At 34.4% G+C, this 57,671-nt stretch carries 37 protein-coding genes and 4 pseudogenes (1 of these 41 running past the window's edge); 16 read left to right on the top strand and 25 right to left on the bottom strand.

Translation table 11 applies throughout. The features are described 5' to 3' along the window. Positions 1-2,074, bottom strand: the 5' portion of a protein-coding gene (locus BVG17_RS06600) for a coiled-coil domain-containing protein (RefSeq protein ID WP_063631186.1). The gene continues 161 nt to the left of window position 1, outside the view; the window shows 2,074 of its 2,235 coding nt (coding positions 1-2,074); it begins with the start codon at positions 2,072-2,074; the stop codon falls past the left edge of the window. Positions 2,075-2,821: 747 nt separating this feature from the next. Here BVG17_RS06600 and BVG17_RS06595 point away from each other — a divergent pair. Beyond that, positions 2,822-4,060 carry a hypothetical protein gene (locus BVG17_RS06595; protein WP_063631187.1) on the top strand — a complete coding sequence of 413 codons (1,239 nt, stop codon included), beginning with the start codon at positions 2,822-2,824 and terminating at the stop codon, positions 4,058-4,060. Between the two features lie 102 nt (positions 4,061-4,162). Continuing rightward, positions 4,163-17,236 (top strand): ankyrin repeat domain-containing protein, encoded by a 13,074-nt coding sequence (locus BVG17_RS06590; RefSeq protein WP_143688882.1) that lies wholly within the window; start codon positions 4,163-4,165, stop codon positions 17,234-17,236. Between the two features lie 329 nt (positions 17,237-17,565). Here the strand turns inward: BVG17_RS06590 and BVG17_RS06585 are convergent, their stop codons facing one another. The 3 genes and pseudogenes from BVG17_RS06585 to BVG17_RS10250 all read right to left on the bottom strand — a co-directional run. Further along, positions 17,566-18,348 (bottom strand): Rpn family recombination-promoting nuclease/putative transposase, encoded by a 783-nt coding sequence (locus tag BVG17_RS06585; protein ID WP_143688881.1) that lies wholly within the window; start codon positions 18,346-18,348, stop codon positions 17,566-17,568. Continuing rightward, positions 18,345-19,892 carry a group II intron reverse transcriptase/maturase gene (gene ltrA / locus BVG17_RS06580; RefSeq protein WP_143688880.1) on the bottom strand — a complete coding sequence of 516 codons (1,548 nt, stop codon included), beginning with the start codon at positions 19,890-19,892 and terminating at the stop codon, positions 18,345-18,347. Before ltrA (BVG17_RS06580) ends, BVG17_RS06585 begins: the two co-directional genes overlap by 4 nt. Positions 19,893-20,525: 633 nt before the next feature. After that, positions 20,526-20,771, bottom strand: a pseudogene (locus BVG17_RS10250) (PD-(D/E)XK nuclease family transposase); the annotation flags it as partial. 129 nt (positions 20,772-20,900) lie between these two features. Here BVG17_RS10250 and wmk (BVG17_RS06565) point away from each other — a divergent pair. From wmk (BVG17_RS06565) to BVG17_RS06535, 4 genes are all read left to right on the top strand, one after another. Further along, a complete protein-coding gene (gene wmk / locus BVG17_RS06565; protein WP_143688878.1) occupies positions 20,901-21,803 on the top strand; it encodes a WO male-killing family protein Wmk in 903 nt (300 codons plus the stop codon). A 1,055-nt stretch (positions 21,804-22,858) separates the two neighbouring features. After that, positions 22,859-24,115, top strand: coding sequence for a hypothetical protein (locus BVG17_RS06545; protein WP_143688877.1), 1,257 nt, complete (start codon positions 22,859-22,861; stop codon positions 24,113-24,115). Positions 24,116-24,178: 63 nt separating this feature from the next. Next, complete coding sequence (gene wmk, locus BVG17_RS06540; RefSeq protein ID WP_143688876.1) at positions 24,179-25,141, top strand: WO male-killing family protein Wmk; 963 nt, start codon at positions 24,179-24,181, stop codon at positions 25,139-25,141. Positions 25,142-25,623: 482 nt separating this feature from the next. Further along, positions 25,624-26,523: a DMT family transporter gene (locus BVG17_RS06535; RefSeq protein ID WP_143688875.1), complete on the top strand. Its 900-nt coding sequence runs from the start codon at positions 25,624-25,626 to the stop codon at positions 26,521-26,523. A gap of 422 nt (positions 26,524-26,945) precedes the next feature. Here BVG17_RS06535 and BVG17_RS06530 read toward each other — a convergent pair whose 3' ends face one another. Next, positions 26,946-27,854: a patatin-like phospholipase family protein gene (locus BVG17_RS06530; RefSeq protein ID WP_143688874.1), complete on the bottom strand. Its 909-nt coding sequence runs from the start codon at positions 27,852-27,854 to the stop codon at positions 26,946-26,948. On the opposite strand from BVG17_RS06530, the gene BVG17_RS06525 reads away from it, so the two are divergent. Next, a complete protein-coding gene (locus BVG17_RS06525; protein WP_139686866.1) occupies positions 27,853-28,374 on the top strand; it encodes a phospholipase D family nuclease in 522 nt (173 codons plus the stop codon). The two genes, BVG17_RS06530 and BVG17_RS06525, sit on opposite strands and share 2 nt — an antisense overlap. On the opposite strand, the gene BVG17_RS06520 is transcribed toward BVG17_RS06525, so the two are convergent. The 14 genes from BVG17_RS06520 to BVG17_RS06455 all read right to left on the bottom strand — a co-directional run bounded on the left by BVG17_RS06520 (position 28,375) and on the right by BVG17_RS06455 (position 40,952). After that, a complete protein-coding gene (locus BVG17_RS06520) occupies positions 28,375-28,584 on the bottom strand; it encodes a hypothetical protein (protein ID WP_143688873.1) in 210 nt (69 codons plus the stop codon). A 60-nt stretch (positions 28,585-28,644) separates the two neighbouring features. Next, the gene (locus BVG17_RS06515) at positions 28,645-29,181 is read right to left on the bottom strand and encodes an ankyrin repeat domain-containing protein (RefSeq protein WP_143688872.1); all 537 of its coding nucleotides are present in this window, start codon (positions 29,179-29,181) and stop codon (positions 28,645-28,647) included. Between the two features lie 12 nt (positions 29,182-29,193). After that, the gene (locus tag BVG17_RS06510; RefSeq protein WP_143688871.1) at positions 29,194-30,144 is read right to left on the bottom strand and encodes a contractile injection system protein, VgrG/Pvc8 family; all 951 of its coding nucleotides are present in this window, start codon (positions 30,142-30,144) and stop codon (positions 29,194-29,196) included. Then, positions 30,145-30,354 carry a tail protein X gene (locus tag BVG17_RS06505; protein WP_096676762.1) on the bottom strand — a complete coding sequence of 70 codons (210 nt, stop codon included), beginning with the start codon at positions 30,352-30,354 and terminating at the stop codon, positions 30,145-30,147. It abuts the gene before it with no gap. Then, positions 30,351-30,698: a phage tail protein gene (locus tag BVG17_RS06500; RefSeq protein ID WP_143688735.1), complete on the bottom strand. Its 348-nt coding sequence runs from the start codon at positions 30,696-30,698 to the stop codon at positions 30,351-30,353. The genes BVG17_RS06505 and BVG17_RS06500 overlap by 4 nt, the downstream gene beginning before the upstream one ends. A gap of 1 nt (position 30,699) precedes the next feature. Continuing rightward, positions 30,700-33,006: a phage tail tape measure protein gene (locus BVG17_RS06495; RefSeq protein WP_143688736.1), complete on the bottom strand. Its 2,307-nt coding sequence runs from the start codon at positions 33,004-33,006 to the stop codon at positions 30,700-30,702. A gap of 109 nt (positions 33,007-33,115) precedes the next feature. Next, positions 33,116-33,373 (bottom strand): phage tail assembly protein, encoded by a 258-nt coding sequence (locus tag BVG17_RS06490; protein ID WP_143688737.1) that lies wholly within the window; start codon positions 33,371-33,373, stop codon positions 33,116-33,118. Between the two features lie 82 nt (positions 33,374-33,455). Continuing rightward, complete coding sequence (locus BVG17_RS06485) at positions 33,456-33,962, bottom strand: phage major tail tube protein (RefSeq protein ID WP_143688738.1); 507 nt, start codon at positions 33,960-33,962, stop codon at positions 33,456-33,458. 15 nt (positions 33,963-33,977) lie between these two features. After that, complete coding sequence (locus BVG17_RS06480; protein WP_143688870.1) at positions 33,978-35,159, bottom strand: phage tail sheath subtilisin-like domain-containing protein; 1,182 nt, start codon at positions 35,157-35,159, stop codon at positions 33,978-33,980. Positions 35,160-35,485: 326 nt separating this feature from the next. After that, complete coding sequence (locus tag BVG17_RS06475) at positions 35,486-36,895, bottom strand: hypothetical protein (RefSeq protein ID WP_143688869.1); 1,410 nt, start codon at positions 36,893-36,895, stop codon at positions 35,486-35,488. Then, positions 36,892-37,086 (bottom strand): hypothetical protein, encoded by a 195-nt coding sequence (locus tag BVG17_RS06470; RefSeq protein WP_143688746.1) that lies wholly within the window; start codon positions 37,084-37,086, stop codon positions 36,892-36,894. Before BVG17_RS06470 ends, BVG17_RS06475 begins: the two co-directional genes overlap by 4 nt. Continuing rightward, complete coding sequence (locus tag BVG17_RS06465; protein ID WP_143688868.1) at positions 37,086-38,279, bottom strand: hypothetical protein; 1,194 nt, start codon at positions 38,277-38,279, stop codon at positions 37,086-37,088. Before BVG17_RS06465 ends, BVG17_RS06470 begins: the two co-directional genes overlap by 1 nt. A gap of 20 nt (positions 38,280-38,299) precedes the next feature. Next, the gene (locus BVG17_RS06460; protein WP_143688867.1) at positions 38,300-40,252 is read right to left on the bottom strand and encodes a DUF4815 domain-containing protein; all 1,953 of its coding nucleotides are present in this window, start codon (positions 40,250-40,252) and stop codon (positions 38,300-38,302) included. 16 nt (positions 40,253-40,268) lie between these two features. Then, positions 40,269-40,952 (bottom strand): hypothetical protein, encoded by a 684-nt coding sequence (locus BVG17_RS06455; protein WP_143688743.1) that lies wholly within the window; start codon positions 40,950-40,952, stop codon positions 40,269-40,271. A gap of 145 nt (positions 40,953-41,097) precedes the next feature. On the opposite strand from BVG17_RS06455, the gene BVG17_RS06450 reads away from it, so the two are divergent. Then, positions 41,098-42,333: a hypothetical protein gene (locus tag BVG17_RS06450; RefSeq protein ID WP_143688742.1), complete on the top strand. Its 1,236-nt coding sequence runs from the start codon at positions 41,098-41,100 to the stop codon at positions 42,331-42,333. After that, positions 42,293-43,363, top strand: a complete 1,071-nt coding sequence (locus BVG17_RS06445) for a hypothetical protein (RefSeq protein WP_143688741.1) — start codon at positions 42,293-42,295, stop codon at positions 43,361-43,363. The genes BVG17_RS06450 and BVG17_RS06445 overlap by 41 nt, the downstream gene beginning before the upstream one ends. 328 nt (positions 43,364-43,691) lie before the next feature. Here the strand turns inward: BVG17_RS06445 and BVG17_RS06440 are convergent, their stop codons facing one another. The 6 genes and pseudogenes from BVG17_RS06440 to BVG17_RS06415 all read right to left on the bottom strand — a co-directional run bounded on the left by BVG17_RS06440 (position 43,692) and on the right by BVG17_RS06415 (position 48,393). Further along, on the bottom strand, positions 43,692-44,186 hold the full coding sequence (locus tag BVG17_RS06440) for a hypothetical protein (protein ID WP_143688740.1): 495 nt from the start codon (positions 44,184-44,186) through the stop codon (positions 43,692-43,694). A gap of 19 nt (positions 44,187-44,205) precedes the next feature. Continuing rightward, positions 44,206-44,571: pseudogene (locus BVG17_RS06435) on the bottom strand (AAA family ATPase); the annotation flags it as partial. Between the two features lie 65 nt (positions 44,572-44,636). After that, entirely contained in the window at positions 44,637-46,106 is a 1,470-nt protein-coding gene (ltrA, locus tag BVG17_RS06430) for a group II intron reverse transcriptase/maturase (RefSeq protein ID WP_241654105.1), read from the bottom strand. 450 nt (positions 46,107-46,556) lie between these two features. Next, positions 46,557-47,000 (bottom strand): annotated as a pseudogene (locus BVG17_RS06425) (AAA family ATPase); the annotation flags it as partial. A 34-nt stretch (positions 47,001-47,034) separates the two neighbouring features. Beyond that, positions 47,035-47,844 (bottom strand): ATP-binding protein, encoded by an 810-nt coding sequence (locus BVG17_RS06420; protein WP_063630521.1) that lies wholly within the window; start codon positions 47,842-47,844, stop codon positions 47,035-47,037. 54 nt (positions 47,845-47,898) lie between these two features. Next, positions 47,899-48,393, bottom strand: coding sequence for an RNA polymerase sigma factor (locus BVG17_RS06415; protein ID WP_063630520.1), 495 nt, complete (start codon positions 48,391-48,393; stop codon positions 47,899-47,901). Positions 48,394-48,624: 231 nt separating this feature from the next. Between BVG17_RS06415 and BVG17_RS06410 the strand changes: the two genes are divergently transcribed. The 7 genes and pseudogenes from BVG17_RS06410 to BVG17_RS06380 all read left to right on the top strand — a co-directional run. Then, entirely contained in the window at positions 48,625-50,715 is a 2,091-nt protein-coding gene (locus BVG17_RS06410; RefSeq protein ID WP_143688936.1) for an AAA family ATPase, read from the top strand. An 864-nt stretch (positions 50,716-51,579) separates the two neighbouring features. After that, positions 51,580-52,998: an AAA family ATPase gene (locus BVG17_RS06405; RefSeq protein ID WP_143688866.1), complete on the top strand. Its 1,419-nt coding sequence runs from the start codon at positions 51,580-51,582 to the stop codon at positions 52,996-52,998. Positions 52,999-53,067: 69 nt separating this feature from the next. Continuing rightward, positions 53,068-53,919 carry a BRO-N domain-containing protein gene (locus tag BVG17_RS06400; protein ID WP_007302946.1) on the top strand — a complete coding sequence of 284 codons (852 nt, stop codon included), beginning with the start codon at positions 53,068-53,070 and terminating at the stop codon, positions 53,917-53,919. Positions 53,920-54,572: 653 nt separating this feature from the next. Next, positions 54,573-55,039: pseudogene (locus BVG17_RS06395) on the top strand (crossover junction endodeoxyribonuclease RuvC). Positions 55,040-55,151: 112 nt separating this feature from the next. Next, on the top strand, positions 55,152-56,366 hold the full coding sequence (locus BVG17_RS06390) for a DNA modification methylase (RefSeq protein ID WP_010405490.1): 1,215 nt from the start codon (positions 55,152-55,154) through the stop codon (positions 56,364-56,366). 35 nt (positions 56,367-56,401) lie between these two features. Further along, the gene (locus BVG17_RS06385) at positions 56,402-56,872 is read left to right on the top strand and encodes a hypothetical protein (RefSeq protein ID WP_077188538.1); all 471 of its coding nucleotides are present in this window, start codon (positions 56,402-56,404) and stop codon (positions 56,870-56,872) included. A 2-nt stretch (positions 56,873-56,874) separates the two neighbouring features. Then, the coding region (locus BVG17_RS06380) for an ankyrin repeat domain-containing protein (protein ID WP_162848928.1) at positions 56,875-57,671 on the top strand (797 nt) is incomplete at its 3' end.

The raw sequence follows: 57,671 nt of genomic DNA, 5'->3' as shown, positions 1-57,671 counted from the left end.
CTATAGCTGTCAAAACACTTTTCCCACCTAACAGACAACTCTGCCCTAAACTTGATTTATTCTCTAACTTGTTAAATCTTACTTCATCGACAAGCCTCACTTCTATTTTATTACTATCTTTCTCACTAGGACATAGATGAATACTGATCTCTCCTACTTCAGTGGTAAAAGACATTTCAATGATATCTCCCGAGAACTCTGTATAATTTCTCCTTCCTTCTATGTTTTCAACTCTAATTATACTTTTTCCAACTTGAACTATACCAATATTTAGATTTAAATCTTTAGCTTTTTGATTATTGAATATCTTTGCAACTTCAATAGTACTATTTTGTGGGTAATCTATACAAAAATATCCATTATCTATTTCTAGTTCAAAGTCATGTTTATCAATTTGCTCACTTTTACTTATAATACTTTCAAGTGCTAACTCCTTCAGCTTTGAAAGGTTTGCTTTTCGCTGACCTAAGGTATCTTTATCTGAACAAATTACGTTTACTACATCTCCATGCTCTTCATCGCTAAATCTGTTTAAAGATGCACCTTCTGATATTATCTGAAATATTTTTTTCTTGTGTAAAAACTCATAAATTCGAGTAGTGTCAGCAGATAAATATAGCTTTGGGAATGTGTCAGCTATACGATCTATCAAGGACATATCAGATTTATATGGAAAAGTGAACATTATTCCTTGTTTCAGTGCTTCGTTTATAACTTTATCAAGTTCTTTTTCGCACTCCTCATAATCTTCTTCTCTACCAGAGTAACCTAAAATGTCCAGATAATCATGGATCTTATTTATTTTTTGCCAAATACTTTCATACTTTTCTTCTTCTCTTGTATTCAGTTTTACTTTCGCTAAAGAAAAAGAATCTTTTTGACGAATTAAAACAAAAGTCTCTTTTTCTTTATGAATTATGGTTTCATCATAGAATAGTTGACTGTAGCGCCTACCAAAACTTTCATCATAATCAGGGCAAGGACTAACATTGTCACTTTCACTATCCGTTTCGTTCCATACTTCAATTGGGAAATCATTATTTTCAAGGTTTTCATCTTCACTTGTTCGACAATTTTCTGTTTTTCCATATAGCCAGGTTGATTTCTGGTCATCGCTACTTTCATCGTCAGCTTCATTCCATACTCCAATCTCGAAATCAGTATTTTCAAGGTTTTTATCTTCACTTGTTCGATAATTTTCTGCTTCTCTATCTGGTAAGGTTGATTCTTGGTCATTATTATCAATAATATGTTTAATTTTCACTTCAGGTACAAACTGAAGCTTTGCTATTTCTTTTCTTACGTTTTCTTTGTTTATTTCATCTGCAAGGGAGACTTCATTACTGATATAGAAATTTTTCTGTTTTAAACTCTCGTTTTCCTTATGCAGGCTACTGAATTCTGCAAATATCTCTTTAGACTCTGATAAGTAAATACACAATTGATCTCTTATATCATTAAGTTCCTTCTTTTTTTCTAGTATCTGATTTTCATAATTACCTTTCAAATCCTCTATACTGTTTATCAGCACTGTACTTTCTTTTTTTACTCTGTTTAACTCAGCTTCAGTCAAATCCAGTTTTTGCTGTAACTCTTCATTTATTTTGTCTGTTAACTGAATTTCATTCTTTGCCTCTTTTAATTGGTTATTTAAGTTCTTAATTACATCACTTTTGTTCTGAGTTTCTAATAATAATATTTCTACTTTCTGTTTTAGCTGTTCGATGTCTTGATCATTTTCAGTTAAACTTCTTGTACTTTTTTGTAATTTAACTTCAAGCTTTTTAATTTTCCCTTCTAGGGTTTGCATTTCTCTGGTAAGTTCACTTACTTCTTCGTAATACTCTTCTACTCTTTTCTTATAGTGTTTTTGTAACTCTACATTTTTTTTAAGATCAAAATTTTCTTGTTGTAGATTTTCTATTTTACTTTTCAAACTATCTATTGCCTGATTTTCTTCATTGATAATCTCAAATACCTCTTCAGGAAAATGTGCAAATTCACAAGATGAAATGCCTTCAAGGCCGTTACTACCAAATAAATTATATTGTACTACCTGCTTCGAACTAAACATACCTATACCCCCTACTAAAATAAACAAGTAATATATTGTATGCGCTATATATCATAAATACAATCGGTTTGAATATAATCTATTTACTAATTCGTATTGTGAATTTTTATAGAATAGATTTAGGTGTAAAATATTATGATACCATTAAAGTAGATGGATAAAGCACAGTCTTTTTGAGAGGATAAATTTAATGAAAAGACCATACTAATTAGTGTTATAAGGAATTGAATTATTTACTTCCTCCAAAAAACATAAAAAGATCGTATATTTGTGAGAACAATTTAAGCAAAAGCTGCGTTATGAAAATAGAAGTTTGAAATTTTTTCAACAAAGCCAAGTAAATTGGTTCGTATGTAAATATGGCTGAAGTAGGCTAATATAGCTGCTTTTACTATATAATAAATTGATATAAAGAAAAGTTCGCACGGATCTAGCGGTAGACCATCCCATCCCAAAACGAACGATTCTCACGTTCCTTGGTTTTTGGTGCTGGAAATGGTTATCTCATTTAAATTCTTAATCAAATACATTGCTAGATTAATATTAATTTGCTTGCAGAAGAATTAAGGCAAGCTTGTGACAAAAAACAGAATTTAAAAGCAAATAAAAGGCCTTATATTGAGCCTGTTAAGAGCCTTTTACCGAAAAATACTTTAGGTTAGAAAATTTTTCTAAAATAGTAATTGACAAAGTTTTAAAGGTAGAGCAACATGCCTAAAACATATTAAATCTTGTTAGGGGGTAAGTATGGATTACGAAGATGTACAAAAGATATTACTAGCATCTATTAAAGAAGATGATCCTCATAAAGGGTTTAAAGGGTTAGAGATTAAGAGATATTGTATTGCATATCAGGCATTATTTAATAGATGGAATAGCATAATACTACCACCTTTTTTAAAGGAAATTTTAGAAAGTGGAACCTGTTGGAAAATCGATGACGCCTTAGGTCATGTTGAGCTTGATAGGTATGCATTAGGAAAAAAATTATTAACCTTAAAAACTAAAGATGGACAAAAACCTCTTCTTGATTCTTCTGATCGCTACAGGATTGCATGCTGGTGTTGTTTTGAAGACGAGATAAGAGCTATTTTTGAGGAATTTAAATCAACATTAGGCAATAAACCGGTAGAGAGTTTAGTTAAGGGATGTGATAAAGGGGCTTTAATGATCTACTGGTCACATGCTATAAATAACCAAGAACACCAGTTGGAATTAAACAATGAGCATCCATATGTTTATGCTTTTAGGTGTGCAATGATAGAAAAGCATGTTGAAGCCTTAGAATTCTTCTGGAATAAGTTGCAATCAATTGATTCCTTATCCTCAGAAAGAAAAGAAGATTTATTAATGGAAGTAGCATATAATAAAGGACGTTTTTCTACTGATGATGTTGGTATGGTTGATTTTTGCCTACGTCATCTTGATCCTAACAGATATCATGAATTATTAAAAAGAGATTTTAAACAACATGGGTGTTATTACACTTTAAGTATATTGAGAAGAAATCATTCTTTCGAAAATGCCAGAAAGCTGTTTGAACATTTAAAGCCAGAAGATTTATCTCCTGAAGCTTATAGTACATCAATGTTTTCAGCATTGAACTCGCTTGTTTCTGCACCAAATGATAATTTTATCAAATCTGGTAGTGATATGCTTACCTCTATGTGGAATAGTCTTGGCTTTGAGTCTCATAAACAACACTATTTAAATAAGCTAAGCGAACAACTCTCATCAACAAGAGATTTGGTTGCTTCTCTTATTAAGGGAAATAAAGCTGTTGAAATATTATCTGAAGTTGTTAACTCTCTTAGCCAAGAGCAAATGTACTCTATTATGGAAGAAGATAAGTCAGAATATGAGCTGTTTATGAGAGTTAGAAACACGCAATTGGATCGTGGGGCAGGTGATAGTCAGTTACCAAGTTCATCATTAGATGTAGAAACTATACAGCAAAAGGTGGTTGATGCTAGGAGCAAAGTGTAGAGTTTCTCTTTTTAAAAATTCAGTTACTTAGACTTAAACGAAAGCATACAAAGAATTTTAGTGAGAGTAAAAATTGTAAAAGGTTAAAATCAGGAGGCGGTTATGGTTGATAACAATCAACAACAAGAAAAACCACAAGATTTCGAGTTAATTGAGTTACTTTTTGGGAAAGTAGATTCTTCAACTTCTAATGCAGTAGATCAGTTAGATCAATCTTTTGAAGCAAGATATCAGTCATTGGTTGATCAAATACAATCTTATTTACATTCTAGTGAAAAGCCTGGCTTTTTTCCTCATAGATTTTTAGGTTCTTTTTCCAGTGTATTAGACACTAAACTTAATGATAAGCTAGGCATAAAAAAATTGCACTTTCGTTTTGAGGGAGCAAGAACTTTAAAAGTTGTAGCAGAAACGGAATCTAAAACACATGTTTTCATTTTCAGTGAAGAGATAGAAGTTCAACATTCTAACTCGCCACAAACACGCACTAGGAATTTTGAATTTACTACAGGTGAATTTAAGAGTGTAATGGGTAGAGATTATACTGAATCAGATGCTCGCAAGCTTCAAATTGATGTAATAAAAATTTTGAAAGATAAGTATGAGTTAGTAAAAAGCAGACCTAAATCAGACAAGGACGTTAAATCAAAGAAATTATATTTATATGTGAAAAAGGATGGTGTGTTAGAGTATGTAGCTAAGGATATACATGGAGGTGCTAAAGCAATACAAATTAACCGTGATGAACTAAAAGGTAATGATGCATTTAAAAATAAATTTTTTGATGAAATTAAGCAGTTTCTAGATAAGTCAGGTAAAGATCTTAGTGATGATGTTAGAAAAGAGTTATCAAGACTTACGTCAGTGAAGGGATACACTTTAAAGAGTGATGGAGAGGATGAAAAAATAAATATTAAGGTGGAAAGTAAGAAGAAGATTATAGATCAACCCATCGAGCCTACAGTGAAGTTTCAGAAAGTGGCAAAAAAGTTAGGTAAGTCTGTCTATTTAGAAAGTTATATTGAAAAGCTAGCTAACCCAGGTGCAGAAGTAGATCAAGTTCAGGAAAATCTTAAAGCCATTCTAAATTATATTAAAAAAGTTCATACCAATTTAGATTTACAAGGTAATGTTTATGGCAATAGAGCTCGCGAAGCTGATCAACATGGCTTTGTAGCAGGAATATTTGATAACTTTCGATATCGTGATAATACCAAACTCTATCTGGAGCAGTTTGCTGGGGGAGGTTACGCTGATATTGTTTTGCTTGTTCGTGGGCCTAATCGTGCTGTTGATTCAGTTCCAATTCTTATTGAACTCAAGGCTGGAACTGAAGGACAAGTTACTACAAGTGATGCACTGAGGCAAGCTGAAGACTATATTAAAGGTTTCAGACCAAATAAGATGAGGATTTTAACCAATGCAGGTAATGCCATTGCTGTTGGGTTGAATTTAGATAATGCAGAACCGTTTAAAACTGAAGTAAGACCTATTAAACAACCACCAGCTCCTTTGATGGAGGAATTTATCGAACTAGTTGGTAAGTGGGATAATCAATCAGCTTATGAGGAAGTTTTTAAGAGAGAGGTAAAAGATTTATTATCAAGTGAGTACCATACTTTTCCAGCAAATAAAGAAACAAAGGATAATTACTATTTCAGTAGAGATATATTAGGTCAATCAATTTTAATCAACAAGATTGGTCAAGATCAGGATAACGTAAAAAAATATATATACTCATATGGTGAATATCCGCTGAACTGTCCTCAAGGAACAGAATACACTTTATCTAAAAGCCCTGTTACAACATTAATATTTGTTCAAGGTAATGAAGGGCAAGATAAAACAGCATTCATTTTTCATATACGAGAGTCCAATACGAGAGAATTCTATGCTGATAAAAAAATTCCAGTGCTGGACATACCTGGAATAGGAAGAGTAGGCAATGTCATAGAAATTAAAATGAGTCTCAAAAAATATGAAACAAGGTTATCTTTTGAAGACCTTTTTGAAATAGAACAGATAAGTAAATATAAACCAAGTGGTGCAGATCAGCCATTTACAGGTAATTTTCTTAAGATACCTAATTCTGATGAATTAAAGGTAAAATTTGATCAGGCAACCACTTCTCAGCATGCTACTTCTTCTGATGGTCAAGATTTATTACCAGATTATAAGAGGCTACTTACTGAGATAGCAAATGCAATTTATCCTATTAAAGGTTTGATTACTAATGAAGCAAGATTGCAAGCCATTCTTAATGGTTTATTTAGTAGTTACAGTGATTTAAAGCTACAGGAAACTTCTTCTAAGACTGTAATCATACCTGAATTTCAAGTAGGAGCAGGTGGTCGTGTAGATATGGTAATTCAAGGTATTGGTTCATCACCTCAGGGTACTAAAGAATACACTCCTATAGCGCTGGAATTTAAGCTTATAGATAAAAACTTAGACGAAAAAGGAATGAGAGAAGAAGTTGATAAATTAACAAAAGAACAAAATGTTAGATATGCTAAGGGAGCGGCACTGAAAGCAATTACAGATAGTGATAAAATGCTTTTTATGGGAGTAGTTGTTAATGTGAAAGCTAAAGATAAAAATTCTTTAATATTAACAAGTGATGAGTTTGTTCCTGCTCTAGTAGTTCATAGTTCTATTGACATAGCTAAGAGAAAACATTTAGAAGGAATACAAGAAGTAACCCATAGACCCAAAGATATGGGTATACAAGAGGAGAATTTACGTACATTAGAATCTGCAACAGCAGAAAAAGATTATCATTATTGGCTTAAACAACATGATATAGCTGATATTGCAAGAATACAATACGGTTATGGAATTGATGGAGCTGATACATTGTTTGAAATAGCGGGATCACCAGAACATATAGTTAATCAATTGCAACAGTTTCAAGATAGCGTAACAACAAGAGGTGAAAGAAGGCCATTAACTTTAATTGTTAATTTAGATAATAATCACTGGGTTACGTTAGTCATCGCCCACCAAAATGGGCAGTATAATGGATACTATGTAGACTCGTTGGGTAATAATGTTCCAGATAATATTCGTCAAGTTTTAGAACAGGCTCAAATTGGCGTTAATGATGTTTCTGTTACTCAACAAAGAGATGGTTATAATTGCGGCTTATGGGCGTTAGAAAACGCTAGAGATATTAATACTGTGTTGCAAGGAAGTAGATTAAGTAACATTCCTGATGAAATACGTAATCGTTTGCTAATTCAAAGAAGAGAAAATCATTTTATACGTATGAGAGAAGGCATTTCAGACGAATTAAGTATAGATTCACAACGCATAGCTAACTTAGAGGCTGTACTTGCTGAAACACAACAACCAAAATTCAACCTAAACAGTTGTGTAAGGCCTGGTGGTAGAAGCAAAAGAAGTGTTAACTCTTGTCTATTTTCAAAGGATGATGTAGAAAAGTTTAGTAAAGGAAAGGTAGATGAAAATAATGTAGACAAAATTATAATTGATAGTGAAAAGTTCCTAACTTATGTTAAAAATAGTCAAGATGAAGCGAAAAATGCTCAACTAGTAGAGTTCGTTGGAGATAAAAGCATTGAAGGTGATCGTAAGTATTTGCTTGATAAGGTTGTTGGAGATCAAGGGTATGAACGCTATGTTCAGAATGAACGTATCAAGGATTTGCACGGTGATATTGTACATCAAGATAGTAGTTTAACAAAAAATCCAAAGCTAAAGAGCAGATTAATGAATGCTGCAGGTGGAATACAATTAATCAGAGGGATCCATGGTGCTATTGTATCTTGTCAGGATGGAATGACAACAGATTGTGGATTAAATTTAGGAGGAATGGGATGGTCTTTTGCATCTCAACCAATTGAAAATGCAGTGGTTAAAATTACTCCAAAAGTTTTAGCATCAGCTGAAAAGGTGGTAGGAAAGATACCAGGTGTTTTAGGTAAGCAGACGAAATTTGCTGTTCAAGTTGCAGGAGTAAAGTTTGGAAGTAAAATAGCAGGAGGAGTGGCAGGAGCTATAACCGGTGTCTTTGATATTGTTGATATAGGCATATCAGCAAGTAATCTTGTAGATTGTAAAAAAAGAGAGAATAGTGATAATCCATGTGGAGAGAAGGAGATAAGGGATAATATAGCATCGATATCTTTTTCTACTGCATCGTTTGTATCTGGTGTTGCTCTTACAGCACTTAGCATGCCTGGAGTTGGCATTGCAGTTGGGGTTGGGTTAATGGTAGGTTATGGAATTTATAGTGGTGTTAGCAATATTATAGAATATAAAAAGAGATATGATACAACTCATGGAGAAAATTGGAGTATATTTTGGCGCACAATTTTCTTTCAACCTATGGCAGATGATGTACAACATCTTGCAGCAAGGAAAGACGTAGTTAATAGCCTAACTAAAGGGGTTTGGCAAGCTTTGAGAGATAGTCCTAGCAGCGTTGTTGCTTATGGTATTGGTTTTGGAGAGGTGAGAGGTAATACTCTTCGTCCAGATTATGCAAGAATTCTGATGGATAAGGAAGATACTAATACCGAAAATCTTTCACGTGTTATACCTGATCGTATACCAGGTGCTAGCAGGATTTGTTTGCCAAAGGTTACTGGGCAAGATTATGAAAAAGGTATTACAAGTTCAGTTCAACCGCCTTTATACTACTGTGAGAATGCAATGGTTATTAGTCACGATGGTAGAGTAGGTATAAAGCAAAATGGCAAAACAATTGTCTATGATCTACAGAATGTAGATAATGGTGTTATTATTGGAAGCAATGAATGGAACAATAATTTTCTAATTTATCCAGGTACAACAAGAATAACTGGTGGTAATAATGTAGTAAATAGGTTTGTTGTAAATAACATCGGCTTTTCAGGTAAAATTATTGGTGGAGATAACTCTGTTAATATACTTGATTTAAGTCAATTGAAAAACCCAGTTGTAGGGGTGAATGTTAACTATCGTTTTGAACCTAGTGCTTCTGGACAATTAAAAGTAAAAATGAATGATCATTTATTGATTGATGATTATATCAATCATAGTAGTTTTAATTATCACTATGTTGGAAGGAAAAACAAAGTAGATAGGGTGTTATGTATGGGTTATTCCGAACACTTTGCAGAAATTGATGATCGTGAGGTTATCATAGATAGTGGTGGTGGTTCTAGTAATAATGCAAAAGACATAGTTGAAAATTGTAAAAAAGTAATTATTGCACCATATACTACAGTTGAAGGTAGAGAAAGCAATTATACTTTTTACGTAAAAACCTCAGGTTATAAAGGTAGAAGTTTACGCTCAGAAATTAATATAAAGGGGACAGGAACTGTAGTTTTTTCAGAATTTGATTTATTAAGTGATTGTGACCAAATTACTTATTCCACAGACAGTAATACTTTATCTTTAAAGATAAATTTTGGTCAAGATAACCAATTTACTCTCGATATAAAAAATTACGTTGAGCAAAGCAGTAATAAACCTCACTTTGTACTAATAGATAAAAATGGTAGTAATATTGTTCCTAAGATTGAAAAATCAGACTCATCGATTATAAAAATCAATTCATTTGAATTACATTCAGAATTAGATAATTTTTATGATGTTGAAACTCATTACAAAAAGATTCTAAACAATAATAAGGATTATAAAGTTTTGGGTGTTATTAGAGGAAAAACACAAAGTCAAAATAATAGTGTAGTTCCACACATGGTTTTCGGTTCTTCAGGAGATGATGTAATCAACTTCGATCAAGGCACTATGTTTGCAAGAGGAGGAAAAGGAAGTGACGTATATGTTATTGCTGGTGATATAAATAATAAAGGAATTAAGATTGATAATCATTCAGATAATGAAAAAATGGATACGTTATTTATGCCAGAGGTTGGAAAAGATTTTTTAGTCCAACAATGTAATTTACATTTAAATTATAACAATACTAGTATTCAAGTAAAAAACTACCTTCAAGATCGTAATTACAGGCATCTCGTAATTATGAATAAAAAAGGAGAAACTTTTATCCCAGATATACAGTCAATGTCATGTTCTTCTTCAGGAAAAGGGAAATTAGTTCCCTTTTTACAAGCCACACAAACTCAGAATATGTTCTTATTGCCTAAAGATTTTGAAGATGATCATGTAGTGATAGATTCCCGTCTTGAAGATATTAAAAAGTATAAAGATAAAGATGATCTTTTATTAATAAGAGAAAGTGAAATTCCTTTTATCATTAGAATAGAAGAGTTCTATATTGATCGAAGCAAATGGGAGAATATTTCTTATTCTTTATGGAATAACAATGATCTTTTTCCATCTTCTGGGTTGTTGGAGAACGTTGATAATGTAATGGAGTATAAGGATAAACTTAGAAATGATTATGAAAAAATTGTAAAAGAATATATTGAAGACTTTGGTAACTCTACTAGTATCATTCAACATAATCAAAAATTAGACAAAAATATTTCTACTTCTGTAGGACAAGATGAGGAACGCATAGGAGTAATGATATTAAAGAATATTACTCCTGATAGGGTTGAGGTTTCTAGTAGTGGTAGAGATCTGATATTTCGCGATAAGAGATCCAATAATACGATCAACATAAAAAGTTGGGAATCTTATAGAATTTCTAGATTGGAATTTGATCTGGGTTTAGAACCTATAAAGGTCCTGAGATTAAATAGGTTTAGTTTATCTGAGGTAAGAGAAATACAAAATTTAATTGATAAAGCTTCAGAGAATTACCAAAGTAGAAATGAGTATACATCTAAAGTAGAAACTGACTTTAAATGTTTGGTATCAACTGCTGGTTTTGCAAATAAAAATTCAACATATCAATGTTTAGGCTTTTCTTCACTCCAAGATCAAGTTAACTTTGTAGAGGGTTTTTGTAGCTTAGAGCAGTTATCTGACTTTAGAGGTGATTTAAATAGTACGCAGATCTCAGCGTTGTCAAAGGCTTTACAAAACAATCTTTTATTAAATGCTTATGGCCAAGAAGTAATAGACCAGTGCTCTAAATTAATGGTGACTAAGGAAAGTGATCAGAAGAGTAAGATCTCTTCTATGGTTAAAAGTATAATAAAGACGGATCTAGAGAATAGTATGTTAAATGATTCTCCTTTGGCCAGTAGCCCTACGAATGGGATTTGTAATCTTGATAAGAAGTTATGTGGTGAAGCAATGAAAGAAGCTGTAAATGGTGTATATGAAAAAGTAGATACGAAAAAGATGTTAAGGCTTATACACGATTGTAGTAGTATCACACAGAGTATTCAAGGTTATGTAGCTGTGTTTGATGCAATGCAAAGGAGAAATGATCTTAATAACAATGCAGTGTTTAAGTTGGCCTATTATGTGAAGGAAATTATGGAGAAGGACAGTTGCCGTAGTCTCCATCCAGAAGAAAGATCTCATCTTGAAGAGCTAAGAAGCAAATTACCAGAATCAGTAAAGAATGCAGTATTTTCATCAAAAGTATGTATTAAAAATGTTAAGTTTAATGAATATCTATATGCTGCTATTGATAATTTTAATTATGTTGAGCCCAGTGGTGATAAAGAACATAGAAGGAGAGTATTTACTTGGATTCCACACACGAGGGATTCACAATCTATATGGAAGATTGAACCTTATAGAGACAACTTTCATATAAGGAATGCTAAGTTTAATGAGTGTTTATACGCTGCTATTGATAATTTCAACTATGTTGATCCTAGTGGTGATAGAGAACTTAGAAGGAGAGTGCTTACTCGGTGGCTAGGAAGCAGGGATTCGCAAAGTACGTGGAAGATGGAGGCTTATGGTAATAATATTCATATCAAGAATGTTAAGTTTAATGAGTATTTATACGCTGTTCTTGATTATCTTCATTATGATGAAAATAGAAGGCAAGTGTTTACTTGGACTCCACAAACGAAGGATTCACAATTTGTATGGAGGGTTGAAGATTGTGGATCTACTCGCAAGGGGTGTGATATACAAGAAATAGATGTGAGTCTAGGCTCTGATCCCTTTAAAGCTATAGGGGTTAAGGACAAATTGAATAGTACTCAGATTTTGGAATTATCAAGAGGACTGCAAAACATTTCCTCACTAAGTGAGTATGATCAAAATGCAGTGGATCAGTACTTTAAGTTAATGCTGGACAGTGATCAGCAAGTAGTAAGTAAAATATCCTCTGTGGTTGAAAATATTAGAGAGCTTGTTTCTCCAGCAGAGGGTAAATTAGATTTAGGTAGTTGTGCAAGAAATAACGAAAAAGGCAATACTGATTCCTGTCCTGCTTTCATGAGAGATATACATAATGAACTTAATATAAATGAGAGAAGAAATATTAGTGTGGATGAAAAAGACGTAATTACTTCAGGCCATGCAAGACTTGATACTGAAAATTTCCCTATTCAAGAAAAAGTAATAAATGATGATACCAATAGAAAGAAAAGTTTGAAGAGAACATTAGATTTTCGTCAGTTAGTGAAGCAAGTAAATAAGGATTTAAGTATAAAACCAGTACCAATAGTTATAAAAGACAAAAATGATTTGTTAGTTAAACTTTCTATATCAGCCACTGATTTGCAGCAAGATGTAATAACAGTCAGGCTGAAAGATGCGCTTATAAATAAGTGGTATAAGAAATTACAAATTATTTTTGATAATGCACCGGTGAAAATAGATGATAATTTAGATTTAAAGTCTTCATTCTTTATTTCTGATGAAAAAATCATTGTAGTAACACCTCAAGATATAGAAGAAGGGAATAAGCTAATTATATCTAAGAAAGCAGGGCAGTATACCTACCTTCATGATAAGTATGACTTGATAGTTACCAATGCCTTTAATGCTGGCATAGAAGCAAATGAGTTGTGTATTATATATTTTAGAGATTTCTATAAAGAACCTAAAATGAAAACATTATCTATAAAGTTTATTGACAAAGAAATATTATTAAGTGATGAAATAGATAAAATAAATAATTCAGATAGTATTGATAAATTAAATAATGTAAGTTCTATTATTAACTTACAAGAGAGTTCTATAACTTTAGAAGTCCCAAACAGTGAAGATATAAATGCCCAAGGTGAACTTGACAGAACACTGTTGCATCTTGCTTCCGAGGCTGGTGAATTTGATAAGGTGAAACTTCTTCTTAATAAAGGTGCTAATATTGAAGTTCAAGATAAATTTGGGTACACACCAATATTTCTTGCTACTCAATCAGGTAAATGGAGCATAGTAAGGCTCTTACTTGATAAAGGTGCTAATATTGATGCTCAAGATAAGGAAGGTAAAACGCTTTTATACTTTGCTAATCAAAAGGATAATCTAGATATGGTTCAGTTCCTTCTTGATAGAGATGCTGATATTGAAATTCAAGACAAGCTTGCTTGGACACCGATACTTTATGCTGCTCAGTCAGGTAAATGGGATGTGGTCAAACTTCTTATTAGTAACGGTGCTAAATTTAATAATGAAATAACGATTCAAGGAACACCTTTACATTTTGCTGTGCAAGAGGGTAACTTGGATATAATTAGATTTCTTCTTGATGAAGGTGCGGATATTGAATCTCAAGACAAAGATAATAAAAAGCCTTTGCATCTTGCTGTTGATGCGAACAGGTTGAGTGTAGTCAAACTTCTTCTTGATAGGGGTGCTAGTGTCAACGTTACAGATATGTATGGCAAAACGCCTTTAGACTTAGCTACTGAAGAAGATGTGATAGAAGTTTTGGAGAAAGCACAGTTGGATCAAGGATTGTTAATTAATGCAAGGGATGGTAATCTTGATAAAGTAAAAGATCTTATCGCTCAAGGTGCCGATTTAGAGACTAAAGATAATAATGGTAATACTGCTCTACATAATGCTTGTAGTAATGGTCACTTGAAGGTAGTAGAATATCTCATCGAAAAGGGAGCTAGTTTAAAGGCTAAAAATAAAGAGGGTAAAACACCTTTAGATTTGGCTGTCCAAAAAGATTACGCAGATATAGTACAAACGATAGAACAAATGCAGTTAGACTTAAATGAAAAATTGTTATCTGCAGTAAAAAATGGTGATCTTAATAAAGTTGAGGATCTTATTAGCCAAGGTACTAGCTTAGAGGTGAAAGATAGCAATGGTAACACTCTTTTACATTATGCTTCTCAGAATAATCATTTGAGAGTAGTGAAATATCTTATCAAGAAGGAAGCTAGCTTAAAAGCTAAAAACAAAGATGGTGAAACACCTTTAGACTTGGCTGTTCAAAAGAATTACATAGATATAATAGAATTTTTGAAAAAAACACAGTTAGATTTAGATAAAGAATTGTTGGCTGTAGCAAACAGTGACGATCTTAATAGAGTCAAGGCTCTTGTTAGCCAAGGTGCTAGTTTAGAAGCGAAAGATAATAGTGATCATACTCCTTTACATAACGCTTGTAATAATGGTTATGTAAAAGTAGTAGAATATCTTGTCGAAGAGGGAGCTAGCTTAAAGGCTAAAAACAAAGATGGTGAAGCACCTTTACACGTAGCTGTTCAACATGATGGCACACTTGAAGTGATTGAGTTTATTTTGAGCAGAGATCTTAGTGGTATTAATGATGTAACTAATGAAGGTAGAACGCCTTTACATTTAGCCATAAAAGGGAATAAACCAGATACGATTGAACTCCTTCTCAGGAAAGGTGCGAGTATTGTAGTTAAAGATAAAAATGGTAAAACACCTTTAGATTTGGCTAAACAAGAAGATTATACAAATATAATAGAAATGATAGAAGAAGTACAATCAGAGTTAGATGAAAAATTGTTGATGGCAGTGAAAGACAACAATCTTAGTGAAGTTAAGGGTCTTATCAATCGGAATGCCAATGTTAATGCTAGAGATATGTACAGTTGGACACCACTACATTGGGCTGCATTCAAAGGTTATTTAGAAGTTGCAGAGTTTTTGGTGAAGAAAGGTGCTGATGTTAATGCTGCAAGTGAAAATCTTTATGGTAGCAAGCCTATACATATTGCTGTTGAGAATAATAATGAAAACATTGTAAAGTTTCTTCTTAGCAAAGGAGTGGATGTTAATGATACTGACAAGCAAGGTTATACACCACTGCACTACGCTGCATGGAGAAGCCGTTCAGAGGTTGCTAGTCTTCTTTTTGATAAGGGAGCTAATATCAATGCTGCAGATGCCTCTACTGCTGGTAAAAAGCCTATACATGTTGCTGCTGAAAATAACAGTAAAAGTATTATAGAGTTTCTTCTCAGCAAGGGGGTAAACGTTGATGAAGCTGATAAAAATGGTTGGACACCTTTACACTATGCCGCTAAGTTTGATCAATTAGAGGTTGCAAAATTCTTGATAGAAAAAGGAGCTAATATCAATGTTGCAGATGCCTCTACTGCTGGTGGAAAGCCTATACATGTTGCTGCTGAAAATAACAGTAAAAGTATTATAGAGTTTCTTCTTAGCAAGAGAGTGAGTGTTAATGATACTGACAAAGATAACAGGACACCACTACACTGGGCTTCTTGGAGCGGTAATTTAGGTGTAGTAGAGTACCTTATAGGTAAAGGAGCCAATATCAGTGCTAAAGATAAGGATGGTAGAACACCGCTAGATGTTGCTAAGTATCAAAAACATGATAATGTTATACAATATCTAGAACAAGCTCACTTCAATGAGCAATTATCTCTCGCAATACAAGATAGTGATTTTAATAAAGTTAAGAGTCTTGTAAATCAAGGTGCTAATATTAATGCCAAAGATAATGATGGTAACACTCTTCTACATAATGCTTCAAGGGGAGGTCGCTTAGACGCAGTAAAGTGTCTTATAAATAATGATGCTAACATAAATGTTAAAAATAATAGAAATTTGACCCCTCTACAAATTGTAGGTTCTAATAGTAATGTAGAAAGAGTTTTGAGGCAGGCACACTTGGATAAAGATTTGTTAATTACTGTGCGTGGTAGTGATGTTGAAAAAATTAAAGATCTTATTGCTAAAGGTATTAACGGAAACGAAGATAGGCATGGTGCATACTATTTTGCTTGGATCGGTGGCTTAGGTACAGTCAAGTTTATTGTTGAGAATGAGGGTGGTGTTAATGTTACTGATAAATATGGTTGTACGCTACTACATTGGGCTGCATTGAAAGGTCATTTAGAGGTTGCTACGTATTTAGTTAATGAGAAGGAAGCTAATGTGAATGCTAAGGATATCCTTGGAAGAACTCCTATGCACTTTGCTGTTATGAATAATCACTTGGATATACTGCATCATCTTATGAACAATAGGGCTAGTATTGGTGTTAAAGATAGTAGTGGAAAAACACCGCTAGATATTGCGAAAGACAAGGGGCACAATAAGATTATGGAATATTTAGAAGAAAAGCTCAGGGAAGGAGGAGGAGAACGCAAACGCCGTCATCTTGATGAAGATCACAGTCGTCATCGCTTATCACAAAAACCTCTTGCTATAGATTCAAGTAATCAACCTAAGATAGCAGCAAGCAGTGGCACAAGACCATCTTCATGGATAAATGATTTGTTTAGTTGGGTAAAAAGCTCTATAGGTGGGTTATTAAGTTCTGCATTACCTAAGGAAACATCAAGCACTCCAAGTCCAATATCACAACCAATGGATGTAAATGGTACAGTAATGTTACTTGACTTATTGATTAGAAGGGTTACAGGTCAAAAGTATGTTTCTACAGTAGATCAGTCTATATCTCCACTAGAGGCACAGGGATATGCACTAAATATTACAAAGGGATTTGAGAAAGTAGTAGAGCAAACTGCAAAGGATAGCAAAGTATCAGTGCATCGACTAAATATTGATTTTGTGGGAATACAGAAAGAAGTTACAGGAAAAATCATGAGTGGTAAATTTAATGAGATTTCAGGTATTTTAAAATCATATGTAGAGAAAGCATGTCCTGGTGAAGAAGCTGGTAAGTTAAGTTCTAAAAAGTTTGACAAGTTTATAGCTCAATTTAATAAGGGGCTGCTAAATCAATCAATAGAGCAGATATTACACAACAGAGATGGTACATTAGAAGTTGATGGTGCAAAGCAAATGAGTTTAGAGCCTCAAAGTTATTTAAGTAATGCTTCTATTCAAAGCCATTCAAAAGTATCAACTTGTCTTTCTGATGTAGGAGTAACCAAGCTTGGAGGTAATATCAATAGGTAGGTTATAATATAAGAGGTAATATGCCAAGTAGTGGAAAATTTAAAGTGAGGGTAGCCAAAATAGCTAGGGGAACCAGTATCAAGTTTGATGGTCTTAATACTAAAATGGATGAAGTAGACATTAAATGCTAAGTGGTTAATGTGTTTTCTATATTGAACTTACAGCACGTAGCTTTGATATAGAAGTTTAGGTAACGTTATGATAGTAATTTATATAATTCTATGTGTAATCTTTATAGCCATTTTAGACAGTTCACTAGATTCTTAATTGGGGGATATTTCTAACTTAGAGAAGGTTTTTGTAAATGTTAAAGTGAATAAGTAGGAGTATTATGTTTTTTCTTTGAGTTGTGAAATTTCAGAATGAGAGAGACCGGTAATTTGAGCTATAACATCTATAGATACACCGGCCTTGAGTGAGTTTTTGGCAACTTCAATTTTACCTTCAATTTTACCTTTTTCATGGCCGATTTGGATGCCTTCTTGTCTACCTTCATGTTTAGCATCATCAAGACGTTGTTCCAAAATAGCCTTCTCTTTCTGTACACTCAATATTCTTTCTTCATATGCGATCAAATCCTTTTCATTCCAGCGAAACCTGTCTAATTCATCATATGCTAGCTTTATTATCGGAGCTTCTGCTGCTATCTTTTTCAGATCTTCATCAGTTGTTTCCTCTGCGTATTTAAAAAAGAAACACCACCTCTCTGTAGTATTCTCTAACTGCTCTACTCTATTTTTTGTAAATTTAGGCAACTCAATAAAGACAAATTGTAGATCTTTTAAGTAATGACCATTGGTTTTGATATCACGTATATTATGAGTAGAAATATAGTCAACTTCTTCAGGCAGAAGGTTACAATTGGAAATAGCAATAAAGAAGACTTTCTGAAGATCAATGTAATTACCAGATTTATCTAATTGTCTTGAGTAAGCCTTAGCAGCATAAAGTTGAGCGCGTTTTTCAAAGCCTTTGGTTTTAGCGACCTGGTCAGGTAAGGAAGCAGTATTACTACTACTCCCTCCCTTAGAAACGCAGCATGCAGGTTTCCCCACACTACGCTTGAGCCCCTTATCTAAGTTCTTCTTTTCTAGAACCGGCTTGTCCTTCATGATTCCTCAGGAAACATCATTCTTAATGGTGACACCAACAGTAGAGAACCTTCTCTTGAAAAGGAGCTTGCTAACATTCTTGTTCGTTTCACTCTCTCATCAAAATACTTTTTCCATTTTAAGTCAAGGGGATTTGCATCCGCTCTGATTTTAACATGTCGTCTGATAGGTATATCAATCAGCTTAAGCAGTCTTAAATACCGTATCTCTTTTGGTTTGTTCTTGCATATGGGTGCAGCAAAAACCCATTGGCGTTGACCCATTACTTTGAAGTAACGATTCTTTATCCAACGTAATCCTTTACGAGGATGTCTTTTCTTTGCCCATTTCCATAAACTATGCCAAATTTCATTGTCGATCTTTCTAAACGCTTTTTTAGCACACACATGGTGATAGTAATTTCCCCATCCTCTCAGTAGAGAGTTGAGTGACTTAATTACTATAGCCTGAGTGTTCGCTATATTTGCTTTTATCAATGTACGTGCTTTATTAAGAAGTCTTTTAATACTTTCTTTCGAAGGTTTAATAATTAACTTCTTATTATATCTACGTACATTACAACCAAGAAAGTCAAACCCTGTTGTAATAAATGTAATCTTTGTCTTCTCTTCTGACAGAGCTAGACCTCTCTCATGAAGGAAAGATGATACTAATGGCTTAACTTCATTTTCCAGTAGTTCATGTGTAAAACCTGAAATAATAAAGTCATCTGCGTACCTAATTACATTCACTCCACTTCTGATTTTTCCTCTTCTTTTGCTACCTAATTTACCAAAGCGACTTTCTAATAACTGTTCAAGACCATCTAAGGTAAAGTTAGCTAGTATTGGAGAAATTATACTTCCTTGCGGAGTGCCAGCAGTTGTGGGATACAGAGTTTTCGATTCTAGGAAACCAGCCTTTAACCAACTATGAAGAATTTTCTTTTCCATAGGAATATGCTTCATAAGCCATTCATGGTTAATGTTGTCAAAGCACCCTTTGATATCACCTTCTAGTATCCATTGTGGTCGATTGCGTCTTGCCAGTAATAAGTGACAAGCAGCAATAGCATCCGCGCAGGATCTTTTAGGTCTAAAGCCATAGGAGTGACGGTCGCTGATCGTTTCAGATACTGGCTCCAGGGCAAACAGATATAATGCTTGCATGGCTCTATCTTTTATCGTTGGTATTCCAAGAGGTCTTCTTTTGCCATTAGATTTACTGATATAAATCCGTTTTAGCGGAGAAGGTTTATATCCTCTTTGCTTTAACTGCTTTATTCCTTGAAATTTAGCATTGCAAGTTGACCATAGTTGACGATCTACACCCGCTGTGTTTTTTCCTTGGTTTTCAGTTACTCTCTTAACAGCCAAAGCTTTTCCGCTAAAAGAGCGTGTGAGAAGATGTTGTAAAGCTTTTACCTTACCCCATCTTCCTTCTTGGACAGCCTTAACAATACGTCTTTGTAGCCTCACAATAACTTTCTGGCATTTCTTCCATGGCAATTGCTTCCATGCTTCAAAGCTTTCGGTAGATGCACTTACAGGTTTACTTGTAATCATCTGCTTTCCTACCTTAAGTGGTTAACAAAGTTTCTTGTCACGAGGGACCAAATGGAAGTCTGCTCGTTTTCACGCGAATTAATGTTACAAATTCTATCCATTTCGTTACAAAATGGCATTCGCTTTCTCCATTCTCCTTTACCTGCACTTCCATCAGCATTCCTTGCGGTTTGCTTGCCATGTAGGCGAAAATACAGGCTTACCCTGTTCCTCCAGTCATACAGCAGTGGGTTAGGTGGCTTCTCTATACCGGTGGAGTTATTATTTGCGTACATCTAGAAATGAAAAATGTAACTTATCCACATTACCTTTTGGTCAGAGCTTATCAGCATCTTTAGCTCCTTAATCATTACGATACTTATGAAGCTTCACTTACGTTCACCATACCACTAGCCTAGCTCTCCAACCACATGATACTTGTAGTTTATGCTCCTCTCACGATTGAGCATCTTCTTTTTCAAGAGGAGGTTCATTGTCCGCATCGCTTGGCACCAACCGGTTGCCCGATTCGCACTGATGCGTAGACTCAGACGGCAAAACATCTGGTTTAATAAGTTTTAGAATCCTTTCAGTTTCTTTCTGAATGAATTCCTCTCCTTTTAAACAATATGACCGAAGACTTTCAGGTCGCACCATTTCGATGACAAATCTATTACCAATAGAGTCTTTGCAAAGAACATCAACAATGCTTTGTTTGTCAGAAGCAATTTCAGGATCCATGATAGTACTAAGGAATTCAATTTCCATTATTTGATCAGAAGTAGAAAAGTCCAAGATATCGTTGAGGAAGTGAATGAGGATGTTTTTATTCTTTTCAGAGCCAAAGATCTTTTTAAAACTCAAGTCATTTTTTGGATCAAGAAACTTAGAAAGAGCCATAGGAAATCCACTTAAAAAGTATTAACAATTATACACAATTCTGAAGAAATATTCAACTAAAATTGAAACGTAGAAGTTTTTGTATATCTTTTGTTTGGTAGTATTAACCTGTATAATATCTATTTCTGTATGGCAAAGCATACTACTGTTTCCATAAGGTACCAAATAGCGCAAAAAGTAAGGAGCTGGAGGTTAAAGAGAAAATATACTCTAAAGGATTTAGTAGGCAAAACAGGCATAAACTATCATACGCTGCTAAGATATGAGCAAGGAACATGTGGCATTCCAATTGAAAGGCTAAAAGTGATAGCAAATGCATTATCAATTCCTATTAGAAATCTCTTTCCAAGACTAAAGGTTCTAAGAGAAGATAGTCGTTTTGACAAATCTAAGACCGAGGAAATGTATAATTTCATAGAAAAAACAGGAGGACACAAAGCAATTTATGCATTTGTCCGAACTGAGGAAGAAAGTAATATAAAAGCAGCAAGAATAAAAATTGCAAAGGATCTAGTTAAAGCAGGGCTTGATACTGAGATTATCTATCGAGCAACAGGCTTATCAATTGAAGAATATGCTGATAAAGAGAGATACGAGCCAAACGAAGGACAAGAGATCAAGAAGTGGAGAATAATCAGAGGCTATACTCAAGAAGAATTAGCAAAAAAGCTAGATGTAGGTCCCTCACAGATACATCACTATGAACAAGGTAGCGTTACTCTTTTAAGTGAAAGGTTATGGGAAATAGCAGAAAAGTTATCAGTGAATGCTGAAGATTTGATAAAGGAATACAAAGAAAATGATGGTGAAGCAGAAAATGAATTATTAAGTTGGGCAAGAGAATATAGAAAAATTGACAATCAAGAATCACGAGATGAACTGAATATATGGGTAGAATTTTTATTGCAAAGAAAGCAAATTTACAGAGAGAAGATTGATAAAGTAGAGAGAATGAAAGTTGCAAATAATTTATTTCAGTTAGGTTTTTCTACTGATGTTATTTCTAAAATAGTAACAACTTCTTTTACATAAACAATTAATTTTCAATTAGATAAAATAAGCATACGTTAATATCTTAAATTATTCATGAAAAAATAAGTAAAAAAGATTGAAAAATTGATTTGACTTCACTCGAAAGCTATGGCTCTATGCCAATGCTGATAAAAAACAGCAGTAAATAATTAAAAACAATTTGTTATTAACGAGGAGTATATTTTATGAATAATAGTGAAAAACTTACAGAAGAAATAGAGAGAGTACTACAAAGTGGAGGAGGAAGTGCTCTATTTGATCGTGAGATAGTGTGTGCGCCAAGAAGTGCGTAAGGAACAGTTGGTGAAAATCCAACACGGGTAAAGCTTAGCCAGCAGCCTGGAACAAACCATTATGCTGCGTAAGGTAACGAGCGTAGTAAAGCTAATGGAATGGACAACATAGGGTGCAACGAAAGTGAAGGTATTGAGTCCCGTAATTCACGCGTCATGGGGGCCGACACTTTACATTTGGTGGAAGGCAGCATGGGTAATAACGCTAAGGCAAGGTATTACTCACCCCGTCGGGATCGAAGGCCGCGTCATGTGTTGAGAGGGACCTTACGTGAACTTGGGAGATCCTTTGTATTCCTGTAAGGGTACTCTGGAACAAGTCAATAAAGGCGAGGACTGGAGGAAGATGCAAAGGAAGTCGGACTAACTGATAGTACTCGGAGTGTGGGAAAGCCACATACAAGGGGAAGCGGTTAGCAATATAGTGACTGGTATAGGGATTGCTATACCAATACAACAGAGATTGGAGGAGTATGCAAGGAAAACTAAACCAGATAGCAGTAAGGGCTAAGCAAGATAAGCGAGTAAAATTTACATCGCTAGTTCATTTGATTAATGAAGAGAATCTTGCAGAGTGTTACAAGGAACTAAAACGCAACAAGGCTTGTGGTNTAGTTAAAGAATAAAAGTCCTGAAAAAGCTATTCTTTTAGTATAAATAGTTGCAGAATATATAAGATCTTTTTATAATTTGCGTATTAAGTTAATTATAAAGCAATAAATTGCTCTTTAGACTTGAATAACATGCTTAATAGGAGGCTATATGACTACTAAAAAAACAGTATCATTTGATGATACAGATGGAAATACTTATGAGTTAATCATTGATTCTAAAAAATTACCAAAAGGACTATATAGTGCTATTGAAGGTATAAGTCGTACTGGCAAAAAAAATCAGCAGCCTATATTTGTAGACGAGACCGATAATAAACCAAAAATATTTGGTGATAAAAGCAGGTTTGAGAAGCCTGAAGGTGTGCCTTCCCCTAGCGATGTTTCTGAAAAATCAATCAATCTTGGAGAAGGACGTGAGGTTCATAACACAAAATCTTCAAATCGTCAAAATCCGTTTATTCCAACCTTAAGCAAGATAGAGCTAAGTGCAAGTGAAAATGCAGAATTGAGGTGGTTTAAAAGTAGAGTAGTAAAGGTAAAAAGCGTAGATGAACTGAACAAAGTGATAGATCAAGCACTAAGTGCTGGAATTAGGATAAATGCGTATAGTGAAGGACAGAAGAGTTTTGCTAATGGAGTAATATCGAAAATGGCTTCAATCAAATGCAAAGAAAATGAGAAGGAAGACATAATATGTGAATTGATGCTAAATGGAGCGATATTCAGTTACGATCTATTGCAGGATAAGGGAATAATTGAAATGCATAACAAACTGTATCAAGAGATTCGTCCACAGATAGATGAGTGGCTTAAAGAACTGAGAGAAATTGGTGAAAGTGCTATTGAAAATGAAGGAATCATAGAAAATGTGGAAATAGACAATCAGACATTTTTTATGAAATTTTCTGAAAATAGTAAGGTAGATGTTGCAAGAGTATTGGAAGGTACAAAACATTTAGGATTAACCATAGGAGAGGTAAAATTAGGAGGTGATGTTATAGAAATAGGAAATAGTAAGGTTGAGGTTAGAAGTGGAAAAGAAGGTGAGAGGAATTACGTTGATGTGTCTGATAATAGTGCTTTTGAGATAACATTTCCTACAAGTATTGGTAGCCTAAAAATTGTAGTGTACCATAATGCGGAAAATGACAGTCAAGTAGAGGTCAGAGTAGCAGATAAAGAAATGTGGTCTGAACTACAAAAGAGAAGGGAAAATATAGGAAAAGAGTGTTTTTTTGGAGGAATGACGGTCACAGAAGCGGTAGAAAAAGGAAGTTTTCCTAGGAGTGGTAAGTGGAGTAAAGAAAAGGTAAAAGAAGAAATAAAGGCGATTAGTAATAATGAAGCATTATCATGGGTTGATAGGGTGTGTGGAGGTAGTAAAGAAACCTCTCGAAAGCTTTAAACAATCGGAAACTTTTCCTCAATAAAGTTAAGCTATAGCAAAAAATTTTCTAGCAGGGTATATATGTTTATTTCCGCAAAAATAGTGAACAATAATACAAAGAACATTAGCCCTGCAAGATACAAAATAGCACAAAAAATAAGAAGCTGGAGGCTAAAACAAAAGTATACCCTAAAAGATCTAGTAGAGAAAACAGGCATAAAATATCATACATTACTAAGATATGAGCAAGGAGCATGTGGCATTCCAACTAAAAAATTAAAAGTAATAGCGGAAGCATTATCAGTTCATGTTGGTAGCTTATTTCCTAGACAAAAAGTACTGAGAGAAAATTGTTCTTTTAACAAAGAATGGATGATAGCAAAAATAAAGGGACAAGAGTCATGCAAGTTGATTCGCGATTTAACTGGGTTTATTCAAGCTGAAGAGGAAAATAATGTAAAAGCTGCAAGGGTAAGCATGGCCAAGAACTTAGCAAAAGTGGGGTTTGATAATGATATTATCTATCGAGCAACAGGCTTATCAACTGAAGAATATGATAATAAGGAGAAAAAAGGCTCTGAGCATTCAAACGAAGGACAAGAGATAAAAAAATGGAGAATAATAAGAGGGTATACTCAAGAGGATTTAGCAAGAGAGCTAGACATAGGACCTTCACAGATACATCACTATGAACAAGGGAGTGCTACCATTTTAAGTGAAAGATTATGGGAAATAGCAGAAAAGTTATCAGTTAATCCTGAAGATCTGATGAAGAAAGAAGAAGATAATTATAAAGCAGAAAACGAGCTATTAAGTTGGGTGAGAGATTCTAAAAAGATTGACAATCAAGAATCACGAGATGAACTGGATATATGGGTAGAATTTTTATCGCAAAGAAAGCAAGTTTACAAAGAAAAGATTTACAAAGCGGAGGCAACAAAGGTTGCGAATAATCTACGTATGCTGGATGTTTCTATTGATGCCATTTCTAAAATAACAGATTTATCTATTGAGGAGCTTGAAAATTATGCTTTCAAAACTTAGCCTGGTTTAAAAACTGCAGTAGTTTACTTACTCATAAATAATATATTAAGATATAAGTAAAAGTAGTTAATATATCTATTCTAAACCCTTATTTAGCTGACTCAACTGAAGCATTTTCATAAAGTTTTGCTGCTAATTTGTGTTGTTTGATAAACTTCAAATTTAATGCTTTTAAAATTGATGCTGAAAACACATATTGCTAATGCTAGCAGAGAAGCTAGTTGGCACAGCCGTCAGTACTCCCGATTACTTTTCCTGATAATGTGATAGTATTCGCAAGTATTATCATATATTACAAAAAAATCAGTTAGCATTTCTGTTTATTAAAATTATACAATAAAGCTGCATTTTATATAATACTTCTCAAATCATTTCTACTAAATATTTATGAATATGGTTAAACAGTAGATAGAGGAAACCTTGTCTAGTATTGATCTTTTTTATAGTAAAGTTATCTCATAAAATATTAAATTTGGAGTTTTATGGATCACAGACTAAGAGCTTATTTGCTTGGAGTTACCTGGTTTATACTCAGTTTACTTAGTAGTGTAGTTAATGATACTATATCAAAGTGTCTCGGTTTACACCTTCAAAGTTTTGAGATAATCTTTTTCCGTTTTTTATTTAGCACTATTACTCTTATACCTTTTATATTTTACTATGGAATAGGAGTTTGTAAAACAAGCCGAATATCTATTCAAATAACTAGAGGTGCATTGTTGTTTTGTGGAATGACCTTATGGACCTATGGGTTGACTATTTGCCCAATAGTAACTGCAACAATTATAGGTTTCTCAATACCATTATTTGTTATGCTTCTTGCAATTCCTTTGCTGGAAGAAAATATAATTTGGCAAAGATGGGTAGTAGCTGTCATTGGTTTTATTGGTATTGCTATTACTACTAAAGCTTATAGCGAGGACTTTAATCCTAAAATTCTTATTTTTATTGTATCCGCATTAATCTTCGCTACACTAGATGTACTTAATAAGAAGCTTGTAATGAAGGAGACAATAATAAGTATATTATTTTACTCAGCTCTAACAACAACAATTTTTTCCACTCCATCTTTGTTATTTTATTGGCATATGCCTTCCTTGTCAGAATTAATATTACTGCTGATTTTAGGAATAAGTTCAAACCTAATTCTGTTCTTCATGTTAAAAGCTTTTGCTCTTACTGATGCTACTGCACTTGCACCGTATAGATACATAGAGCTAATAATTTCTGCAATAGTAGCATACGTTATATTTAATGAATTACCTGATAAAAGTGCTTTATATGGTACTTTGATATTAATACCATCAACCTTATTTATAGCTTATTCGGAAGGTAAGGCAATTAAGAAAAATAGTGTAATACTTTTGGGTAGTAACAAATAAAGATATAAGAAGGTAATTTTAATTATCCGTTTAAAGTTTTGAACTATCGCTATCATATAAACTTGAATTTGAAATTTTTGAATATTTCAGAAATGTCCAAAAAAGCATACTGGTCAAGTTAAAAGAATACATCTAATATAGCAACCATTTAAGGTAGGTATCTTATTTATTTTTTTTGAGAAGTTTTGATCTGAAATGAGATAATTTTTTTTAAATAGTCTATAAATTACTAATTTTATCATTTAATATCTAAAATAATTTTTACCGTTTCTCTTTTTTTTTATGCCACTTCTTAACTTGACGAGTATGGCAAATATCAGTAAATCATTTTTTTTAAGTAGTATTTTTGGCTTAGCTTCTTAAAACATTTTTTTGGAGAAGAGATATCCCTTGTTACAGAATTTTTTTGGCATTCCTACGTATCAAGATAAAATATCACAGAATTTCTCTATCACTTTTTGATTGTCCTCTATCATTGCATTTGCCTCTTGCTGAAGAGATTTGATATTTTTTGATGTAATGTTATCCATGTCAGCCGACGCTAGCTTCAATTGCGATTGTATTCTTACGTATCTATTGCCTATTACTTGATTCATCTGATAATTTACGCAGTCCAGTCCAGAGGCAAACATCACATTTAACAAAGGTTTTATCCAGCCTATTTTTCCAAATCTCTTTGAATTGGCTATGCTTCTATCTGTTCTTCCAGTACCTATCGATAACAGTATAATCTCATCATTTGGAAACAATTTCTTACCACTTGCGTATGCACATGCCGCTGGATTATTTGCAAACACCCCTCCATCCACTAGTACCATTTTCTTTTGGTTGATTTTAAGATATTTAGGTGCAAAGTAAGTAGGTGCTGCAGTTGTAGCTCTGAGTGCATCTTTCAGCTTAATATTACCTTCTTTCCAGCTTTTGAAGAAAAATGGGCAATTATTCTGAATATCGTAACTCGTAATCAACACATTACTTAAAGTGTTTTTTAGAATATCCTCTCCAAAATATTTATCCAGTACAGATTCAATATTTTTATGTGGATATTGTGCGCAGTTAAACCAAGATAGTATTGATCGCCTAAAAAATGAAGACTTAAAAATATATGGTCCATATTCCCGATAGAACTCGACTAAATCATTAGCAGAATATTGAGGTTTATCTTTTTTACATAATCCTGCTATAACAATTCCACCGGTTGAGGTCCCTGCCATAAGATCAAAGATTTCAGCTACCCTCTTTCTTGTTCTTTTTTCTATTTCTGCTAGAATAATGGCTGGTATTATGCCCCTTATGCCTCCTCCGTCAACTGAAAGGATGTATTTTTTCATGATTAGATATTTATTAATTCTGTTAACTTGCTCACTTTTATCAGGTTGTGTTACCTGTCCAAAAACTACAGTCTGTTTTACACCTAGGGAAAATTGTGCCGAACAAATAACCAATGCTATAGATCAAGCTCAAAAATCTATATTAATTCAGGCATATCAATTTACTTCAAAGCCTATTGCACAATCTTTAATTAGAGCAAAAAAACGTGGTATTGATATTAGGGTTATCCTAGATGAATCACAGGTCAGCTCAAAATACAGCGTCATCAATGAATTATTTAGGCAAAAAATACCGATATACATAGACTATAAACCTGCAATTTCACACAGCAAAATTATGATTATTGATGAGCAAAAAATCATAACCGGATCATTTAACTTTTCAGATGCCGCTCAGCAAAGAAATGCTGAAAACCTATTGATCATAACAGGAGATCCTCCACTAGTTGAGCAATACATCGAAAACTGGAAGGATCGTAAATCTCAATCTGATCCTTATACACCAAAAGTAGAAGAATAATTACTTAAAATCAGCTTTAAGCTCATCCAATTCCTCAGAAAGATTTTTTACCCTTTCCTCAAGTACGAGTACCTTTTCCATTAAACCATATTCAATAAGTTTATCGTGAAATTGTACCCTTGAGTCTAGCTTGGATAACCACCATATCAATGCTACGGTTTGGATTAATATGGTAACAATTACCGTAATTGGGATTTTTTGATTTTGCATGTTTCTCCTAATTGTGTAATAAAAAATTTTCAACTACTTCTTGTTTCCAGTTACGAAATATTACCGCTCAGACTCGTGTTTCTTTTCAGCATTATAGAGCAAGTGTATAATTTCATCGTACGGTTTATCTTTATTATGCCGTGATCTTAGTACAGCTACATCTCTTGGGTTTTTCCCACCTGTGTCTCTAATGTTAGGGTTTGCGCCTTTTTCTAACAAAAGTTTAATTATCTCTAGGTTACCTTTGTATGAAGCTGCATGTAATGCTGTCCATTTTTCATATTTTGCTGTGTTTATATCAGCTCCTTCCTCTATTAGAAATTTAACAACTTCAAAACATCCTGCACCTGATGCATAATGTAATGCTGTTAATTCGGGAATCTGTGTATTAATATCTAATAGATTATTTGCTGAAAATTTCACTACTTCTAGGCTGCAGCTCTTAGAAGCAACTTGCAACATTGTTTTATAATTATCTGTAGCTTTTGTTTTCATATAGCAATAGGTAATAACAACACATATTATCATTGTTATACACCACCAAAAATGTAGCTTATTTCTTGAGTCTCTATTCATATTCAATACTTTTTTCAACATTAAACATTTGTTTTACTGATTTTCCTTTAACGTTGATGCTGACAACACAGTGCGATAACCTGAACTATTTAACACATGTTCCGCTCTGTCAATTATCCATTCACCGTCTATATCTTGATGAAACCCTAATAAACTGAGTTTTGCCTCTGCAAATAGTTCTGGATTACCAGGCATAGTAACATCCAATACTGCATTATTTCGCTTTAATTGTTTTAACTTAGCATTTGCTGCACTTAGTGCTGATTCTACATTAGAGTAAAGCGTTTGTATAGTATAACTTGGGCTACCAAAGCCAACTGTTTCTGACATAGTTTCACCTCTTTCATAGCTATGCCATTTTGCAACCACTGAGTTGTACCTACTCACAGTAAAATGCACTTTCCAATTTATCGTGTCTTGAGGTCTAATAGCTGTTGTTCCTAAAGCTTTTCCAGTTGCCGACTTTGCTCTGCCTTTTGGAATAAAAAGTATGTATCCGCCAGCTAACTTTGCCATTGCCTCACGTTCTATTGCTATTTTTGTTAATAAACTTATATCACTTTCTTCTGTTTGGTTAATATGTGGAATCAACACATTTTCAAATTCTTCTGCAACTTTGCATCCATATCCGTGCTTTTCTGCTATTTCCTTAACCAAGTTACCTAGAGTAATTTGATGCCATTCTTTAGATACTTTCTCCTTTAATGATAGTCTTAAATTTGTTGCATGAGCCTTTATTAGTAAGGTTTTAGGTGGACTCTGTACCGTAATTTCATTAACTGTATATATACCCATGGGCGTCACTCCGATTTCCCTATACCCTAAAGAAATATCCAATTCATCTGGGATATTTAAGTTTTCATCTCTGTAATCAACACACACTTCAACTACATCGTCTATTGTCCCAGATTCATCGGTAAGGCGTAATGATATAACTCTATCTTTAATTGATTCACATTTATCTATTATAAAATCTGGCTGCATTTATTCCCAGATCTTCAATTTTGACTTTTGTATTGTTTTTTGAATAGTAGGGAGCTTTATCTTTAATCCTGCCGGTAAAAAGCTTCCGTATTCTGCCAAACCTAAGTTCTCTGCTAGTACTAATTCCACTACTCCATCCGTAAATCCGTAATGTTTCCAGCAAATCAGATCTAGCATTTCTCCTTCTTTGGCTAAATAATATATAGTCATCTATAGCTCTTCAAACTCAAACTAAATTCAACTTTTCTTGGTAGTCCATTAGGTAAAAAATACATCTGCTTTTCTTCTAACTTGGTAATTACGAATTGTCCTAAAATATTACCTAAACTATCTACTAAAACATGTGGGTTTTCAGCTTCTTTCATATTCTTTAATTGATTTAGCCCGTTGAGATTATGTAGATAAATCGTTCCTTCTAAATCTATATTTTCTGTACCTTGACCGATATTTTGTAATAGTGGTATATTTTCAATACACTCAATTGTACTCCAACGATTTTCTCTATTATACTTTAAACTTGTTGGAGCAAATTTATAAGGGCCAAGAGACAACATTTTAATAAACGGAGTCTATGGTATCAAATAAAACATCACGTGACTTTTCTCTTATCCTTTTTATTACTTCATCTGCAAGACTATGAACATCTTGATTTGGCTCTGCTTTAATGCTGATAGTATAATTATTAGTGATGTTCTGAGTTTTATTTTGTTCTTTATTTTCAAATTTACTCTTTGCAAATATCTTATCATTATCACTCTCTGTAAACTTTTTCTCCTCAATAAGGCTTTTGATTCTGAAGCTATTCTGATTTCTATTGGAAAATTCTTTAATTATACTGTTACCTAGCAAAGGATTTCCACTGTTGAGAATATTACTCTTTAGGGGACTATGTACTGCTTTTATTTCAGTAACAATACTTTTTCTTTTTTCAAATTCTTTCAGTGGACTATTTTTAGCAAATATGCTACTAACTGTATTTTCTATCCATGAAAAGGCTTCTCCTATAGGTTTAATGAGTGATTTTATGTATTCCAAAAAGCTAGAAAAAAAGTCTTTCACCTTTTGCCAGTTAGTCACAACAAGAGCTGCACCAGTAACAAGACTTGCTATTAAAAATCCAATCGGGTTACTCATTATAGCGAGTGTTATTGCTCTTAGTCCTGTTACTACTGCAGGAAAAACTGTAGCTGATAAAAATGAAAATACTCCAAGTAGGTTTGCTTTCAGACTAAAAATCGTACTTCCTAGCAATGTAAATCCGTATCCTAGTCCTACTGCTACAATTTTTAAACTTATTAAAGCTGCTATAGTTCCCATGATTGCTGTAGTTAAGGTTGGATATTTTTCTGCAAACTCTGCTATATATCTAGTTTTTTCTTGTAAAAATTCAGCTATAAATTTTAAAGTAGGCAGCATCACCGAGCCCAGGTTCATACCAACTTCAGCTATTGCATTTCGAAGGAGTCTTAATTTATTGGCTGTAGTGTCTGCACGATTTTTGAATTCTTTTTGCAGAGAGCTTCCGTACTTTTCTGTATTAGCCAATAACTTTATTGCATCCTCATACTTATTAAAACTTCCAGCTAATAATGCAATATCATCTTGATATTCCTGACCGAAAAGTTTCATAAGGATTGTAGAACGTTCCTGATTATCCATTTTCTTTAGAGTTTGAAAAAAGTGAAGTAGTGTTTCTTCTCCGCTTTCACTGATCCTTTGTACCATTTCTTCCGCGGTTATGCCCATTTCTTCTAGTGCTGCTTTGAATTCTTTTCCTTGACCTTCAGCAGTTTGAAGTTTGCTAAGCAGTGCATTTATAGCAGTTGCAGCTTTTGCTGGTTGTTTACCTAAACTAATAAAAGCATTTACTAAGCTGCTGGTTTGTTCAAACTTTAATCCAAACTGCTTTGCAGTACCACCAACTATTGCTAGAGCTTCAACCATATCTTTTGCTTTAGCAGCAGTGTTATCTGATAAGTGGTTGATTACATTACCAACATGCTCCATTTCACTAACATCAATTCCATAAACGTTAGAGAGTTTAGCTATGGAATCACCTGCTTGCTCTGCAGACATATCAAATGCTGTAGACATTTTTGCCACCGTTTCTGTAAATTTGAAAAGATCTTCTTTTTTGATACCAAGTTGACCACCGCTTGCAGCTATTTGTGCTAATTCTGCAGCAAATAATGGTACAGTACGTGACATCTCTTTTAACTTCTTAACAAATTTATCAGCTTCCTTTGTTTCTTTGTTAAACTCAACTACTTTTGCAACATCAGCCATAGCCGATTCAAAATCAACAGCAACTTTAATTGGCGCTGCAAGCGTTAGCCCTAGCCCAATAGTCTCTATAATTTGTGACTTAAAATGTGCTTTGGTTGCTAAAAAACTTTGGTGACTACGTATTGCAGACCCAAGTTTACCATACTTACCTTTTAGCGCTTCAACAGATGAACCAAGTTTATATTGGTCACTTACTAATGACTTAATATTTCTGCCACTTTTCCTTACTTCTTCATTAAATGAATGCAAAGCATCTCTCTTTTTCAAATATGCTTCTTTTGCTTTTATTGCGGAGGTTTTAGCCTTGTCAAATTCTGCTTTTAAAGTTTTGCTTGGTTTCTCTATCGCTTTCATTTGTTTAGCTAAAGATTTTACCTGATCTTCAAAGCCTTTCCATGACCTCTTGCTAGTCAAAACATCATGACCTAACTGCTTAAACTTTGATACTGATTTTAAAGATGAGTCAAGCTTTCTTATATTCTCACCAAGACGAGTAAGTTGACTACTGCTTCCCTTTATTACAGTATTAAAACTGCCATCAAGTACCGCACCTATTTTTATCGATAATACTGACATTTGAACTCCCTAGCTAATTTGCTCCATAAAATAAACTCACTAATCTCCATATCAAGAATGTGCTCAACTCCACCACCTATGATAGAGCCAAGCACTAGTATTTCTAATCTCAAGTTTTTTGGATAATTGGTGAAAAAAAATCCTTTAATACCTCTTGCACTTTCACATAATCAGCAATATCTAACTCTTCAATCGCTTCTTTTGCAACTGATGTCAAATTGGCAGTCAAAGTTACTTCCTTACTTAGATCACTACCATTAAGTCTCTCAATAGCTAGATAATCTCTAACTTTTGGACGTCTAACGGTAAGTTCTGAGACAGAAATACCATCAACTGTTATTGGGTTGTTTAGTGTTATAGTTTGCATAAAATTTTCCTATAAAAAATAAAATCTTGTAAAATGTTGTAACTATTTGATCAACATCTAAAAAATAGAATTCTAAAAATCTTCATATTCCAAGCACCGTTTGAAGTAGTGCCATCTGATCAACACCATTTATCTTTCTAATCATATTTTCAGCATCGATTTCTATTAACTCATTACCACCTATAGTAAGTTTATAGTAATGAGCAGCGACAGTGCATTTGAGAGTGGCTTTTTCAGCAGGTTTCCAGCTACCAAAGTCAAATTCTTTGAATATGCCTCTAAGGTTGATAATTACTCCTTCAACCTCATTGCTGCCACTGCCTTGTAATCCGCCCCTTAGCGTCAAAGCTACTGAATTTCCATCTATCAAACCAAAAAGTCTAAAAAGTTCTGAATCATATTCTGCAAAAGTAAAATCTGCTTCAAGCTTTTCCATGCCCATGTCAATATTTATTGGAATATCCATACCACCAGCTCTATATTCTTCAGTTTTTATGGTAAGCTTCGGTAAGGTTATTTCATCTATTTTTCCTGCATAACCCCGACCATCTACGAATACATTAAAATTCTTTAAAATCTTCGGTAACATCTCTTTCTCCCATTTTTATAATATTGTACCACTCACAAGATGTGACCTGAAAGTAATCTGTTCTGCCGGATATGGTGGTGTAAACTCGAAGTCAAAATACACTTTCCCGCTTGCAATGTTTGCCGGTGTATTGAGCTCTGGAGTTGCGTAACATTTTCCGCTAATAATCGCTCCTTGTACTTTTAAATTGGCCAAATAAGAATTTACCCCCTCAATCACATCATCTATATAGGTTTTGGTAATATTGCGATCAACTGCCCATAAATGAGCTCGAAGTAAACTATCATTGATTAAATCTGCAGTGCGCCTTACTGATAGAAAAGCCCATTTCGAATCGTTTGAACATGTTCTATTTCCCCAAAGCCTATAGCCGTTTTGATGAATTATCGTTGTTACTTCATTTTCATTTAAGTGGTTTGCTCTGCAATTTGTATTACCGAGCGTAAAATCAATAGGCCTGCTTGTTCCAACAATACCATTTATCTCTTTGTTTGAAGGTGAATGCCAAAATCCTTGTTCGCTATCTACTTTTGCTATTAAACCAGCTACAAATGGGCTTGCTGGCAAGGTTCCTTCTTTTCCTTCAATAAATACCTTAACCCAAGGGTCAACTACGTAAACTCTTGAGCTGCCTACACTTTTTCTCCATTTTATTGCTTCTTCATCATTAGTATTTGGTCCATCTGCTACTATTATGCTTCTCAGCTTTTCTGCTATAGAAATTAAAGCGCCAACCACTGGATTTTTGCCATCTTCTGGTAGTTGGTGAGTAAATTGAGGTGCAATTAGTATTCTTGGCGCAACATGAACTATGCTTTCACTGCTGAGGAATGCCTCAATTCCCTGATATTCTCCGATTTCTTCATCAACACCGCCAATTATATTTTTCAGCGTCTCTTCTTCTTTTAATTTTTGATCGCTGTTTTCACTTTCTTTAACTCGAATAACTACTACTGTTGCACCAATTTGTGTAAAGATAGAGCTTACTGCTTGTGGAAGGGTACCTGTTTTACCAAGCTTAGCAGCCTCTTTTAAGCTTCCTGCTATCAGTACTGGCTTATTCAGTGGAAATTTTTGCCCATCTGCTTCAGGAGCAGTACCAATTACACCTATCACTGATGATTTAGCTGTACGTACTGCTCTTGACCCCGAGGTTACCTCAATGACATTTACTCCGTGTAAAAATTGTTCTGTCATATAGTTGATTTATGCGTTATAAGTTTGCTAAAACTTGCTCTTTAAAATTGTTAAAAACTCTGTAACTCTTTGATTTCCCTAACTTTCTTCTTGTTCCAAATCTTCTGATTACTACTTTTTAAGATTTAGTATATTTATTAAAATAAAGACAAAAACTAGAAAGTGTAGAAAATTTCTCATTTTGCAATAACTCCAACTCAATATCTTCTTTACTCCTCTTGGCAATTTCTCCCCCTTCTGTTAAACGATTACCAATAAAAATCCTCTCTAGCTTGTTTTCAAGTATTGTGGTTTCAACTTATTTGTAAGCGTATTTTCTTCCTCTTTTACTGCCAAAGTTTATATGTTGCATTTAACCCAGGACACTGCCACGCTCTTAGTGTTCTCTCTACATCGATCTCAAGTCCTGTGGTTAAAAAATTACTGCGAAAGTTGTATATTCCCCACTGGATAAATTGACCATAGATTGTGCTATACGTATGCTCACTTGCAAAGAACTCAGGTGTCTCACCAACTCTTTCACCTCCTGAGTGAAGATTGGATGACGTATAAAGTAACACTGTAACAGTTTTTCCTGCTGGAATGATTATGTTACCTGATGCAATAAATTCAGGACTGTTAATTTCATGCTGGTAAATACGTGTCCAAGTAATTCTCGAAATCTCTGACTTCCTTGTATTAGTTTTATCAGGTGTACCTATAAATAATCCTGCTCCTCCATAATTAACTTCATCTTTATACCACATTGCAGATCCAACAAAGTTTAGAGTTTTACTTATATCTACATTGCTTGTGTTTTTTACGAATATTACTCCCAGTGCAGCATAAGGGTATTTCAGCATATTGAATTGCTCAGAAAATCCATCATACATAAATCTTGGGTATGATTCTCCATAGATAAATGTACCTTTGCTTCCCTCTAAAAAACTGAGTTGTCTTGGCCGATAAAAACTAACATAGCTTGTATCATATGTGTGAGTACCTGCTAGTAGTTGTAGCATATAGTCTGTTTTTGTTACATCACTACTCCACTGACCAAGCTCAGTTGTAAAAGTTCCGTGGCCAAAGTAATTATTTTTTCTACTTAGTACACCAAATAAAAAAGGTAATGCTCCAGGTTCAATCATATGACGATTTCTTACTTCTTTCATGATTGATGAGCCACTTGGTACATCATTAACAGTACGGAAGTTATTCACTAAACCTTTAAGACCATCTTTATGATCATTGCCAACACTGTTTATTGCTGCAATATTGGCATTCTTTCTTGTATCAAGTAGTGATATATGTGAATCTGATGATGCTTTTAAAGTATTTAAGGAATTATCCCTAAGCTTGTTGATTTCATTAACAGACTCTGTTTTTACTGCAGTTATTGCTGATATTGAGTTTGTTTTATTGCTGTTTATATCATTTAGGTGTTTTTTTGCACTATCAAGCAGTTCTTTTAGCTTACCATCAGTCATTTGCACAATTTCAGAAACCGCACTTTTGTCGACTATTGATTCCAATGCTTTAGCAAGATATGCTAATTGATCTGGTGTACTATTTGCTGCTAAATCTTTAAGCCTTCTCTGTAGTGCGTCAATTATTTCTTTTATTTTAGCCATTTGCACAATATTAGAAATAGCTTTTTTATCTGCTATCAATTCCAGCGATTTTGCAAGATATGCGAGTTGATCAGGTGTGCTACTTGCTGCTAAATCCTTTATCCTTTGGTATATTGCTTCTTTCATTCCCAAAAATTCAAAAAAGTTTCAAAGCTAAATCGTTCAAAATTACTTTTAAGTTGATTATGTTTATTTTCTCCCTTACTTATATCCTCATCTATTTTCTCTATAGCTCTTCGAATACGTACTACATCTTGAACTGCAATATTTTCTGGATGAGGCAGTGGATATCCTCGTTTGGTTTGGTCAACAGTCATTATGTGACAATCACTCTGAGATTTTTTACCTTAGGGCGATAAACAACTGTTCCACTTAAAACTAATTTTATCCTTGTCTCATTGCCATTAAAGTTTGTCAGCACATGAGTTCTCTCTACCCAGTTTTCCCCTATTGGTTTTCCTGATGTTAAATTCACTAACTGCCAATCCACGTTTTTTTGCACATATGCTTTTATGTCTGCAGTGCCAGGTATCAGCGCATCATATGTTATGGTAATCTTAGTGTTAGCCCCTGCTGTAATGCTTCTCGTTACATAATCTCCAGACTCTGAAAGATTACCCATAACTAGCTGTAACCCAGAATATAGCACTGGACTTTTTTCTCGCCCTCCCTTTAGGCTTGCTTTTACCGTTAGCTCTCCAGATAATCTTTCACGCAATGCAAGTGGCAAATTATCAGACAGAAAGTTTTCTCTTCCCTCTTCGTCTGTTAAAATAAATTCTACATTGGTATCAAATGCTACTTTTTCAACATTTGTTAAAACTATTAAATCTGATACGTTATTCGCATTGACTTTGCCAAGATTAAAAAGGTGAAAAAGTTCGCTAAATTTTGCAGCTAGTAATCGAAACGTTAAATCTAAATTTTGATGTGGAGTCCAGGTACTTGCATTGCTTGATGATAGTAATACTCCTACTTGATATGGCTGACTTGTTACCCAACGGCTATTTACTGCATCATATTTGCCAAGTTCTGCTATTTTTACTGCAGTAACTGAATCATCAGTAAGTAGTACTATTGCATACTCTTGCCCTGCATGGCAAAACACTGGTGACCACTCTATACGTGTTGCTGTGCCATCTATCTTTATATCTTTTGGCTCAATATAGCTTTCAGCAATGACAGTCTGCGAGGGCATTCCCACTGCTGTTTCTCTAATCTGCACAACAACACGTTTTTTGCCTTTATTTACAAACCATAGTTCCACGCCTCCTATGTGCCTACTTTCATTTAGAGTAAATGTTTGCGCTAAAGGATCAACTCTTCTTGCCGCGATAACTCTTCTTCTTTCCTCTATGGTAATTGTTTTTTTACCAGTATAAGTTGCTTCTCCATAACTGCCTTTATCACCGAAGAACTGCACTAACTTAGTTCCAGCAGGAATGTTTCTTGGTACAGTAAATCTTCCTTTTATTTTTCCTCTGTTATCAGCAATAAATGTTGCGATCATGTTTTTCTTTCAAATATTTTCTATGCTTGAGGTTGAATAAAAATTCCATCAAACTTTAATTCCTTAAGCTTTTCACCAGTTGCAAAACCCTCAATCTCAAAATTTTGAGTTGCTTCTCTCATAAATTCAGTTTCGTATGAAGTACTTGACAGCAGCTCTGTCGTTTCTTTAACATTAAATACTCTTGTTACTGGACTTTTCCAATTAGTGGTAACCTCGGTCCAGTGGTCAATGTTTTTATTTAGAGTAACTTGTGCCGGGACTGGATCAAAAGCTTGATATGGATTAATCTTTTCTCCTTTAGTCTGTAAAAGCTGCTCCAGTACCGGTTCAAGTTCATATGGCAAAAGATATCTTTCCCCACCTTTTTCAATATCTGCAACTTCTACATCTATTGGCAAAACTAGCTCCCTATTTACTATCGCTGCAGTCTGCAAAATTCCTTGATCACGCATATCATCGTCAAAAAATGAATCAACAAATACTCCTTTTTTGGTGGTAGGTTCTCTTGAATTTGCATCACTGCGTAAACGTTCCTCTGCAACCAGCGCATAAAGATCATTTATTCCTTTTTTCATTGCTTCAAGCTCATTCATCGGTACAGCATGAATAGCATTATTCACTATTTTTACCCCTTCTTTTTCTCCGTTTTTCCATGTTTGGTGAATGTAGCAGAGTAAAAGTTGTCCACTAGGCGCTTTAGGCATCGATGGTCTCCAAGGGTGAGCTATACCTTTTATTCTCCTTACTACTCCTTTGCTATCGATAGTAATTAAATCAAAGCGTGGCATCTTCCAGGTGTAATCAATCAGAACCAAGCTATTATCAACTGCTCCTTTTACTTTGCATCCCTCTTCACTTATATCTTCAGGGCTTACATGAGTACGACAGCGGTAAGTTATTTGATAACTACTTCCAGGAGCTGGCTCTTTACCTGGTAATGACCAATCAACGTTTCCTGCATTTAACTTATAGTCTATACTATTTTCATAAATAACATTGCCTTGTTTAACTTGAATAATCTCAAGTACTGCAGAGTCAGGTATTGGATCAACAGCTCCTGAGTATGAACCATGAGTAACGGTAATGGTTTTTTGAACAGTTATATCTACTTTTTTAATTTCACTTATTGGAAAATCATTCACCTTCAGTTCCATTACTCTTTGGCTATTTGGCTGAAAAGTGTGTGGTTCTGATTCAACTGATTTTATATCCGGATCTTCATCAAAAGAAACTCGAATACTGTGAGGAAGTTCAATCTCATAGCCATCAACATGAGCTTTGCCCTCATTAATCACAAATATTTCTTTTTTACCCTTTTTTACCCCTTCTTCTCCCTTTTCTTCTTTGTGGAGGAACATCACTTCAAGGCCATTTACAACGTAGGAACCATTTGCCTCTTTGTCATAACGAGCAAGAGCGGTAGTTACTATATTTGCTTGTGGTGTCGGTGAGTGTTCTATTAATACTCCATTTTCAATGTTGTAAATTGGGTAAAATTCGCCATTTGTAGAGTTAACAGTAACACTTTCTACTTGGTATCCCCAAATGATGGAAACTTTAAGCCTTGCAGCTCCTACTTCCTGATAATTTCTTGTACCAACAGCAGGATCACGAAGATTTTCGTCCTCAAGTTCTGTAATCGTAGATTCTAGATAATAAACACCTATGCGAACTATAGTACTCAGTGGAATAATAAATTCTTCTTTTTCGACTTTTCTAACTGCTCCACGAAGATAGATTTTTCCTGATTCAAGCGTAACTTTACCAGTTTCTCTATCTATAATACAATTACTGCCTGTTATAACATCACCATCACGAAATATTGCATCGCCTATGCCTTTAAGCTTAGAGAGAGCATACTCCTGAGTCTCGTTTAATTCTGCTGACTGCAAACCTCTTCCTGCTAGAAACAAGCTTTTCTCATATTCTTTGTCAGGATTAAAGCGGTTATAATAGGCGTTTAAAGTCATTTTATGCTAGAAAAATTCAAAAAGTTACAACAAATGAAAAAGTTTCCCGAGTTGCTGCAGTTCTGATAAGTGGTACTGTATGTTCTAAAACTAACAAAATTCCGGGATTTTCCACGTCTTTTGGTTCAAAATATCTCTGTCCTATAGGTAACCCTTCTTTTACTTTAGTACCAACCATAACCCCAAGTTCCCTGATAACTTGATTTGCAGCGTCGTTAAAATCGAAAGTAAATTTGAGATAGAGATTATTAGTTGGTACATTAGAGGGTTTAAACCTACCTGTAGGAGTTATAAGCTCTCCATTCTCATCACCTATGCAGAATAGTACTTCATCTGCAGTACGTCTGCCAAGCTCATTGAGCAGTTTTTCAGAAGTTATCAGCTCTGGTGGTGTGCTTTCACTATATTCTACAGTAACTGCACTATTTGCCGTGATAGAGCTATTTTCCGTAAGTTTTATTACACCAGTACTGCTATCAACTATATAATCTATACTTGGCTGATAAGTTGTTTGTCCTGTAAAAACCCTTACATCTTTAATAGTGTGGTGATCTAGAGCTATTTCACCCTCAACAAAAACTTTTTCGACCTGATGGCTACTTCCAGAGCTTGAATCACCACTTCCCCAAGCAAGATGTAGAGATTGCTCTTTTATGCTGGCTGCTATTGCTGCTCTACCTGATTGTGTAAGAATTGACATTTGAAAATTTGACTCCTGTATATATATTCACCAAAATTACAAAAACTGTTCAGTTTTTTTAGGAAAATTCTTCTTTTTTTCATAATAAATTTTTGTTGACTAATCTTTAATCTATTTTAGACATAATATATTTACTTTTAGATATATGATAGCTAGTGAGGAGTTTTGGGAAAGCAGTTTAGAAATGCCAGTATCCTTTTTGCTTAAGGACTTTCAAAATCCAAGTTTACGTGAAAGTTGGCTTGATTCTCTTTCTGGTAGACAATTAAGTGTGATCTTTAACCATTACTTTCAGAATAAACAAAACAGGCAATTATTTAAAGACTACGAAAAATGCGATGATATTTCAACTCAACAAAAACGCAAGATGCTTATTAAAATTTCTGAATCTCTGTTTGATTATTATTTAGTCAATCGTTTTAGTCGTACAAAATCAGAAACAACTATAGCTGAAGTAGCACAGTCTGTATTAGGCCAAGATCTTCTGAAGTCATTTCTGCTACAAAATAACAAATATGACAAAAAGTCCTTGTTGTTCACTCTCTTTATAACTAATCGTAACTTACTAAAACAAATTTTCTGCTTTAATCAAGTACAGAAAAAAGGGTTTTTACCTTTCATATTAAAAAATCCTCCAAGACAAAAGTCCACTTCATTTAAGGATTTTTTATCAGAAAGTACAATACAGCAAATATTAAAACAGCATGATCTATTTGAAAATGATAGTTTTGAAAGTCAGTTTCAAGAACTCTTTTACTACCAAAATAGTATTTACTTATTTATACGACGTGCTAGTAAAGATGAGGATTTATTAATCAGTTCAAATAAGGTAATACACGGTTATAAACCTAGTAGAATTATTATTGACTTTGCTTTAAATGCTAACCAAGTAAACTTATCTATTCAAAGTTTTGATCAAGGATTAAAAATAGCAAATAGAATAGTAAGCTGTTATTTTCAGCGAGAATGTTCATTTACTAACATGCGCCACCAAAATACAACAGCACAAGTGAGGACTTTTTTGAATGACTGTGTAAAACAACATGTACCTGATATTCACCTATTTGAATTGAAATTTGGTCCATCTAAATCTAAAACTAATCTTACGTTAAACACAGATAATATTGAAGAGTGGTTGCAGAAAATAGAGCCTTCGGTTGGTAGTGTACTGCATGATGTTTCACTTGTTCAGCATATCAAAGTATTGTTCAAAAGTAAAAAAGTTACTTTATCCTTTCAGACAGACACGCAATACGCAAATTATATAGAAATTGATTACTCAGAATATGTTCTCAATAGAAAAGAACGAGATGATTTTAAGTCTTTAATTAGAGATAGCTATGGAATTACCGTTTTGTCGAGAACACTCTCAAGATATTGATACTATGTTAATAAATAGGTCCTGGGTAAATCCTAACGAGAACTATATAAAGGCTGCAGAGCATCTCAGTCAGCTTGATTTTGTTAAACTTGAGAAGTATTATTTCGTTGTTTGCGCTAATGATTTAGATCTTGATTTTCCAAATATACAAAATCCTTATTGCAAAAACGAGGTTATCATTCCTCATGGTTTTGATGAAGATTGTGATGATCTAGCTTGCGAGGATTGTGGTCGTGATATTTTTCCTGATACTTATAAAAAACAGCGTTATCTTGTGCTTTCAATAAAACTTAATACGGAAAAAATTATAAGTTGGTTTGAAAAACTATTAATAGGACTCATATGGGAAAAGGCGGCAAATGGGATATATCATATAAGCTTTAAAAGTAAAATAGTAAGCATTATAATACCAATTTTATGTACTGATAAGTCATATTTAACTGTAGATAGGTTAAGAGCTAATGTTGCTGTTCTTATAACTTTTGGAAAGGTAGACCTAAAAACATTGTTAACCCTATACACTGTTCCCATGGCCGATTTAATTTGTGAACAAAAAACTCTAAATCAAATACTAAGCGAAGCAGTTGAAAAAGGAGTACCAGAATTATTACCTAACGTTTCTTTTCAAGCATTTCCTTGTATTCCACTACAAAAAACAGTTCATCAGGAGAAAAAAATATTAAGGTTGAAAATTATAGATAATACTATTTATGTTAATGACGTTGAAATTATAGGCAAACAAGCAACTTCAAGCATCCGCATCTTTAGAGTATTACTTAAACAATTTTTGCGTGACTTGGAAGAAGCTAAAGAATATAAATTTCTTAGTATCATTCAAATAGCAGATAGTTTAGGTATTGAAGACCCAGAACAGCAGGTGCGCAGACCTCTTAACAGAATGCAAAAAACAATAGCAGAAAAGCTAGCTAGCACCTTGGGACTAAATATAAGACGAGATGATGTGATACAAGCATGTAACTGGTCAGGCTACCGGCTTAATCCATCTACCATTAACTTAAGTGCTAGCTAAGCTCCTTAGTCAATGTTGGACAGAAAACGCAGAAGGATACTTCTCTAAAATATACAGATACAATTCTTCAGCGCTTTTTTTGTCACCTGCAATGAAAGTAAAAAATTCAACTACGTCTCCTTTAATTTTGGCTACAATCTCCTGCTCTTTCTCCTGTTGTCTCAACTATTATTTTATCTCCACGTGAATCTCCAATGTAAAACTCACCGCCAGGTAGTAAATGGAGTTTCAATTCTATCAATTACTAACGCTTTTATTTCTTCTAGAGATCTATTCATAAAAGGTGCCCTTCAATAATTTATGATAAAAAAATGATTCTTTTATTCGCTTAGAATGGAATCCAGTCATCCTTCTGAGTTTCATTCGGAGTAATGATCGTATCAATTCTGTTCCTGTCTCCGTACCTATTATCGGCCTCAATTCCCACTTTTGCCATAAACTCTAGTCCATTTAAATCTGCAATGGAGTTGATTTTTCTAGCAACAACTGCTTTTTCTGAAGTGTCATGTGGATGAATGTTCCGTGCTGACTCCAAAATACTTCTAAGCATAGAACGACCCATTTCTCCCCAAGTATCTTCTCCTTCAACGCTTGCTTTGCCACTTTTAATACCAATTACTTGATAAATCTTACGTTTTGTATATGGACCTTCAGTGACCGTAAATTCAGCGTTTAAATAGATGCTGCCAGTAGTATAGCTTTTAGTGAACCAAATTTCATAACCTCCAGGCTTAATAGCCATTTTGACTTTTACCGTTGTACCTTTAGGTATTAAATTACTTTGCGACTTTGCAGTGTTAAAATCAGTTAAATCTTGTAACATATATTATCTCCTATAAAAATTAACTATTCCATTTATCCACAAGTTGCCAATGGCCATTTAGTTTATCGACAAGCTTACTTGGCACACGTTCACCATTACGCAACTCAAATACTATTTGACGGACAGTGCTTCCTTCATCTTGACTGAACATCACCATTCCTGTAGTGTAGAAGCCCCTTAAGGACCCAGCACCGCTTAAACCTTGAAATGGATCTTCTTCTAACATTTTTTTGGATAATTTTTTTGTATGATGAGTAAGTACTACGCTGGCATCTGGATTAATAACATTTCTCAGTTTTTCAAGTGTTTTTTGCAAGAAGAATAGCATAGCGCTGTTGTCATTTTCGTTGCCATATTCACTTGAGTTAAAGATATTACGAAGAGGTAGGGTCGAGAACTGGCGCGCCTCTTTAGGGCTTGGTGGCTGATCCATTATTTTCATGTTGGGCCTCAATCCAAAATTCCCATGTTTACGTTTCCAGCTCCCGCCTCGTCAAACGCAGCATGCAGTTTTCCCGCACTACGCTTTCCTAGCAGATTCTTACCAAAGTTTATAACATCTTGTACTGGGGCTGCTTTCGGAACGTAATATCTTAATCTATAGTCTTTATATAGACCTAGTGTTTCGTATATCCATTCGCTACTCCACCTCTCCCAGCCAAATCCTTTTGCTTTTCTAGCTTTCATTAATTTGCGTCTTACTTTCTTCTCTACCCATAGTTTCACGTAGTTAAAGTTTCGACCTGAGTTTCCTATCCTAAAGTAGTTTGTCCACCCTCTCAGTATTGGATTAATGATATTTATCACTTTCCATATTGGTTGCGATTTGTGGTCGCGAAATACCTCCTTCAATTTTTGAAGTAAGTTTGTCCGCGCTTTCATCTGTGGTGTTGTTTGTACCCTCCACTTTCCTTGTTTTGTGATCTTCTCTCGAAAATCAAATCCTAGAAAGCTGAATGTCTCTCTTTCCTTTAGGTTAATTACTTTTGTCTTTTCTTTATTTACTTCTACCTTTAGTTTTGCTAATTCTTCTTGTACCCTTCTATACACTAATTTTTCTAGCCATTCCCATCTCTGGTGCCCATCTATCAGTATCACTAAATCGTCTGCCCATCTGGCGTATTCTATATGTCGATATTTTCCCTCTTTTGTCACCTCTTTTGCCTTCTCTAGCATTTTATCTACCTCATTGAGGTATATATTGCTTAATAGTGGTGAAAGTGGTGATCCTTGCGCTATTCCTCGTTTCCCTCCTACTTTGAGGATTAGCTTGATCAAGTGCATGATTTCTTTATCATTTACTCTTTTGGAAATCTTTTCCATAAGAATATGGTGTCGCACATTGTCGAAGTAGGATTTCAGATCTATGTCAATAACTTTTGTATTGCCTTTGATTGCTGCTTTCGATACTTTATCAATTGCTTCATGCGCTTTTCTCCTAGGTCTATATCCATATGATCCGTCCTGAAAGTTAGATTCAAATATTGGTTCAAGTATTAGCTTCAGTGCTGTTTGCACTATTCTGTCCCGGATGCAGGGTATGTTCAACGTTCTGAGTTTTCCCCCAACTTTTGGTATTTCCTTCCTCCGGTTCCTATTTGGGCTATAGGTTTTGGTTATTAGTTCGTGTCTTATTTGTTGAAGATACTTTTCTAAGCCTTCTGCCTCTATCGATTCAAATGTCACCTCGTCTATTCCTGGTGCCCCTTTGCTCTTCTTTGTCAGCTTATATGCTTCTTCTAGTGTCTCCATCTTGCAGATGTGAACATAGATTCCCCAGAATCGCCATTCCGGTTCTGTTTTCGCTTTGGTATATATCTTTCTTCTCAGGTCTTGTAATTTTATTGGCATTTTTATCATTTTTACCTTTACCTTCCTTTTTGTTAAAAGATTTCTACTAGTAGGGTGCCTTTGCTCCATGAGAGTTACCTCACTTCTTTACTACTACGCACCCATCCGCCACCCTCTCATCTTCGGTTCTTTTCCTGTTTTCCAGTTATAGAACCTACCACTCCAAGGTATTTCTCCTTGGGATGAGGAGGGCTTCTCCAGTTGCTTTGTATGTCCTCATTACCATGCTATCACTACCACCCCGCTGAAGTAGAACAATTGTATCAGTCGTTTTTCAACTGCCTATTCTGCTTTCGCCCATTGACCGCTGGCTCAGCCTTCAGTTCTTATCGTTTTCGAGGCCACCTATATGTTTGCTTTCGCTACGGCCTGGTAATTCGCCATTATCCTATGATAACGTTGTCGGTAGGCTTCAACATTTTGCTTTCCCTCCACATTGCTACCCTAGCTACAGGACTTCGACTTTTATCCTGGTGGGTCTACTTCCCACTGAACATACTTGCCTTCTCTGGACACACGATCAATCGCAATAATATCAGGTTTAAAACGCTCTTTAACAGTATTTTTGATTTCATCTATTTCTTCACTACTAAGCGATAATTGCACTCTTGGCGTGATAATTAAGTTATTGGCAGCTATATCCAAAAGTTCCTTATCAAGTTGAAGCTGTTGCAAACGTTCCTTCATATAGTCATACTCAATTTCAGTTTGCATGTAGAAGATCTTCAAAGGTCTACTTGGCATCATACCAAGAAATGATCTACCAGCAGCCATGTGGACAAGCCAAGAGATCAAAAAGTCGCTTTTACCGATTTTAGGTGGGCCACCAAATACCAATAAGCCTCTCTTGGTTAAAATTCTTGAGGAAACAATGTCTTCTGGTATTGGCGATTGATCATCCAAGTATTCTTTTACACTGAAAAAGGGAATTTTTTGAGTAATGGTGAAAAAGTCTTGTAACATATATAACCTCTAAAAGTTAACTTTGAGTAGAAATTTAAGCAGCAGTAGCAAAAGCCTTAGCTTTAATTTTCGTAAGTAATTTTCCCAGATGCGGTTCTTCAACCATATTGAGGCAGCCACTGCGATCTTTAGCAGGGTATCCCCAAGAGTTAATAGTCTGACAGACAAATGAACGTTTCTCTGTTCCATCATCTTTCTTGATTCCAACCATGCTAATTACTTCATCAACAATACCTGGAATTTCACTAGCAGTTTTAGCACCTTCACATTGAGGTAGCCATGTTGAACGATTACAGTCATCGAGATATTGACCTAAGGTGCCAACTATGATGATGTCTTTGTCTCTGATATGTTGAAACTGATTGAGCCAGGCCATCATTTCTTGTGCGAGTAATCCGTAAGCAGCTCTTTTATCTTCTCTCCCCGATCTATCTGAAAAAGCTTCAGGTTGCATTCTTGCCCATAAAAGACATAAACGTGATGCAACAGTTATGCTATCAATAAAAATAGAGCGATATTTAGAAACTTCAGAAAGAAGATCTTTGTGCTTGCTACAGACATGCTCATAGTGTTTTTGACTATACGCCTGATCAGACCTTAATGCAGGATTAGGACCACCAATAAGACAAGCAATATCTCTTGACTCATTCCAAGTGTGCATCTCGATTGAATCTCCTTTCCAGTCTTGTACAGCTAGAAGTCCTGCTTCAAAATCAAGGCAAAGTGTTGTTGATTCATCGAGGGTTTTGAGCAGACTGGTTTTGCCGATTCCATAAGGTCCAAAGATTACTACCTTTACACCTGTGATCAGTTTTGCTCTTTCTTTGCTGTTTATTATTTTCATGCTTTTACCTTAATTTGCCACTATATATAAATTCACCAAATTTCAAAAAACTGTTCAATTTTTCTTATGCTTTTTTCCGTAAACAGGTGCAAATTTAGATCGCATTTTCTTGAGAATGTTGTACAAAGTAGTCCGTGATATATTATTCATATCTGCAACTTCAGCAATGCTGTGGTGTTTTAATTGTTCACATAAAACTTGCCATTTCTTTGGTAATTTTGAAATAATTTGCTCAACATCAATACGTAGTATCGCTTCATCTTCAAAACAGTAACTTTCCTGTTGCACATTATTTTCAAGTTTAGGAGTAGTACGTGAGTGTTTACGGACTAGATTATTAATACGATTTTTAACAACTTGCTTAGCGAAAGTGGAAAGACTGCCCTTAGTTTTATCATACTGATCTATGCATGAAAGAAACTCACAGAAGAGGTCTTGTTCTATGTCTTCAATATCTTGATCAGTAAGCGACTTATAATGTTTTGCGTAAAATTTTATTAAATTAACAACTTTAGGATCAATACCTGAATAAGAGTTTCGAGATTTCATAAGATGTATCCTTAAATGAAAGACTTAAGGATGAAACTTTCTTAGTAAATATTGTAGGACATGAAAAAAATACCTCAGACAATCGTGAGTTTTTTACCCTCTGAAAGTCTAGAATCTTTTTTCAAACCTCAGACACTCAAAACTTTGATCAGACAATGCACCTATGAACTGAACAGTTTTTGTAAATCCGGTGAATATATAGAACAAGATTTTCAACTTACAGGTGATTTCATGAATAATGTTCAAGAACTTAAAGAACGACTTCTATTAAACCTAAGATCTTGTCTTTTGTACTTGCTACCTAACGGAACTTTTCGTGGTGATAAGTTTTATGTAGGCAATATACAAGGTGATAAAGGCAAGAGTCTGGTAGTAGAATTAAGTGGCAGTGAAGCTGGCCTATGGCATGATTTTGCAACAGGAGAAGGTGGTGACATTATCGACCTTTGGGCGGGAGTAAATAGAAAAAGTACAAGAATAGAGTTTCCTGAAGTAATGGCTTCTATAGCTGAGTGGCTTGGTCATTTCAAGAATTCAAGTAGTCCAACTGCATATTGGGATTATTACGATGAAAACGGCCAAGCTATTGTTAGAGTCTATCGTTATGATGATAATAATGGAAAGCGATATCTTCCTTTTGATATCAAAAAATCCACCTTTAGTGTACCAGAGATAAGGCCACTATATAATATTCCAGGTATTTTAAAGTCCGATAAAATTCTTCTTGTAGAAGGGGAAAAGTGTGCAAATGCTCTCATAGAGCAAGGTATTACTGCCACAACTGCAATGTCTGGAGCAAATGCAGACCCAAATAAAACAGATTGGACACCACTCAAAGGTAAACATGTTATTATTTGGCCAGATAATGATGAACCAGGTAAGAAATACGCTGAAAAATCTGCTATGAAACTTACTTGTCTTGGAGTTGAAGAACTTTGCATTTTGGAAATACCTAAAGATAAACCAAAGGGTTGGGACGCTGCTGATTGCGTGAAAGAAGGTATAAATGTTGAAAAATTCTTATCTTCAATTCTTCAAGTTCCATATGTGAAAAAACTATCAACTACCGAGGAATTCTCGAAAGTTCAAAAAGCAGGACGTCGCATTTCACTTTCAGCAATTCCAGTAATAAAGTATTTAAACGATAAATCACCAATGCCGAAAGACATAATAGCTCCAAGAATTTTAACTCCAGGAGGACTATTGGTGTTTGCAGGTGCACCTAAGGTTGGAAAAAGTGATTTTCTTATTTCTTGGTTATTACACATGGCAGGAGGAGTTCCATTTTTGAACATGATGCCCACAAGACCTTTGAAAATCTTTTACTTACAAACTGAAATTGGCTATCACTATATGCGTGAACGTCTACAGCAGATTAAACTAAATGAAGAACTTCTTGAAATTGCTGGATATAACTTAGTTATTACACCACAAGTGGAGTTGCTTCTAAATGATGATAGTATAGAGATTATTTTAGATAAAATAGAAAGTTCATTTGGCTCGAATGCAGTTGATATAATAGCAATAGATCCACTACGCAATATTTTTGATGCCGGCGAGAATAGTAGTGAAAATGACAACAATGCTATGTTATTCTTTCTACAAGAAAGGGTTGGTAAATTGAGAAAGCTGGCTAATCAAGATGCAGGGGTTATTTTAGTACATCATACAAAAAAGATTCAAAAGAAATCATTAGAAGAAGATCCCTTTCAAAGCTTTAGTGGAGCTGGTTCATTGCGAAGTTTTTATACTACAGGAATGATAATGTTTAGACCAAATGAACAACAAAGCTGTCGTCAGCTAATATTTGAGTTACGCAATGGTCATGCTATTGCATCAAAATACGTTGATAAAATTAACAATAACTGGTACGTAGTTGATTATGAATCGCAAAGACTTGTGAATAAAGATTATGGTCAAAGGTTAGATGCAGAACGTTCGCGTAGGTATGATACTATTCTACAATTAATTTATGATGAAGCACGGAAGGGACGTCTATATACAATAAATTCGTTCTGTCAGGCATTTGAGAATAAAGCAGGTCTTGGTAGTCAACATTCGATCCGTGAACGTATTGATACTTTAGCTACAAAAGGCTATATAAAATTTAACAGAGAAGGTAAAAATGGAGCAAGAACTAGATATGGGGTGCTTTGTGTTGCAGGCATGGAAAAGAAAAGTAAGGTATTTGATCATCAACTGAATAAAGAAGTGACAATTTATGAAAAGGTCTTACCAACCGACTATAAATCACTGGAGAATGGTAGCATTTTACCAGTTGAAAATCCGAATACTTGGGTTCATCATAGTATCTGCAATTAATAAAATTAAAATAGAAAATATGAGTTATTTCAGTCTTCGGATTTGCTCAGTTTGTCTTCAGAATTTGCTTAGTCTATGCAGACTGAATTTAGTAAGGATGAAAGAAATGCGAGATTTTCAACAACTTAGAGGGATTATTGAATTTTATAGCTGCAGACTGAGCAATAGGGAAAAAGTTCAGGAATATAGAGGGTTTTGTTCAACTTTCAGTTTTCAGAATAACTCCTATTATTATATAATAATAATATAGTAGTATGACTTTAAAACATACTACTCTGTTCGTTTCTCTTTTACTTACAATAATAAGTTATGTATATGTGTAAAGCTCTCTTTCAAAGTTATCTGATAAAAGAAATGAAAGAAAACGCTCAGAAAAAACAAATGGCCCGTAATTGCGTTTTAAAGCCATTCTACAACTTCAGGGTACAAATATAACACTAAGACCTAAATTACTTATGTAGAGTAGCTTAAAACTCGACCACGAGGCACCTCTAAATTATTTTTTACTTTAAACTTTTACTTGCTTATAAAAAAAAGCTTACTTTAGCTTATCACGTTTTTTATTTGTTGTAAAATATCTTTTCAAAAAGGTGAACAGTTTTTGTAATTTCGGTGAAACAAGAGCTGGTTATTTTGGAGGTCTTATTGAGATATAACGACCTTTATCTAAAATTCTTAAGTTGAGTCTTTAGGTAATCTCTATAAATAATTTGTAGATGAAGCTAAAGGAAAAAAGTTGCTGCCATAAACATAAGCTACTGATCTCGTAAACTGCTTAAAATGGAGACAAAGATCTAAATTTATTTATTTACGTCTCCAATTTTATCGCGTATAACGGAGATAAAGATTTATGTTTCGTATTTTATGTCTCCATCATTTATTGGTAGAAAAACTGAGTTAAAGCAATTACTGGAGCTTACAGAAAAAAATACTGCATCTTTTGTAGTAGTCAAAGGAAGGCGTCGTATAGGAAAAAGTCGTTTAATTCAAGAGTTTGGTAAGTATTTTGAACAATATTACTCCTTTATAGGTTTGCCACCAGAAAAGCATACTACAATGTCCTACCAACTTAATGATTTTTCTAGACAAGTTGCTAGACAATTTAATACATCTTTTGCTAGGTATGATGACTGGAGCGATTTACTATGGGCAGTTGGTGAACGTCTACTATCAGGAAAAACATTATTGCTGTTTGATGAAATTTCTTGGATGGGCTCAAAAGATCCAACCTTTTTAGGCAAAATAAAAAATTTTTGGGATACGCAGCTAAAAAATAATAACAAGCTAATTTTCGTTGTTTGTGGATCAGCTTCATCCTGGATCGAGAAAAATATACTTAGTAGTACTGGTTTCGTAGGGAGAATATCGTTAACTTTAACACTCGGAGAATTATCACTTTCTGATTGCAACGAATTTTGGCCAAAAAATATTTCAGCATATGAAAAGTTTAAGGTGCTTGCAGTAACTGGCGGAATTCCAAAGTATTTAGAGGAGGTAAATTTTAAACATAGCGCTGAAGAAAATATTAAAAGGCTTTGTTTTACAAAAGGTGGGTTTTTAGTTGAAGAATTTAATCAAATATTCTCAGATTTATTCATGCGAAAAACGGCTTTTTATAAGCAAATAGTCAGAGCTCTTTCTACTGGAGCTAAAGAACAAGAAGAAATTTGTGTTACTTTAAATATCGTAAGGCATGGACGCATTTCTGAGTATCTATATGAACTTGAGCTTGCTGGTTTTATTGCAAAGGATCATACTTGGAGTATAAAAACTGGTACTGATTCACGACTCAGGAGGTACAGACTTCAAGATAATTATTTAAGGTTTTATCTAAAATATATCGAAAAAGATCTAGGAAAAATTAGTCGTGACACCTATTCTATAGGGTTCTTACCAGAGTGGTATACAATTATTGGGCTTCAATTTGAAAATTTGGTGCTGAACAATAGAAAGAGTATACATAATATCTTAGGAATTGATGGAATAATAAGCGAGAATCCATTTTTTCAGAAGAGAACGCGTAATAGTGCAGGTTGTCAAATTGATTATATGATTCAAACGAAGTTTAACACTCTCTACATTTGCGAAATCAAATTTTCAAAAGATAAAATTGGTCATTCAATAATGCAAGAGGTACAAAAAAAAATAGATGCACTAAATCGTCCGAAAGGCTTTTCATGTCGTCCAGTCCTTATCCACGTTAATGATGTAAGTGATGATGTTATAGATAGTGGTTACTTTTCACACATAATTGATTTTGGAAAATTATTGAATTGTAAGTAATGGTTTTTCTGACTTTAAAATAGTGTCTTTTTAGTTTTTATGTTTATTCTTAACTTATAGAGGTTGCTTATGACTGATACTTTAACTTTAAAAGAGGGAGATATTGAAACTACTGCTTTTGATAATAGCAATTTTACTAGAGTATTACATGATGGAGAATGGTGGTACGTAATAACAGAAGTAATAGCTTTTCTGACAGGTAGTAAGAACCCATCTGACTATCTAAAAAAGATAAAAAGCAGAGATATAGGGCTTTCTGAAGGATGGGGACAATTTGTCACCCCCCTTGAAATTAAAACAAAAGGTGGTAAACAGAATGTTAATTGTACAAATGTTGAGGGGTTGTTTCGTATTTTGCAGTCTATTCCTTCCAAAAGAGTTGAACAATTTAAACGTTGGCTTGCAAAAGTTGGATATGAAAGGCTACAAGAATATGAAAATCCTGAGCTTGCACTCAAACGAATCTATGCCGATTATGCTGCAAAAGGGTACCCTCAGGAATGGATACAAAAGAGAATAGAATCGATAGCTGTCAGAAATCAACTAACAAAAGAATGGGGTAACAGAAATATATCTGACCACAATAATAAGTATATTGAAGGTAGGGAATACGCAATATTGACAGACGTAATTTCTGAGGGAACGTTTGGAGTAAAAACAAAGCATCATAAGGAAATAAAAGGCTTGAGGAAACAACCACTAAGAGACCATATGACACCAATTGAATTAATTTTTAACATGCTAGGAGAACAGGCTACCATTGATGAAATAAAAGATAAAGATGCACAGGGCTATAATAAAAATTTAGAAGCGGCAAAGGAAGGAGGTAAGAACGCAGGCACAGCAAGAGAGGCATTTGAAAAAGCTAGAGGTGTGAAAGTCGTTTCTTCAGATAACTTTTTAAAGAGGATTAAAGATTAAAGTTCTCACTATGAGAAATCTCTGAATTTTATGATTTAAAACGTTTTAGAAGGTTATTATAGCGTTATCTCTGATTTAGATAGTTTGTTTTGTATGCTTTTACCAAAAACTCATGTAATTTCTGAGCTGCATTAAAATTATTTTAACTTTTTTTGAGAAAATCCCGGAAAAAGTAGTAAGAAATCCGGTATATATATTATAGAAGGGCATTGATGCAGTTTGTGGATGCGCTTCAAATACAAAAACTTTAAGTGTCAATCTGAAACTCGGCAAACAAACATTGAGTAGACTTGTATTTTTTTAGATAAGGTAAAAACTTCGTTCTAAAGCTAGATGTGGTTTTATAGATATTAACAACAGCAATTCACCAAAGAACGTACGTAATACCCTCTAAAACTTAATTAAATAGCATTGTCGGTAATCTTACTACTGCAGAACAAATCTCCGTTTAAGTCTAACACGATTTTTATCCTTTGCAAAAAAAAAGTGAACAGTTTTCGTAATTTTGGTGAATATATAATAAGAAAACGACTTTCTGCAGTAGCACATGATTCTCGTTGTTGGCCTACAAAAACCTATGAATTTCTAGTGTGTTTTGTAGAAACCAGACGATATTTTGGAGTAAGTGCTACTTGTAATTTTAATAATAGCAAATGTCAATCCTAACACTGGACCTCGGCAAACAAACGGGCTGGGCTATTCTGCATGACGGAGTAATTGAAAGTGGAAGCAAAAGCTTTCATGGTAGCCGTTTTAGCGGAGGTGGAATGCACTTCTTAAAATTTCGTAGCTGGCTAAATGAAATGAAGGAAAAGTTCTCAAACATTGAAGCAGTGTATTTTGAGGAAGTAAGAAGACATTTAGGAACTGATGCAGCGCATTGCTACGGTGGTTTTCTTGCAGTTCTCTCTGCTTGGTGTGAAGAACATCATGTGCCCTACCAAGGTGTTAATGTTAAAACTATCAAACGCTTTATAACAGGCAAAGGTAATGCAAGTAAGAGTGAAGTTATTGAAGCTGTAAAGAAAAAGGGGTTTCACCTAGAGATGATAATGAGGGGGATGCTTTGGCATTAATGTTCTATCTTAGTAAAGATTTTAATAGTCTAAAAATGCCATAAAAGTGGGTCCTTTCGGCCATACTGGCGGGTTTGGTGGGTTAGACCCCAGGCCTTTTCTAGTGTTAGACATATTTTGAATATTAACTTTTTAATTATTAAGAATTTAAATTATATGAATTTAGCAATCCACTACTATCCTATTCGAAATCTAGTTGAATATGAGCGTAATCCTCGTAAAAATGACGATGTGGTCAACAGAATGTGTGCTTCAATCAGGGAATTCGGCTTTCGTATTCCAATAGTTGCAAAAAGTGATGGTACTGTGGTTGATGGTCATTTAAGACTTAAAGCAGCAAGAAAACTTGGTATGGAAAGTATTCCCGTAGTCTTAAGTGATAATTTAAATGGACCACAAACCAAAGCTTTTCGACTGCTTGCCAATCAATCAGCTAACTGGGCAAAGTGGGATGATGATCTTTTGAAGGTGGAAATTCAAGAGTTAGAAGATTTGCAATTTGACCTTAAAATGACAGGATTTGAATTGGAAAAAGTTCAAAGGTTTCTCGATGATTTTGATGGTGAAAAAGAAGATCTTTCTGATTTAGCTGTTGATAACAAAAAAGTAACAAAACCAGGTGATCTTTGGATTTTAGGTGATCATAGAATCTATTGTGGTGATAGCTCTGTAGTTGAATCATATAAAGCGCTGTTAGATGATAAAATGGCAGACATTACTGTTTGTGATCCTCCATATAACGTTGATTATGGTAGCAGTCAAGAAAGAGAAGATAAAAAAATATTAAATGATAATCAAGGTGAAAAGTATGAGCTTTTTCTTTACGACATCTGTTCCAATATTTTAGCATATACGAAGGGAGCAATTTACATCTGCATATCATCATCAGAGTTTTCAACGTTACAAAAAGTATTTGAGGAAGCAGGAGGAAAATGGTCGACATTTATCATTTGGGCAAAGAATCACTTTACGCTAGGCAGGTCTGATTATCAAAGACAATACGAAGCAATGCTCTATGGATGGAAAAGCGGCAATAAACGTGAGTGGCATGGAGGAAGAAATCAAAGTGATCTGTGGTTTTATGATAAGCCAACACACAATACACTACATCCAACGATGAAGCCAGTAGAGCTAATGGAGAGAGCAATAGTTAATAGCAGTAGACCAGGAGACATAGTACTTGATCCATTTAGCGGTTCTGGCAGCACACTGATTGCATGTGAGAGAACAGGAAGAATTTGTAGGACAATAGAGCTAGATTCAAAATTTGTAGATGTAACGATAAAACGTTGGCAAGTGTACACAGGTAGGGAGGCAATTCTTTCTGGTACTGGTAAAACTTTTTCAAAGATTCAAGAAGAAAATTCGTAGAAAAAAGGTAAATAAAGAGAGAGAGGAGAAAAAAAGTGAAAATCACACAAACAGAATGGGCAAGAGAGATAGGAGTATCAAAGCAATATGTCTGTTATTTAGTAAAGAAAGGAATAGTTGAGTTGGAGGATGGTTTGATCGACCGAGAACAAGCAAATGAAGCGGTGGCAGCAATAAGAGATCCGAGTCAGCCATTGAGGAGGAAAAATCCAGAAAGTACAAGTAACCTCTCCACAATGTTGCTAAAAACTAGAATAAAAAATGAAATGGAACGTGGTAAACTGCTTGAGGCAAAGGCAAAAGCTGAGATTGGTGAACTTGTAGCAGTAGAGGAAGTAAAGCGCGAAGCATTTAATGTAGCAAGAGTTGTCCGTAATAATTTACTTAATATTCCAAATAGAGTTTCAGCACTACTTGCATCACTGAGTGACACTGAAAAGATTCATATGGCGCTAACTGAAGAGATCACGAACTCATTACAAGAATTATCTAACGCTAAATTTTAATAATGTCTGCTAACTTAAGTTTGGAATTAATAAAGTGTCTCATTAATCAACCTGGATTAGATGTTAATGTTAGAGGATTAAATGGAAAGACACCACTACATTGCGCTATAGAGTTTGATGAGTTAAGTATGGTAGATCTGCTGCTTACAAAAAAGAATATCAATCCTTTCGTAGAAGATAATGATGGTAAAACATCTCTTGATTACGCCAAAGAAGGGAAAAAAGCAGAAATATTACAAGCGCTAATTAATAACAAATACGGATCAGAGGAAGATAGCTTACTTCACTTAGCTGCAATGATAGGTGAAGTTAATGCGGTTAGATATTTGATAGGAAAAGGTGTTGACGTTAATGTACGAAATGCTCTGCATCATACGCCATTACATCTAGCAGCAGGCATAGGACATGCAGAAGTTGTAAAGATTTTGATAAGAGAAGGAAAAGCTGAAATAGATGTCTTTGATGCACGAAATCAGACACCAATGCACTATGCAGTTAATAATAAAAAGTTGGAGATAGTAAAGTTACTGCTGAAGCTAGGAGCAGATGTAAATAGTGCACGCATGGGACAAAACTCAATGAAATTGTCACCTGTTCATATAGCTGTAAGTAATGCTAATTATGATGAAAGAGATTTGTGTCTTGATATTCTCAAATGCTTAATAAAGGAGCCTAATGCTCAAGTAAATTTGCAAGACTACGAAAATAAAACACCACTACATTACGCTGAAAGACTTAAAACAATAGAAGTTTTACTAACCCGAGAAGATATAGACCCTCTGGTAAAAGACGATAGCGG

The sequence above is a fragment of the Wolbachia endosymbiont of Laodelphax striatellus genome (assembly GCF_007115015.1).
GTDB lineage: Bacteria > Pseudomonadota > Alphaproteobacteria > Rickettsiales > Anaplasmataceae > Wolbachia.
The sequence above is the reverse complement of the archived record's forward strand: the minus strand, read 5'-3'. Positions and strand labels throughout refer to the sequence as shown.

Excerpts from the sequence above, each read along its gene's own strand:
- BVG17_RS06495 (WP_143688736.1), bottom strand. The coding sequence starts at position 33,006 with ATGTCAGTATTATCGATAAAAATAGGTGCGGTACTTGATGGCAGTTTT.
- BVG17_RS06440 (WP_143688740.1), bottom strand. The coding sequence starts at position 44,186 with ATGTTACAAGATTTAACTGATTTTAACACTGCAAAGTCGCAAAGTAAT.
- ltrA (WP_241654105.1), bottom strand. The coding sequence starts at position 46,106 with ATGGAGCAAAGGCACCCTACTAGTAGAAATCTTTTAACAAAAAGGAAG.
- BVG17_RS06485 (WP_143688738.1), bottom strand. The coding sequence starts at position 33,962 with ATGTTACCGAAGATTTTAAAGAATTTTAATGTATTCGTAGATGGTCGG.
- BVG17_RS06460 (WP_143688867.1), bottom strand. The coding sequence starts at position 40,252 with ATGACTTTAAACGCCTATTATAACCGCTTTAATCCTGACAAAGAATAT.
- BVG17_RS06480 (WP_143688870.1), bottom strand. The coding sequence starts at position 35,159 with ATGACAGAACAATTTTTACACGGAGTAAATGTCATTGAGGTAACCTCG.
- BVG17_RS06475 (WP_143688869.1), bottom strand. The coding sequence starts at position 36,895 with ATGAAAGAAGCAATATACCAAAGGATAAAGGATTTAGCAGCAAGTAGC.
- BVG17_RS06405 (WP_143688866.1), top strand. The coding sequence starts at position 51,580 with ATGTCTCCATCATTTATTGGTAGAAAAACTGAGTTAAAGCAATTACTG.
- BVG17_RS06445 (WP_143688741.1), top strand. The coding sequence starts at position 42,293 with ATGGAATTACCGTTTTGTCGAGAACACTCTCAAGATATTGATACTATG.
- BVG17_RS06390 (WP_010405490.1), top strand. The coding sequence starts at position 55,152 with ATGAATTTAGCAATCCACTACTATCCTATTCGAAATCTAGTTGAATAT.
- BVG17_RS06585 (WP_143688881.1), bottom strand. The coding sequence starts at position 18,348 with ATGAAGGACAAGCCGGTTCTAGAAAAGAAGAACTTAGATAAGGGGCTC.
- ltrA (WP_143688880.1), bottom strand. The coding sequence starts at position 19,892 with ATGATTACAAGTAAACCTGTAAGTGCATCTACCGAAAGCTTTGAAGCA.
- BVG17_RS06470 (WP_143688746.1), bottom strand. The coding sequence starts at position 37,086 with ATGACTGTTGACCAAACCAAACGAGGATATCCACTGCCTCATCCAGAA.
- wmk (WP_143688878.1), top strand. The coding sequence starts at position 20,901 with ATGGCAAAGCATACTACTGTTTCCATAAGGTACCAAATAGCGCAAAAA.
- BVG17_RS06465 (WP_143688868.1), bottom strand. The coding sequence starts at position 38,279 with ATGATCGCAACATTTATTGCTGATAACAGAGGAAAAATAAAAGGAAGA.
- BVG17_RS06450 (WP_143688742.1), top strand. The coding sequence starts at position 41,098 with ATGATAGCTAGTGAGGAGTTTTGGGAAAGCAGTTTAGAAATGCCAGTA.
- BVG17_RS06520 (WP_143688873.1), bottom strand. The coding sequence starts at position 28,584 with ATGCAAAATCAAAAAATCCCAATTACGGTAATTGTTACCATATTAATC.
- BVG17_RS06590 (WP_143688882.1), top strand. The coding sequence starts at position 4,163 with ATGGTTGATAACAATCAACAACAAGAAAAACCACAAGATTTCGAGTTA.
- BVG17_RS06545 (WP_143688877.1), top strand. The coding sequence starts at position 22,859 with ATGACTACTAAAAAAACAGTATCATTTGATGATACAGATGGAAATACT.
- BVG17_RS06410 (WP_143688936.1), top strand. The coding sequence starts at position 48,625 with ATGAATAATGTTCAAGAACTTAAAGAACGACTTCTATTAAACCTAAGA.
- BVG17_RS06505 (WP_096676762.1), bottom strand. The coding sequence starts at position 30,354 with ATGACTATATATTATTTAGCCAAAGAAGGAGAAATGCTAGATCTGATT.
- BVG17_RS06535 (WP_143688875.1), top strand. The coding sequence starts at position 25,624 with ATGGATCACAGACTAAGAGCTTATTTGCTTGGAGTTACCTGGTTTATA.
- BVG17_RS06455 (WP_143688743.1), bottom strand. The coding sequence starts at position 40,952 with ATGTCAATTCTTACACAATCAGGTAGAGCAGCAATAGCAGCCAGCATA.
- BVG17_RS06525 (WP_139686866.1), top strand. The coding sequence starts at position 27,853 with ATGATTAGATATTTATTAATTCTGTTAACTTGCTCACTTTTATCAGGT.
- BVG17_RS06530 (WP_143688874.1), bottom strand. The coding sequence starts at position 27,854 with ATGAAAAAATACATCCTTTCAGTTGACGGAGGAGGCATAAGGGGCATA.
- BVG17_RS06595 (WP_063631187.1), top strand. The coding sequence starts at position 2,822 with ATGGATTACGAAGATGTACAAAAGATATTACTAGCATCTATTAAAGAA.
- BVG17_RS06400 (WP_007302946.1), top strand. The coding sequence starts at position 53,068 with ATGACTGATACTTTAACTTTAAAAGAGGGAGATATTGAAACTACTGCT.
- BVG17_RS06490 (WP_143688737.1), bottom strand. The coding sequence starts at position 33,373 with ATGCAAACTATAACACTAAACAACCCAATAACAGTTGATGGTATTTCT.
- BVG17_RS06420 (WP_063630521.1), bottom strand. The coding sequence starts at position 47,844 with ATGAAAATAATAAACAGCAAAGAAAGAGCAAAACTGATCACAGGTGTA.
- BVG17_RS06510 (WP_143688871.1), bottom strand. The coding sequence starts at position 30,144 with ATGCAGCCAGATTTTATAATAGATAAATGTGAATCAATTAAAGATAGA.
- wmk (WP_143688876.1), top strand. The coding sequence starts at position 24,179 with ATGTTTATTTCCGCAAAAATAGTGAACAATAATACAAAGAACATTAGC.
- BVG17_RS06500 (WP_143688735.1), bottom strand. The coding sequence starts at position 30,698 with ATGTTGTCTCTTGGCCCTTATAAATTTGCTCCAACAAGTTTAAAGTAT.
- BVG17_RS06515 (WP_143688872.1), bottom strand. The coding sequence starts at position 29,181 with ATGTTGAAAAAAGTATTGAATATGAATAGAGACTCAAGAAATAAGCTA.
- BVG17_RS06415 (WP_063630520.1), bottom strand. The coding sequence starts at position 48,393 with ATGAAATCTCGAAACTCTTATTCAGGTATTGATCCTAAAGTTGTTAAT.